Origin of the sequence: Paenibacillus dokdonensis (assembly GCF_004916975.1) — a bacterium.
GTDB lineage: Bacteria > Bacillota > Bacilli > Paenibacillales > Paenibacillaceae > Paenibacillus_AQ > Paenibacillus_AQ dokdonensis.
This window is the reverse complement of sequence record NZ_STGQ01000005.1, coordinates 1-56145: the sequence shown is the minus strand read 5'-3', so window position 1 is coordinate 56145 and position 56145 is coordinate 1. Positions and strand designations below refer to the sequence as shown.

68 protein-coding genes, 2 rRNA genes and 1 other annotated feature (1 of these 71 only partly in view) are annotated in these 56145 nt (G+C 47.0%); of the genes, 1 reads left to right on the top strand and 69 read right to left on the bottom strand.

Annotated elements, in window-relative coordinates:
* From rplM to E6W40_RS28980, 59 genes are all read right to left on the bottom strand, one after another.
* Positions 1-168: the 5' portion of a 50S ribosomal protein L13 gene (gene rplM, locus E6W40_RS29270; RefSeq protein WP_136609130.1), read on the bottom strand. The gene continues 270 nt to the left of window position 1, outside the view; the window shows 168 of its 438 coding nt (coding positions 1-168); its start codon is at positions 166-168; its stop codon lies off the left edge, out of view.
* A 183-nt stretch (positions 169-351) separates the two neighbouring features.
* Positions 352-1128 carry a tRNA pseudouridine(38-40) synthase TruA gene (gene truA, locus E6W40_RS29265; protein WP_136609129.1) on the bottom strand — a complete coding sequence of 259 codons (777 nt, stop codon included), beginning with the start codon at positions 1126-1128 and terminating at the stop codon, positions 352-354.
* A 251-nt stretch (positions 1129-1379) separates the two neighbouring features.
* Positions 1380-1745, bottom strand: a complete 366-nt coding sequence (gene rplQ, locus E6W40_RS29260; protein ID WP_136609128.1) for a 50S ribosomal protein L17 — start codon at positions 1743-1745, stop codon at positions 1380-1382.
* Positions 1746-1778: 33 nt separating this feature from the next.
* On the bottom strand, positions 1779-2723 hold the full coding sequence (locus tag E6W40_RS29255; protein ID WP_127606487.1) for a DNA-directed RNA polymerase subunit alpha: 945 nt from the start codon (positions 2721-2723) through the stop codon (positions 1779-1781).
* Positions 2724-2857: 134 nt separating this feature from the next.
* The gene (gene rpsK, locus E6W40_RS29250) at positions 2858-3253 is read right to left on the bottom strand and encodes a 30S ribosomal protein S11 (protein WP_127606489.1); all 396 of its coding nucleotides are present in this window, start codon (positions 3251-3253) and stop codon (positions 2858-2860) included.
* A 19-nt stretch (positions 3254-3272) separates the two neighbouring features.
* The gene (gene rpsM, locus E6W40_RS29245) at positions 3273-3641 is read right to left on the bottom strand and encodes a 30S ribosomal protein S13 (RefSeq protein WP_136609127.1); all 369 of its coding nucleotides are present in this window, start codon (positions 3639-3641) and stop codon (positions 3273-3275) included.
* Between the two features lie 21 nt (positions 3642-3662).
* Positions 3663-3776: a 50S ribosomal protein L36 gene (gene rpmJ / locus E6W40_RS29240; protein ID WP_003322638.1), complete on the bottom strand. Its 114-nt coding sequence runs from the start codon at positions 3774-3776 to the stop codon at positions 3663-3665.
* A 230-nt stretch (positions 3777-4006) separates the two neighbouring features.
* On the bottom strand, positions 4007-4222 hold the full coding sequence (infA, locus tag E6W40_RS29235; RefSeq protein WP_136609126.1) for a translation initiation factor IF-1: 216 nt from the start codon (positions 4220-4222) through the stop codon (positions 4007-4009).
* Between the two features lie 2 nt (positions 4223-4224).
* The gene (locus E6W40_RS29230) at positions 4225-4533 is read right to left on the bottom strand and encodes a KOW domain-containing RNA-binding protein (RefSeq protein ID WP_136609125.1); all 309 of its coding nucleotides are present in this window, start codon (positions 4531-4533) and stop codon (positions 4225-4227) included.
* 10 nt (positions 4534-4543) lie between these two features.
* Positions 4544-5296: a type I methionyl aminopeptidase gene (gene map, locus E6W40_RS29225; RefSeq protein ID WP_136609124.1), complete on the bottom strand. Its 753-nt coding sequence runs from the start codon at positions 5294-5296 to the stop codon at positions 4544-4546.
* A gap of 5 nt (positions 5297-5301) precedes the next feature.
* Entirely contained in the window at positions 5302-5946 is a 645-nt protein-coding gene (locus tag E6W40_RS29220) for an adenylate kinase (protein WP_136609123.1), read from the bottom strand.
* A 91-nt stretch (positions 5947-6037) separates the two neighbouring features.
* Entirely contained in the window at positions 6038-7336 is a 1299-nt protein-coding gene (gene secY, locus E6W40_RS29215; RefSeq protein WP_136609122.1) for a preprotein translocase subunit SecY, read from the bottom strand.
* Positions 7336-7776, bottom strand: a complete 441-nt coding sequence (gene rplO, locus E6W40_RS29210) for a 50S ribosomal protein L15 (RefSeq protein WP_136609121.1) — start codon at positions 7774-7776, stop codon at positions 7336-7338. Before rplO ends, secY begins: the two co-directional genes overlap by 1 nt.
* Positions 7777-7821: 45 nt before the next feature.
* Positions 7822-8007, bottom strand: coding sequence for a 50S ribosomal protein L30 (gene rpmD, locus E6W40_RS29205; protein WP_127606503.1), 186 nt, complete (start codon positions 8005-8007; stop codon positions 7822-7824).
* Between the two features lie 12 nt (positions 8008-8019).
* Positions 8020-8517 carry a 30S ribosomal protein S5 gene (gene rpsE, locus E6W40_RS29200; RefSeq protein WP_136609120.1) on the bottom strand — a complete coding sequence of 166 codons (498 nt, stop codon included), beginning with the start codon at positions 8515-8517 and terminating at the stop codon, positions 8020-8022.
* Positions 8518-8543: 26 nt separating this feature from the next.
* Positions 8544-8912 (bottom strand): 50S ribosomal protein L18, encoded by a 369-nt coding sequence (gene rplR / locus E6W40_RS29195; RefSeq protein WP_136609119.1) that lies wholly within the window; start codon positions 8910-8912, stop codon positions 8544-8546.
* An 83-nt stretch (positions 8913-8995) separates the two neighbouring features.
* Positions 8996-9538 carry a 50S ribosomal protein L6 gene (gene rplF / locus E6W40_RS29190; protein WP_136609118.1) on the bottom strand — a complete coding sequence of 181 codons (543 nt, stop codon included), beginning with the start codon at positions 9536-9538 and terminating at the stop codon, positions 8996-8998.
* Between the two features lie 30 nt (positions 9539-9568).
* Positions 9569-9967, bottom strand: coding sequence for a 30S ribosomal protein S8 (gene rpsH, locus E6W40_RS29185; protein WP_136609117.1), 399 nt, complete (start codon positions 9965-9967; stop codon positions 9569-9571).
* Positions 9968-9999: 32 nt separating this feature from the next.
* Entirely contained in the window at positions 10000-10185 is a 186-nt protein-coding gene (locus E6W40_RS29180) for a type Z 30S ribosomal protein S14 (protein ID WP_074961883.1), read from the bottom strand.
* Between the two features lie 46 nt (positions 10186-10231).
* On the bottom strand, positions 10232-10774 hold the full coding sequence (gene rplE / locus E6W40_RS29175; RefSeq protein WP_136609116.1) for a 50S ribosomal protein L5: 543 nt from the start codon (positions 10772-10774) through the stop codon (positions 10232-10234).
* Between the two features lie 31 nt (positions 10775-10805).
* Positions 10806-11159 (bottom strand): 50S ribosomal protein L24, encoded by a 354-nt coding sequence (gene rplX, locus E6W40_RS29170; protein WP_211147105.1) that lies wholly within the window; start codon positions 11157-11159, stop codon positions 10806-10808.
* Positions 11160-11241: 82 nt separating this feature from the next.
* The gene (gene rplN, locus E6W40_RS29165; RefSeq protein ID WP_136609115.1) at positions 11242-11610 is read right to left on the bottom strand and encodes a 50S ribosomal protein L14; all 369 of its coding nucleotides are present in this window, start codon (positions 11608-11610) and stop codon (positions 11242-11244) included.
* A gap of 38 nt (positions 11611-11648) precedes the next feature.
* Complete coding sequence (rpsQ, locus tag E6W40_RS29160; protein ID WP_136609114.1) at positions 11649-11915, bottom strand: 30S ribosomal protein S17; 267 nt, start codon at positions 11913-11915, stop codon at positions 11649-11651.
* Positions 11916-11958: 43 nt separating this feature from the next.
* Positions 11959-12156, bottom strand: coding sequence for a 50S ribosomal protein L29 (gene rpmC, locus E6W40_RS29155; RefSeq protein WP_036712586.1), 198 nt, complete (start codon positions 12154-12156; stop codon positions 11959-11961).
* Positions 12146-12580 (bottom strand): 50S ribosomal protein L16, encoded by a 435-nt coding sequence (gene rplP / locus E6W40_RS29150; RefSeq protein ID WP_094600172.1) that lies wholly within the window; start codon positions 12578-12580, stop codon positions 12146-12148. The genes rpmC and rplP overlap by 11 nt, the downstream gene beginning before the upstream one ends.
* 2 nt (positions 12581-12582) lie before the next feature.
* Positions 12583-13248, bottom strand: coding sequence for a 30S ribosomal protein S3 (rpsC, locus tag E6W40_RS29145; protein WP_136609113.1), 666 nt, complete (start codon positions 13246-13248; stop codon positions 12583-12585).
* 13 nt (positions 13249-13261) lie between these two features.
* A complete protein-coding gene (gene rplV / locus E6W40_RS29140; protein ID WP_136609112.1) occupies positions 13262-13594 on the bottom strand; it encodes a 50S ribosomal protein L22 in 333 nt (110 codons plus the stop codon).
* 34 nt (positions 13595-13628) lie between these two features.
* Positions 13629-13907 carry a 30S ribosomal protein S19 gene (rpsS, locus tag E6W40_RS29135; RefSeq protein WP_094600175.1) on the bottom strand — a complete coding sequence of 93 codons (279 nt, stop codon included), beginning with the start codon at positions 13905-13907 and terminating at the stop codon, positions 13629-13631.
* 69 nt (positions 13908-13976) lie between these two features.
* A complete protein-coding gene (gene rplB, locus E6W40_RS29130; RefSeq protein WP_136609111.1) occupies positions 13977-14807 on the bottom strand; it encodes a 50S ribosomal protein L2 in 831 nt (276 codons plus the stop codon).
* Between the two features lie 12 nt (positions 14808-14819).
* Positions 14820-15113, bottom strand: coding sequence for a 50S ribosomal protein L23 (rplW, locus tag E6W40_RS29125; protein WP_136609110.1), 294 nt, complete (start codon positions 15111-15113; stop codon positions 14820-14822).
* Complete coding sequence (gene rplD, locus E6W40_RS29120) at positions 15113-15736, bottom strand: 50S ribosomal protein L4 (protein WP_136609109.1); 624 nt, start codon at positions 15734-15736, stop codon at positions 15113-15115. The genes rplW and rplD overlap by 1 nt, the downstream gene beginning before the upstream one ends.
* 26 nt (positions 15737-15762) lie before the next feature.
* Positions 15763-16386: a 50S ribosomal protein L3 gene (rplC, locus tag E6W40_RS29115; protein WP_136609108.1), complete on the bottom strand. Its 624-nt coding sequence runs from the start codon at positions 16384-16386 to the stop codon at positions 15763-15765.
* 32 nt (positions 16387-16418) lie between these two features.
* Positions 16419-16727 carry a 30S ribosomal protein S10 gene (gene rpsJ, locus E6W40_RS29110; RefSeq protein WP_005544556.1) on the bottom strand — a complete coding sequence of 103 codons (309 nt, stop codon included), beginning with the start codon at positions 16725-16727 and terminating at the stop codon, positions 16419-16421.
* A 229-nt stretch (positions 16728-16956) separates the two neighbouring features.
* The gene (locus E6W40_RS29105; RefSeq protein WP_246073248.1) at positions 16957-18303 is read right to left on the bottom strand and encodes a globin-coupled sensor protein; all 1347 of its coding nucleotides are present in this window, start codon (positions 18301-18303) and stop codon (positions 16957-16959) included.
* 236 nt (positions 18304-18539) lie between these two features.
* The gene (gene tuf / locus E6W40_RS29100) at positions 18540-19730 is read right to left on the bottom strand and encodes an elongation factor Tu (RefSeq protein ID WP_136609106.1); all 1191 of its coding nucleotides are present in this window, start codon (positions 19728-19730) and stop codon (positions 18540-18542) included.
* A gap of 119 nt (positions 19731-19849) precedes the next feature.
* The gene (gene fusA / locus E6W40_RS29095; RefSeq protein ID WP_136609105.1) at positions 19850-21931 is read right to left on the bottom strand and encodes an elongation factor G; all 2082 of its coding nucleotides are present in this window, start codon (positions 21929-21931) and stop codon (positions 19850-19852) included.
* Positions 21932-21975: 44 nt separating this feature from the next.
* Positions 21976-22446, bottom strand: coding sequence for a 30S ribosomal protein S7 (gene rpsG, locus E6W40_RS29090; protein WP_136609104.1), 471 nt, complete (start codon positions 22444-22446; stop codon positions 21976-21978).
* 45 nt (positions 22447-22491) lie between these two features.
* Entirely contained in the window at positions 22492-22914 is a 423-nt protein-coding gene (rpsL, locus tag E6W40_RS29085) for a 30S ribosomal protein S12 (RefSeq protein ID WP_136609103.1), read from the bottom strand.
* Between the two features lie 169 nt (positions 22915-23083).
* Positions 23084-23335, bottom strand: a complete 252-nt coding sequence (locus E6W40_RS29080; protein ID WP_136609102.1) for a ribosomal L7Ae/L30e/S12e/Gadd45 family protein — start codon at positions 23333-23335, stop codon at positions 23084-23086.
* Positions 23336-23521: 186 nt separating this feature from the next.
* Positions 23522-27136 carry a DNA-directed RNA polymerase subunit beta' gene (gene rpoC / locus E6W40_RS29075; protein WP_136609101.1) on the bottom strand — a complete coding sequence of 1205 codons (3615 nt, stop codon included), beginning with the start codon at positions 27134-27136 and terminating at the stop codon, positions 23522-23524.
* Positions 27137-27214: 78 nt separating this feature from the next.
* Positions 27215-30760: a DNA-directed RNA polymerase subunit beta gene (rpoB, locus tag E6W40_RS29070; protein WP_136609100.1), complete on the bottom strand. Its 3546-nt coding sequence runs from the start codon at positions 30758-30760 to the stop codon at positions 27215-27217.
* Positions 30761-31119: 359 nt separating this feature from the next.
* Positions 31120-31722 (bottom strand): class I SAM-dependent methyltransferase, encoded by a 603-nt coding sequence (locus E6W40_RS29065; protein WP_136609099.1) that lies wholly within the window; start codon positions 31720-31722, stop codon positions 31120-31122.
* Between the two features lie 142 nt (positions 31723-31864).
* Entirely contained in the window at positions 31865-32230 is a 366-nt protein-coding gene (rplL, locus tag E6W40_RS29060) for a 50S ribosomal protein L7/L12 (RefSeq protein ID WP_136609098.1), read from the bottom strand.
* A 71-nt stretch (positions 32231-32301) separates the two neighbouring features.
* Entirely contained in the window at positions 32302-32805 is a 504-nt protein-coding gene (gene rplJ / locus E6W40_RS29055; protein WP_136609097.1) for a 50S ribosomal protein L10, read from the bottom strand.
* 110 nt (positions 32806-32915) lie between these two features.
* Positions 32916-33076, bottom strand: a sequence feature (ribosomal protein L10 leader region).
* Positions 33077-33145: 69 nt separating this feature from the next.
* Positions 33146-33838: a 50S ribosomal protein L1 gene (rplA, locus tag E6W40_RS29050; protein ID WP_136609096.1), complete on the bottom strand. Its 693-nt coding sequence runs from the start codon at positions 33836-33838 to the stop codon at positions 33146-33148.
* An 87-nt stretch (positions 33839-33925) separates the two neighbouring features.
* Entirely contained in the window at positions 33926-34351 is a 426-nt protein-coding gene (gene rplK, locus E6W40_RS29045) for a 50S ribosomal protein L11 (protein ID WP_127606552.1), read from the bottom strand.
* A gap of 68 nt (positions 34352-34419) precedes the next feature.
* Entirely contained in the window at positions 34420-34953 is a 534-nt protein-coding gene (gene nusG / locus E6W40_RS29040) for a transcription termination/antitermination protein NusG (RefSeq protein WP_136609143.1), read from the bottom strand.
* 31 nt (positions 34954-34984) lie between these two features.
* Positions 34985-35176 (bottom strand): preprotein translocase subunit SecE, encoded by a 192-nt coding sequence (gene secE, locus E6W40_RS29035; RefSeq protein ID WP_036712533.1) that lies wholly within the window; start codon positions 35174-35176, stop codon positions 34985-34987.
* 21 nt (positions 35177-35197) lie between these two features.
* The gene (gene rpmG / locus E6W40_RS29030; RefSeq protein WP_076176720.1) at positions 35198-35347 is read right to left on the bottom strand and encodes a 50S ribosomal protein L33; all 150 of its coding nucleotides are present in this window, start codon (positions 35345-35347) and stop codon (positions 35198-35200) included.
* A 397-nt stretch (positions 35348-35744) separates the two neighbouring features.
* On the bottom strand, positions 35745-36389 hold the full coding sequence (gene sigH / locus E6W40_RS29025) for an RNA polymerase sporulation sigma factor SigH (protein WP_136609095.1): 645 nt from the start codon (positions 36387-36389) through the stop codon (positions 35745-35747).
* A 163-nt stretch (positions 36390-36552) separates the two neighbouring features.
* Positions 36553-37074: an NYN domain-containing protein gene (locus tag E6W40_RS29020; RefSeq protein ID WP_136609094.1), complete on the bottom strand. Its 522-nt coding sequence runs from the start codon at positions 37072-37074 to the stop codon at positions 36553-36555.
* Positions 37075-37080: 6 nt separating this feature from the next.
* On the bottom strand, positions 37081-37824 hold the full coding sequence (gene rlmB, locus E6W40_RS29015; protein ID WP_211147104.1) for a 23S rRNA (guanosine(2251)-2'-O)-methyltransferase RlmB: 744 nt from the start codon (positions 37822-37824) through the stop codon (positions 37081-37083).
* 17 nt (positions 37825-37841) lie between these two features.
* Positions 37842-38297: a Mini-ribonuclease 3 gene (locus tag E6W40_RS29010; RefSeq protein WP_136609092.1), complete on the bottom strand. Its 456-nt coding sequence runs from the start codon at positions 38295-38297 to the stop codon at positions 37842-37844.
* Entirely contained in the window at positions 38294-39700 is a 1407-nt protein-coding gene (gene cysS / locus E6W40_RS29005; RefSeq protein WP_136609091.1) for a cysteine--tRNA ligase, read from the bottom strand. Before cysS ends, E6W40_RS29010 begins: the two co-directional genes overlap by 4 nt.
* A 57-nt stretch (positions 39701-39757) precedes the next feature.
* A complete protein-coding gene (cysE, locus tag E6W40_RS29000; RefSeq protein WP_136609090.1) occupies positions 39758-40441 on the bottom strand; it encodes a serine O-acetyltransferase in 684 nt (227 codons plus the stop codon).
* 634 nt (positions 40442-41075) lie between these two features.
* Positions 41076-42539, bottom strand: coding sequence for a glutamate--tRNA ligase (gene gltX / locus E6W40_RS28995; RefSeq protein ID WP_136609089.1), 1464 nt, complete (start codon positions 42537-42539; stop codon positions 41076-41078).
* 42 nt (positions 42540-42581) lie between these two features.
* Positions 42582-43070, bottom strand: coding sequence for a 2-C-methyl-D-erythritol 2,4-cyclodiphosphate synthase (ispF, locus tag E6W40_RS28990; protein ID WP_136609088.1), 489 nt, complete (start codon positions 43068-43070; stop codon positions 42582-42584).
* Positions 43067-43771, bottom strand: coding sequence for a 2-C-methyl-D-erythritol 4-phosphate cytidylyltransferase (ispD, locus tag E6W40_RS28985; protein WP_281281526.1), 705 nt, complete (start codon positions 43769-43771; stop codon positions 43067-43069). Before ispD ends, ispF begins: the two co-directional genes overlap by 4 nt.
* A 48-nt stretch (positions 43772-43819) precedes the next feature.
* Entirely contained in the window at positions 43820-44896 is a 1077-nt protein-coding gene (locus tag E6W40_RS28980) for a PIN/TRAM domain-containing protein (protein WP_136609087.1), read from the bottom strand.
* 206 nt (positions 44897-45102) lie between these two features.
* On the opposite strand from E6W40_RS28980, the gene E6W40_RS28975 reads away from it, so the two are divergent.
* Entirely contained in the window at positions 45103-45498 is a 396-nt protein-coding gene (locus tag E6W40_RS28975; RefSeq protein ID WP_136609086.1) for a nucleoside triphosphate pyrophosphohydrolase family protein, read from the top strand.
* Between the two features lie 106 nt (positions 45499-45604).
* On the opposite strand, the gene pssA is transcribed toward E6W40_RS28975, so the two are convergent.
* The 10 genes from pssA to rrf (E6W40_RS28925) all read right to left on the bottom strand — a co-directional run.
* A complete protein-coding gene (gene pssA / locus E6W40_RS28970) occupies positions 45605-46336 on the bottom strand; it encodes a CDP-diacylglycerol--serine O-phosphatidyltransferase (RefSeq protein ID WP_136609085.1) in 732 nt (243 codons plus the stop codon).
* Positions 46337-46390: 54 nt separating this feature from the next.
* Positions 46391-47467 carry a DNA integrity scanning diadenylate cyclase DisA gene (gene disA, locus E6W40_RS28965; RefSeq protein ID WP_136609084.1) on the bottom strand — a complete coding sequence of 359 codons (1077 nt, stop codon included), beginning with the start codon at positions 47465-47467 and terminating at the stop codon, positions 46391-46393.
* A 13-nt stretch (positions 47468-47480) separates the two neighbouring features.
* Complete coding sequence (gene radA, locus E6W40_RS28960) at positions 47481-48848, bottom strand: DNA repair protein RadA (protein ID WP_136609083.1); 1368 nt, start codon at positions 48846-48848, stop codon at positions 47481-47483.
* Positions 48849-49052: 204 nt separating this feature from the next.
* Positions 49053-51497 (bottom strand): ATP-dependent protease ATP-binding subunit ClpC, encoded by a 2445-nt coding sequence (gene clpC, locus E6W40_RS28955; RefSeq protein ID WP_136609082.1) that lies wholly within the window; start codon positions 51495-51497, stop codon positions 49053-49055.
* A gap of 79 nt (positions 51498-51576) precedes the next feature.
* Complete coding sequence (mcsB, locus tag E6W40_RS28950) at positions 51577-52638, bottom strand: protein-arginine kinase McsB (protein ID WP_136609081.1); 1062 nt, start codon at positions 52636-52638, stop codon at positions 51577-51579.
* A gap of 29 nt (positions 52639-52667) precedes the next feature.
* A complete protein-coding gene (mcsA, locus tag E6W40_RS28945) occupies positions 52668-53192 on the bottom strand; it encodes a protein-arginine kinase activator protein McsA (RefSeq protein WP_136609080.1) in 525 nt (174 codons plus the stop codon).
* Positions 53193-53219: 27 nt separating this feature from the next.
* The gene (locus E6W40_RS28940) at positions 53220-53681 is read right to left on the bottom strand and encodes a CtsR family transcriptional regulator (protein WP_136609079.1); all 462 of its coding nucleotides are present in this window, start codon (positions 53679-53681) and stop codon (positions 53220-53222) included.
* A 406-nt stretch (positions 53682-54087) separates the two neighbouring features.
* Entirely contained in the window at positions 54088-55260 is a 1173-nt protein-coding gene (locus E6W40_RS28935) for a GNAT family N-acetyltransferase (protein ID WP_136609078.1), read from the bottom strand.
* A 411-nt stretch (positions 55261-55671) separates the two neighbouring features.
* A 5S ribosomal RNA gene (rrf, locus tag E6W40_RS28930) occupies positions 55672-55788 on the bottom strand.
* A gap of 253 nt (positions 55789-56041) precedes the next feature.
* Positions 56042-56145 (bottom strand): 5S ribosomal RNA (rrf, locus tag E6W40_RS28925); the annotation flags it as partial.

Sequence of the window (56145 nt, the reverse complement as noted above, 5' to 3'; positions counted from 1 at the left end):
AACTACAAAGTCACCTGTGTCAACGTGAGTTGTGAATTGTGGCTTATGTTTGCCACGGATCAAAGCAGCTGCTTCGCTCGCCAAACGACCAAGAGTTTTGCCTTCGGCATCAATAATGTGCCAGTTGCGCTCAACTTCATTTGGCTTAGCCATATAGGTGGTACGCATGAATAGTTCCTCCTTGTATTCGTCCGAAAATCATTTATCTTCGTTCATTGTCGTTATCAAAAGTCATTTGTAAATGTAAGGTTTGTAATTTTCCTAATTGGGGGCTGTGGGATAGCCATTAAGAAAACACAACTTTTATTCTACAGTATAGGCAGATAAATCGCAAGCTGATTTTCAATGTTTTTAATTGAAATTCTCATATTCCACATTCCATAAAATAAGTCCTTTGGATTCCGCGGTCGGACCTGCTTTCATCCGGTCTTTTGCCTGCAATACCGACGCGATATCCTCAGGCTTCTTACGGCCTTTCCCCACTTCCAGCAATGTACCCGCAATAATACGAACCATATGCTGCAAAAAGCCGTTGCCGGTAATAAAGATATGAATCAAGCCCTGGTCCCGGGTTCCCGGGCGGCACATGGATTGATCCCTCTCTATATGGGCATCATATACCGTACGGATATGAGATGGCTTGGTAGAGTGTCTGGACGCAAAGGATGTATAGTCATGCGTGCCAATCAGATGCTTCAACCCCTCAGCCATGGCTTCTACATTCAACCTGCCAGGATGATGAAGCTCCGTATTTCTGCGGAATAAATCCGGGAATTGATTGGCATTAATGGTATAACGGTATGTTTTCCGCTTCGCAGACCTTCTGGAGTGAAACTCCAGCGGGACTTCTCTGGCTTCCGTAACCATGATATCTCTTGGAAGTCTGGAATTCAGTGCCATACACCAACGTTCCACAGGAATCTTGGAAGTGGTGTGAAAATGAAAAACCTGTCCATAGGCGTGAACACCGGCATCAGTGCGGCCCGAAGCATGTATTTTCACTTTCTCTCCCGTGAGCATATCAATAGACTTCTCCAGATAATCCTGAATGGCATTTCCATCCGGCTGGGTCTGGAAACCGCTGTAGTTCGTACCGTCATAGCTGACTTTCATACATATGTTGCGCATTCCCCATAACCTCCTGAATCCTCTGCCTGCCTTTTATCGAAAAAGGCAACTCATGCGCTGCTCACGCTGAAACATAAAACGGCTCCGCCGTACAACACGGCGGAGCCGTTCCTGATTGAGTCAAAGGAACACGAACCTGGGCCTGTTATCCGGAAAAGATGGTCTTTATCCGTCCACATGTCCCGGACGTGAAAAAAAGGGTTCGATCAGAATCATACGATTCCTTCCCCCCTTTCCCCATCCTCACCTGTTTACGCGCGGTCAACCAGTTCCAGATAAACCATAGGCGCGGAGTCACCGCGGCGAGGTCCGAGTTTCAGGATACGTGTGTATCCGCCTGGACGCTCAGAATAACGGGTAGCCAGTTCGCTGAACAGTTTTTGGATAGCGTCTTGCTCTCCATCAATCGTTTCACGACGAACGAATGCTGCCACTTGACGACGAGCGTGAAGGTCACCCTTCTTCGCTTTAGTGATCAGCTTTTCTGCGATGGAACGAACTTCCTTCGCTTTCGCTTCCGTAGTTTGGATGCGTTCATATAAGAACAGGTCGGTAACCAGGTCACGGAATAAAGCTTTACGTGCGCTGGAATCGCGGCCCAACTTTTGGTATGCCATGTTTTCCCCTCCTTCGCTAACGATTCTAAGAAGCTATTCTTCTGTCCGAAGTCCCAGACCAAGTTCCTCGAGCTTTTCCTGTACTTCTTCCAAAGACTTGCGGCCCAGGTTACGGACTTTCATCATGTCTTCTTCGGTTTTAGTAGTCAGCTCTTGTACCGTATTAATACCGGCACGCTTGAGGCAGTTGTAGGAACGAACGGAGAGATCAAGCTCTTCGATCGTCATTTCAAGCACTTTTTCTTTTTTGTCTTCTTCTTTTTCGACCATGATTTCAGCATCTTTCGCTTCGTCGGTCAGACCAACGAACAGCATCAAATGCTCGGTCAAAATTTTGGCGCCGAGGCTTACAGCCTCTTCTGGGCGGATGCTTCCATCAGTCCAGATTTCAAGCGTCAATTTGTCATAGTTGGTCACTTGACCAACCCGCGTATTCTCCACGCCATAGTTGACGCGGCTAATCGGGGTATAGATAGAATCGACCGGGATGACGCCTATCGGTTGATCATCACGTTTATTCTTATCTGCTTGGACATAGCCACGACCGCGGTTAGCAAAAATACGCATGTGAAGTCTTGAACCTGGACCCATCGTTGCAATATGAAGGTCCGGATTAAGAATTTCAACATCGCTGTCCGCCCGGATATCTCCTGCCGTCACAACTCCTTCACCCTCAGCATCAATCTCGAGGACTTTTTCCTCATCAGAATGAATTTTCAGGGATAGAGCCTTCAGGTTCAGAATAATTTCCGTCACGTCTTCCATTACACCCGGAACCGTTGAGAACTCGTGGAGAACGCCATCGATCTGCACGGATGTTACGGCTGCGCCTGGCAGCGAGGAAAGCAGGATCCGGCGAAGGGAATTCCCCAAAGTCGTTCCATATCCACGCTCAAGCGGTTCTACTACAAACTTGCCATAGGCTCCGTCTTCACTGACGTCTACGGTCTCAATTTTCGGCTTTTCGATTTCAATCACGCAATTACCCCTCCTTCAAACGTCGCTCCTATTTGAAACTGTCAACTTATCTTGTGTAAACATGTAGTATGCCTAAACAACCATTATTAGCAGATTGTGCCGGAAATATACCACATTCTTCAGGTTGACTTCAACTAGACACGACGACGTTTAGGCGGGCGGCAACCGTTATGTGGAACTGGAGTAACGTCTTTGATCAGGTTAACTTCCAGACCAGCTGCTTGCAAAGAGCGGATCGCTGCTTCACGGCCTGCACCTGGACCTTTAACCATAACCTCTACCGATTTCATTCCATGTTCCATAGCAGCTTTTGCTGCGGATTCTGCAGCCATTTGAGCTGCAAACGGAGTCGACTTACGGGAACCCTTGAATCCAAGGCCGCCGGAGCTTGCCCAGGAAATCGCGTTTCCATGAGGATCCGTAATTGTGACGATCGTATTATTGAACGTGGAACGGATATGAGCCACTCCGGATTCAATATTTTTGCGGTCACGACGTTTAGTACGTACGACTTTTTTCGGTTTAGCCATTCTCTTTTATCCCCCCTTCTTATTTCTTCTTGTTCGCTACAGTACGACGAGGGCCTTTCCGTGTACGAGCATTCGTTTTAGTACGTTGTCCACGAACCGGCAGACCGCGGCGATGACGCACTCCACGATAACAACCGATCTCAACGAGACGTTTAATATTCAAGGAAATTTCACGACGCAGGTCACCTTCAACCTTAACCGATTTGTCGATCGTTTCACGCAATTTGCTGACTTCATCTTCCGTCAAATCACGAACACGAGTGTCCGGATTGATGCCTGTAGTGCTCAGAATTTTCTGGGAAGTCGTTTTACCGATTCCGAAAATATAAGTCAAGGCGATCTCAACGCGTTTGTCACGTGGCAAATCCACACCAGCTATACGAGCCATTTTACGCTACACCCCCTTCAATTAACCTTGTTTTTGTTTGTGTTTCGGATTTTCACAGATAACCATTACAGTACCTTTGCGGCGAATGACTTTGCATTTTTCGCAAATAGGCTTCACAGAAGGTCTCACCTTCATGTTAATTACCTCCCTCAAGTTTTGCATAGCAAAACTCACTTCGTAAGGATTGACTAAAGTCTTGCAGCGCAAAACTTTTTTCATAAGGATTTGCTCCCATCATGAAGGAAGCAAATTCATATCTTATAGGATCAACCGGATTTTACAAGTGTAAAACCAGGAAAGAACATTTTCAAGTGCCATATAGGATCATAACATCCCTGGCGTCTTAATGAAAGAAACGGTAAAAATTACTTACGGTACGTTATACGGCCTTTGGATAAATCATAAGGCGATAACTGCACGACCACTTTGTCTCCTGTCAGAATACGGATAAAGTGCATCCGCAGCTTACCGGAAACATGAGCAAGAATTTGATGACCATTCTCAAGCTCAACCTTGAATGTAGCATTCGGCAACGGTTCGATGATCGTACCTTCCACTTCAATTACATCTTCTTTGGCCACAGTTAGTCTCCTTTCTCTTCAGCATGGGATTCGGTGGACTGCACAAACTTCGTGACTGCAAAACGCAGCTTTCCGTTCGTGACCCGACCGCTTTCATTTAAACTGTTAGCGACCTCGCTGCTAATGAAGGACTGGAGCTCCAGATGCTGAAGATTCTTCTTCTTTCTCTGGTCAAACTTTCGTTTGTTCCCATCCGCTATATATACGAACCTGCTGTCTTCAATGGATACGACCACGGCCACCTGTCCGGCATCTTTGCCTTTCAGGATTTTCACAATCTGGCCGATTTGCAGGCTGTTTTGATTACTCAAGAACAATCACCTACACATCCAGTTTTGTGAGAATCTCATGACCTTCGGAAGTAACGGCTATCGTATGCTCAAAGTGAGCACATAAGGATCCGTCGACCGTAACGACCGTCCAATTGTCTTCAAGCGTTTTGACATAACGTGAGCCGGCATTAACCATCGGTTCGATCGCCAGCACCATGCCAGCTTTGAGCCGAGGTCCCCGATCCGGAGCGCCAAAGTTCGGAATATTCGGTTCTTCATGCAGTTCTGCCCCAACTCCGTGTCCGACATACTCTCGAACAACCGAGAAGCCGGCGTCTTCAATGACGCGCTGGATGGCATGTGAGATCGTGAACAGGCGCACATCAGGTTTGACAAGCTCCAAGCCTGCATACAAAGATTGCTCGGTGACGTCCAGCAGACGCTGGGCCTCATCGGAAATCCTGCCTACAGGATAGGTCCAAGCGGAGTCTCCATGGTAACCACGGTACTGCGCACCGATGTCTAGCGTAATAATGTCGCCTTCGTTTAATTTGCGTTTGCCGGGAAATCCGTGTACCAACTGATCATTGACTGAAGCGCAAATGCTGGCAGGAAAACCATTGTAGCCCTTAAAAGACGGCAGTGCTTTCTGACTGCGAATGTAGTGGTCGGCAATTGAGTCAAGTTCCCCGGTCGTAATGCCCGGTTCAATGTGCTTTGCCATGAGACGGTGCGTTTCCGCCACAATTCGCCCTGCTTCTCGCATAAAGCCGAGTTCCGTTTCGGACTTACAAATGATCATTACGACTAACCTCGCAGCACCGATACGATCTCACTCGATACCGTATCGATTTCTTGATCACCATCGATCTGACGCAATAGACCTTTGTTCTCATAAAATGCTAGGAGTGGTGCTGTTTTGTTGATATATTCGTCTAGACGGGTACCGACGCTCTCTTCATTGTCATCTGAGCGTTGATACAATTCGCCTCCGCATTTATCACATACACCTTCCTGTTTCGGCGGGTTAAAGATCACATGATAAGTAGCACCGCAGTTTTTACATATCCGGCGTCCTGTAAGGCGCGCCATCAATTTATCACGGTCTACTCTCAGGTTGATGACATGATCCAGCTGGGTATGAAGTCTGCTAAGTATTTCATCCAGCGCTTCCGCTTGCGAAAGGGTTCTTGGAAAACCATCCAATAAAAAACCTTTTTCGCAATCGGACTGCTGCAGACGTTCCTCCACAATGCCGATCGTTACATCATCCGGTACCAAAAGTCCTTGATCCATGTATTCTTTGGCTTTGATCCCAATAGGAGTTCCCTGTTTAATCGCCAGACGAAATGCATCGCCGGTAGATATATGGGGAATGCCGAATTCATTGACAATGACTTCTGCCTGTGTTCCTTTTCCTGCCCCAGGAGGGCCCATGAATAGTATGTTCACGTTTCTCTCTCCCTCCGACACTGCCTCTTTACAAGAAACAACGCAATAAGTTGCCGGGAAGTTCAAAGTGGACTTCACCGGAACCTATCACTTATTTGTTGATAAAACCTTTGTAGTGACGTTTGATCAACTGACTTTCGATGGTCTTCATTGTATCGAGTGCAACCCCGATGACGATCAGCAGTGAAGTGCCTCCGATTTTAACTGAGCTAGGCAAGCCAGCCAGAGTACCGAAGCCAATCGGCACGAGAGAAATAACAGCCAGGAAGATGGCACCAGTCATGGTTAGACGGGACATCACACGGGTCAGATACTTCTCGGTTGCTTTACCAGGGCGAATACCCGGGATATAGCCGCCGTTTTTCTTCATGTTGTCTGCCATTTGGTTCGGGTTCATCTGCACGAAAGTGTAGAAGAACGTGAAACCGATAATCATCAGAACATACAGTACCATACCCAGAGGATAGTCATATCTCAGGTTTGTTTGAATCCACTTCGCCCATTCATGAGTAGACCAGAATCCTGCGATAATAGTAGGGAACTGCAGCAGAGATACTGCGAAGATGACCGGAATAACGCCAGCCGCATTGATTTTCATCGGAATATGCGTATTCTGTCCACCATACATCTTGTTGCCAACGACACGTTTTGCATATTGTACAGGTATTTTACGAATCGCCTGCTGGATGTAAATAACACCCACAATAATCGCCACGATGACAATGAGAACGATCAATGTTTTCAGGGTATTCATGAAGACCTGGCCTTCTTGAATAAAGTTCGACTGAGCACTAGACCGGATATATGTCGGGATATTTGCGATAATCCCGGAGAAGATCAGAATGGAAATACCATTACCGATTCCTTTTTCCGTAATCTGCTCACCGAGCCACATCAGGAATGCGGTACCCGCTGTCAGCACGATGGCAATCAGCAGATAATCCACAAAAGTAGCATTAGGAATCATTTCGGCTGAATACAACCGGTTAAACCCGATTGACATCGCAAATGCCTGGATGAGACCCAATACAATCGTACCATAACGAGTCAATTGCGCTGATTTCTTCTTCCCGTGCTCGCCTTGTTTTGCCCACTCAGCCAGCTTAGGAATGACATCCATCGAGAGCAACTGCACGATAATGGACGAGGTAATATACGGCACGATCCCGAGGGCAAAGATGGAGAATTGATGCAATGCACCACCCGAGAACGTGTTTAAGAGACCAAACAATTCTGAGCCTTGCTGATTCGTCTGTTCCAGGACCGTTTTATCAACGCCAGGAACAGGAACGAATGAACCAATACGGTAAATGATCAGTACCAACAAGGTGAACAGAATTCTTTTACGAAGGTCCTCAACCCGCCATATATTCTTCAGGGTCTTAAACATTAGATCACCTCGGTTTTACCGCCGGCAGCCTCGATCTTCTCTACCGCAGATTGAGAGAACTTATTTGCTTTTACAGACAATTTGACGGTTACTTCGCCATTGCCAAGAATTTTGATGCCGCTCATCGTATTTTTCACTACGCCGCTCTCCACCAAAAATTCCGGAGTTACTTCTGTACCCTCTGCAAAGCTGTTCAGTTCCTCGATGTTAACAATCGCATACTCTTTCCGCGTAGGATTTACAAAACCACGTTTAGGCAGACGACGATACAGTGGGTTTTGTCCACCCTCGAATCCAGGACGTACGCCGCCGCCGGAACGAGAATTTTGCCCTTTGTGACCGCGGCCAGATGTTTTACCCGTACCGCTACTTGTACCGCGACCTACACGCTTACGGTCTTTACGGGAGCCAGTAGCTGAAGTAAGTTCATGTAACTTCATCGTTCGTTGCACCTCCTTAATATTTGTAGGTTAATCTTTAGCAGATTAACCTTCAATTTCTGTTACAGATACCAGATGACTCACTTTGTTGATCATTCCGCGAATCGCAGGATTGTCGTTATGAACCACGCTGGAGTTAAGTTTACGCAAGCCGAGAGTCTTAACGGTAGTACGCTGAGTTTCAGGACGACCGATTACACTGCGGACGAGGGTAATTTGAAGTTTAGCCATGACATTCCCTCCTTAACCGAGCAGCTCTTCGACAGATTTGCCACGAAGTTTGGCAACCTCTTCAACGCGCTTCAGACGGGATAAACCTTCCAAAGTTGCGTTGACCATATTCATGGAGTTCGAAGAACCCAAAGATTTTGTCAAGATGTCACCCACACCAGCAAGTTCCAGTACGGCACGTACAGGACCGCCAGCGATTACTCCAGTACCTTCAGAAGCTGGTTTCAAAAGAACGCGACCAGCACCGAAGTGACCAGTAACCAGGTGAGGAATGGATGTTCCTACGATCGGAACGTGAATCAGATTTTTCTTAGCATCTTCGATGCCTTTGCGGATGGCGTCAGGTACTTCGCCTGCTTTACCGATACCGGCACCAACGTAGCCTTTGCCATCACCGACAACAACCAGAGCGCTGAAGCTGAAACGGCGTCCGCCTTTTACAACTTTAGCTACACGGTTAATATTTACAACTCTTTCAGTCAGTTCTAAAGTGTTCGGATCTACACGCAAGTCGTTAACCTCCTTTTTAGAAATTCTTAGAATTCCAAGCCAGCTTCGCGTGCTGCTTCAGCCAAGGCTTGAATCCGTCCATGATACAGGTAACCTCCACGGTCGAATACAACCGCTGTGTGACCTTTTTCTTTAGCGCGCTTAGCAACCAGTTCGCCTACTTGACGAGCGGATTCTACGCTGCCGCCGTTTTTAATAGAACTGTTAAGTTCTTTATCAACTGTAGATGCGGAAACGATGGTTACACCAGCTACGTCATCGATCAGTTGAGCATAGATATGTTTAGAAGAACGGAATACGTTCAGACGTGGACGAGCAGCGGTACCTTGGATTTTCTTGCGTACACGCAGATGACGTCTGACACGTGCCTTGTTCTTATCCTGTTTTGTAATCATGACTTCCATTTCACTCCTTTCAGTTTGCCATTACAGCTTCACTTTAAGACGCATGGGGTAAAAAACTGATAAGTTTAGAAAGCTTATTTCTTCTTACCAGCTTTACCTTCCTTACGGATAATGCGTTCGCCTTCGTACTTAATCCCTTTACCTTTGTAAGGCTCAGGTTCGCGAACGGAACGGATTTTAGCAGCGTATGCACCTACGCGCTCTTTATCAATACCGCGAACGATGATTTTTGTATTTGCAGGCACTTCGAATTCGATACCGGCTTCTGGAGTGATTTCAACTGGATGAGAGTATCCAACGTTAAGAACGATTTTATCTCCGGATTTGCTTGCACGATATCCGACCCCAACCAATTCCAGAGATTTGGAGAATCCTTCAGTAACGCCGCTCACCATGTTGTTGACAACGCTGCGGGTCGTGCCGTGAAGGGAACGATGCAGTTTGTTATCAGACGGGCGTTCAACGACGATTTCGTTGTTTTCAACCGTTACTTTCATATCCTTGTGAAGTTCACGAGTCAAAGATCCTTTAGGTCCTTTAACAGTGATTTCGGTATTGTTCAGTGTGATATCCACACCGCTAGGTACTGCGATTGGTTTGCGACCAATACGGGACATTTGTTGCACCTCCTTGTTTTGTGACGTGTATTACCAAACGTAGCAGACAACTTCTCCGCCAGCTTTGGATTGACGAGCTTCTTTGTCGGTCATAATCCCCTTAGAAGTGGAGATAATCGCAATTCCGAGACCGCCGAGTACACGAGGGATTTCGTTGCTCTTCGTGTAAACGCGCAGACCTGGTTTACTGATTCTTTTCAAACCGGAGATAACGCGTTCGTTGTTTGCACCATATTTCAGGAAAACACGGATAATCCCTTGTTTGTTGTCATCGATATATTCTGCATCACGGATGAAACCTTCACGCTTCAAGATATCAGCGATTTGTTTTTTCATCGTCGAAGCAGGCATTTCTACTGTTTCGTGACGCACAGTGTTGGCGTTACGGATACGAGTAAGCATATCTGCAATTGGATCAGACATAGTCATGTGTGTAAACCTCCTTCCCGATTATAAACTTCTTACCAGCTTGCTTTTTTGACGCCAGGAATCTGGCCCTTATAAGCTAATTCACGGAAACAAATTCTGCAAATTTTGAACTTTTGCAGTACCGAATGTGGACGACCGCAACGTTCGCAGCGCGTGTAAGCACGAACTTTATACTTAGGCGTACGTTGTTGTTTTACTTTCATCGAAGTTTTTGCCACTTAGCCTGACACCTCCTAAAAATTTTCGGAGAAATGGATTCACGAATTACTTCGCAAAAGGCATTCCCAATTGAGCGAGCAGCTCGCGGGACTCTTCGTCAGTTTTAGCCGTCGTTACGATTACGATATCCATACCACGGACTTTATCCACTTTATCATACTCGATCTCAGGGAAAATCAGTTGTTCCTTGAGGCCAAGTGTGTAGTTACCGCGTCCGTCAAATGCTTTGGTGGACACGCCATGGAAGTCACGTACGCGTGGAAGAGTAATGTTGAACAATTTGTCCAAGAAGTAATACATACGCTCACCGCGCAGAGTTACTTTAACACCGATCGGCATATTCTCACGCAATTTGAATCCTGCGATGGATTTTTTAGCACGAGTAATGACTGGTTTTTGACCAGCAATCAGCTGCATATCAGCCACTGCGGAATCAAGCACTTTCGAGTTGGAAACAGCCTCACCAACACCCATGTTGATGACAACCTTCTCGATTTTAGGTACTTGCATTACCGTAGAATAATTGAACTTCTGCATCAAGGCAGGAGTAATTTCATTCAGAAAGCGTTCTTTCATTCTTGTTGCCATGAATCATAAACCTCCTTTCTCCACTGTTCGATTAGTCGATAACTTCTCCGGACTTCTTAGCAACACGAACCTTTTTACCGTTATCGAGCACTTTGTAACCAACACGAGTTACTTTACCGCTCTTCGGATCAAGATGCATCACATTGGATACATGGATCGGCGCTTCTTGTTCAATAATTCCGCCTTGCGGATTCATTTGGTTCGGCTTCTGGTGTTTTTTCACCATGTTGACGCCTTCCACAAGCACACGGTTTTCACGAGGGTACGCTGCAATGACACGGCCTTTTTTGCCTTTGTCTTTACCGCTGATAACCATAACCGTGTCTTCTTTCTTGACGTGCAGCTTGTTATTGTGCGATTCCAGAACCTTTTTCACTTTTGGCATTTGTTACACCTCCTGCGGCTTGCCTTTTGACAAGCATAACTTGGAACGATCTATTCAATCGGTTATCCGATCATTGTAAGTCTTAGATAACTTCCGGTGCCAAGGAAACGATTTTCATGAAGTCTTTATCACGAAGTTCGCGAGCCACTGGTCCGAAAATACGAGTTCCGCGTGGGCCCTTGTCGTCTTTAACAACAACCGCTGCGTTTTCGTCAAATGCGATATAAGATCCGTCCTTACGGCGTACAGAACGCTTCGTACGAACCACAACAGCCTTGACTACGTCACCCTTTTTGACAACGCCGCCTGGTGTTGCTTGTTTCACGGAACAAACGATCAAATCACCGATTGCAGCAGTACGACGACCCGTACCACCCAATACGCGGATACACATCAGTTCCTTCGCACCAGAATTGTCAGCTACATGCAGACGTGTAAATGGTTGAATCATTGAAATTTCCTCCTTTCGGAAAAACTGTCGTTATATCTTTAGATGATAACCGCTTTTTCAACGACTTCTACCAATCTCCAGCGTTTGTCTTTGGAGAGTGGACGAGTTTCCATGATTTTAACGGTATCTCCGATTTTTGCAGTATTGTTCTCATCATGCGCCTTAAATTTCTTAGTGTATTTAATACGCTTGTGATAGAGATCATGTTTTTTGTAAGTTTCAACAGCTACAACAATGGTTTTTTCCATTTTGTCACTGACAACTTTACCTACTTGCACTTTACGAGCATTGCGTTCTTCGCTCATCGTTAGCCTCCTTCCTGAATACAGGCAAAAATGACTGATTCAATTAACTAATCCCAAGTTCTCTTTCACGGATGACGGTTTTAGCACGAGCTATTTCCCTGCGCACATCACGGATCCGAGTCGGGTTGTCAAGCTGTCCGGTAGCCAATTGAAAACGGAGGTTAAAGAGCTCCTCTTTAAAACCCGCAATCTTTTGCTCAATTTCTGCAGTGGTCAAGTTACGCAGATCATTAGCTTTCATTTGCTTCACCACCCAATTCTTCACGTTTCACAAACTTCGTTTTGATCGGCAGCTTGTGAGCGGCAAGACGCATCGCTTCGCGAGCGATCTCCTCAGGCACGCCTCCAAGTTCAAACATAATCTTACCTGGTTTGACAACTGCGACCCATTTCTCTACGTTACCTTTACCGCTACCCATACGAACCTCAAGAGGTTTTTGAGTGATCGGCTTATCAGGGAAAATTTTAATCCATACTTTACCGCCACGTTTGATGTAACGCGTCATAGCAATACGCGCTGCTTCGATCTGGCGGTTCGTAATCCAAGTTGGCTCAAGAGCTTGCAGACCGAATTCACCGAAGTTGAGCTCAGTGCCGCCTTTAGCCATACCTTTCATGTGACCGCGTTGTTGCTTGCGGTGTTTTACACGTTTTGGTACCAACATGATTAGTTGCCTCCTTCCTGAGCAGCTTGTTTCTTAGCCGGAGGAAGTACCTCACCACGATAGATCCATACTTTTACGCCAATACGGCCATAAGTAGTATGCGCTTCTGCTGTACCATAGTCAATATCAGCACGGAGCGTATGAAGAGGAACTGTTCCTTCACTATATCCTTCCGAACGAGCAATCTCGGCACCGCCAAGACGTCCGCCGACTTGAGTTTTAATTCCTTTTGCACCAGAACGCATTGTTCTTTGAATCGCTTGTTTCAGAGCGCGACGGAAAGATACACGACGTTCCAGTTGTTGTGCGATGCTTTCTGCAACCAAGATTGCATCCAGATCCGCATGTTTGATTTCAGAGATATTGATGTGAACTTTTTTGCCGCCTGCAATTTTAGTAACTTGGCTCCGCAGTACTTCGACTTCAGAACCACCTTTACCGATAACCATACCTGGTTTCGCAGTGTGGATAGTCACATTCACACGATTTGCCGCTCTCTCGATTTCAATACGAGATACAGCAGAATCTTTTAGTTTATTCTTAAGGTATTCGCGAATTTTAACGTCTTCCAGCAAAAGATTTCCGAAATCTTTGCCTGCATACCATTTAGATTCCCAATCACGGATAATACCGATCCGGAGTCCGACAGGATTTACCTTTTGGCCCACACGTTATCCCTCCTTATTTTTCAGATACCACCAAAGTAATGTGGCTGGTGCGTTTATTGATTCTGCTTGCACGGCCCATGGCACGTGGACGGAATCTCTTCATGGTTGGTCCTTGGTTAACGAAAACCTGACTAACAACCAAACTATTAATATCCATAGAGTAGTTATGCTCAGCATTGGCGATCGCTGAGTTCAGCAGCTTCTCTACAACCAGGGAAGCCGATTTCGGAGTGTGGCGGAGAATGGCGATAGCCTCACCAACTTGCTTACCACGGATCAAGTCAATCACGAGTTTGACTTTACGAGGAGCAATCCGGATCGATCTGGCATGTGCTTTTGCTTCCATTTGTTTTACCTCCTCTCAAACAAAGAGCTTCAAATTATCTTCTTGTTTTCTTGTCATCGTCCGTATGACCTTTGTAAGTACGTGTTGGAGCAAATTCACCCAATTTGTGACCTACCATGTCTTCCGTTACATATACAGGAACGTGTTTGCGTCCATCGTATACACCGAACGTGTGACCGATAAATTGTGGGAAAATAGTAGAACGGCGGGACCAAGTTTTGATAACAGCTTTCTTGCTCGACTCGTTCATCACTTCTACTTTTTTCAGCAGGTACCCATCAATGAAAGGTCCTTTTTTCAAACTGCGACTCATCTATAAAATCCTCCCTTCGTCCAATCTCTCGTTACTTTCGGCACTTCACAAAGTTATGCACAATGTGCATTATTTTGTGCGGCGGCGAACGATATACTTGTCAGAAGCTTTTCCTTTTTTACGCGTTTTGTAACCAAGGGTTGGTTTGCCCCAAGGAGACATAGGCGATTTACGACCGATCGGAGCGCGGCCTTCACCACCACCGTGAGGGTGATCGTTAGGGTTCATGACTACACCGCGGACTTCAGGACGTTGTCCGAGCCAGCGACTGCGGCCTGCTTTACCGATTTTGATGAGCTCATGATCTTCGTTGCCAACAGAACCGATGGTTGCGCGGCAAACCTTCAAGAGCTTGCGAACTTCACCAGAAGACAAACGTACGGATACGTATTTCTCTTCTTTACCAAGAAGCTGAGCTTCGGTACCGGCTGCACGAACCAATTGTCCGCCTTTGCCAGGTTGCAGTTCGATGTTGTGGATAACAGTACCTACTGGAATGTTCTCCATTGGAAGAGCATTACCGATTTTAATGTCGGCGCTCGGTCCGGATTCGACCTTGTCTCCAACTTTCAGACCTTTAGGAGCGATGATGTAGCGTTTCTCTCCGTCTGCATAGTGGATCAGAGCGATGTTAGAAGTACGGTTCGGATCATACTCAACTGTAGCAACGGTACCTGGTATGCCGTCTTTCGTACGTTTGAAGTCGATGATACGGTATTTACGTTTATGTCCGCCGCCGTGGTGACGAACTGTAATTTTACCTTGGTTGTTGCGGCCAGCTTTTTTGCTAAGCGGTGCAAGCAACGATTTCTCCGGCTGATTTGTCGTAATCTCTTCGAAAGTAGATACAGACATGTTACGTCTTGCCGGGGAAGTAGGTTTATACTTTTTAATAGGCACGTGATTTCCTCCTTACTCTACAGATTCAAAAAACTCGAGCGCTTTGCTGTCTTTGCTCAGCGTTACGATGGCTTTTTTCCACTCGGTTGTATAACCGTTGTAGCGGCCATAACGTTTCGGCTTAGCTGGGACGCGCATAGTGTTAACGCTGGTTACTTTCACTTTGAAAATAGACTCAACGGCTTGTTTGATTTCGGTTTTATTAGCACGAATGTCAACTTCGAAGGCATACTTAAGGTCAGCCATGTAGTCAGCAGTACGTTCTGTAATCACCGGACGTTTGATAATATCACGAGGATCTTTCATTACGCGAGCACCTCCTCTACCTTCTGAACTGCTTCTTTCGTAATGATCAGCTTGTCGTACATAAGCACGTCAAGAACATTAATGCCGTCTGCCGCTACGAATTTCACTCCAGGAATATTACGAGCGGAAAGAGCTACATTATCATCATAGCTAGGAGCCACGATCAGAGCTTTACGTTCCACTTTCAGGTTGTTCAGGATCGATGCAAATTCCTTCGTTTTAGGCGTGGTCAGAGCAAGTGCATCCAGAACAATAATGTTATTGTCAATCACTTTGGAAGACAATGCGGATTTAATCGCCAAACGACGAACTTTCTTAGGAAGCTTGAACGAGTAACTGCGTGGTGTTGGACCAAATACAGTACCGCCGCCTTTCCATTGTGGTGAACGGATCGAACCTTGACGTGCACGGCCTGTGCCTTTTTGTTTCCAAGGCTTACGTCCGCCGCCGCGTACTTCAGAACGGCCTTTCACTTTGTGTGTACCACGACGCAAAGATGCTCTTTGCAGCAATACAGCTTGGTTCAAAACGTGTACGTTAGGTGTAATACCGAATACCGCATCGCTCAGTTCCAATTCTTCTACTTGGCTTCCGCTGACATTAAACACGGATACTTTTGGCATTGCTTGTTCCTCCTTTCCTTAGGTGATTATTTTTTCACCGTTTCATTGATTTTCACGAAGCTGTTTTTAGGGCCTGGAATGGCGCCTTTGATCAGCAGAACGTTACGCTCTGTATCAACTTTAACAACTTCAAGCTTTTGTACAGTTACAGTTACATGGCCCATGTGTCCTGGAAGGTGTTTACCTTTAGGAACGCGGTTTGCTTGAATGGAGCCCATGGAACCTGGTCCACGATGGTAACGCGATCCGTGTGCCATTGGTCCGCGGCTTTGTCCCCAACGTTTGATGTTACCTTGGAAACCTTTACCTTTAGAAGTACCCGTTACGTCAACATATTCGCCTTCTGCAAAAATGTCTGCTTTCAGTTCTTGGCCAACCTCGTATGCTCCGAGGTCAACACCGCGAACCTCGCGAACGTAGCGCTTAGGCGCAGTATTTGCCTTTTTGGCATGACCTGCTTCAGGTTTGTTGGATCTGCTTTCTTTTTTATCGGAGAAACCGATTTGGATCGCTTCGTATCCATCGTTCTCGACATCTTTCTTTTGCAGAACAACACAAGGACCTGCTTCGATAACCGTTACAGGAATTACGTTACCTTCAGCGGTAAACACTTGAGTCATTCCGAGTTTTTTTCCTAAGATACCTTTCATGTTGACACCTCATTTCCTTCTTAATTCGGGAATTACAATTTAATTTCGATATCTACACCGGACGGCAGGTCCAAGCGCATAAGAGCATCCACAGTTTGTGGAGTTGGGTTTACAATGTCGATCAAGCGCTTATGTGTGCGCATTTCGAACTGTTCCCGAGAATCCTTATACTTGTGTACCGCACGGAGAATAGTAATGATTTGCTTTTCAGTTGGAAGCGGAATCGGTCCAGATACACCTGCACCCGAACGTTTCGCTGTTTCAACAATTTTCTCAGCGGATTGATCAAGAATTCTGTGATCGTAAGCCTTCAAACGAATACGAATTTTTTGCTTTGCCATTTTAGTCCCTCCTTCTATCGCCCAATTTGGTATCGGACATACTCCGTGAAAATTTTCTAACACACTGCTCCATGGCAAAGGGGCCGGGTGTGTCAGTAACCTCTCACATCATCGCAACGTCTCAGAACAACATTCACTATTATATATAAAGAATGGGCACATTGCAAGCTTTAAATAAAAAGAGCGTCATTCTTTTGAAATGAACGCGAGGGATTGGCTTTGAAGCTGATTAAAGCTGGACCGAAGCGGCTTTGAAGCGTTCTGCTGAATCTGCTGCTTGAGAAGTAGAATATCCTATTCCTTCAATAGTAGTAATCAACAATCTGATCTGCTCCTCGACCGACACAATTTCCTGGGTACTATGTTTCATCGATCCCACAATATTGGCGAATACCATACTTGTGTCGGAAGACTGCTTCCTTCCCATATCGGTTAGCTGGCGCACCTCTTTGATCTTGTTTACAACCTTGGATGTAATATCGCCAGAATTTTTCACCAAATCTGCAATGCGGACGACGGTCTGCTTCGTATCCTCAGACAATCGGCTGACTTCCTGAGCAACCACGCCAAAACCCCTGCCATGTTCACCGGCTCTCGCGGCCTCGATCGTCGCGTTTAAGGAAAGCATCTTAGTTTGGCTTGCAAACTCTTTTACCGAATCCACTATATACTCAATTTGCTTCGAGGCATCAGTTAGTTCTTTAACGTAATCCTCCATTTCGTGAGTATGCTCAAAAATACTGCTAATCCGTTCGTTGAGTCCATCCATCTGCAGACTTCCCTCCTGGGCCAACTTCTCGGAGTTGACAGCAAGAGACGAGGTTTTGTGGAAGGTATCGTTAACTTCACCACTGCTCGCAATCAGCTGCTCAATCGCAGCATTGGTCGAAATGCTTAGATGAACAAGATCCTCACTGAACATGGCAATTTTGTTCTTTAGTTCATCCTTCACCATTTCGTATTCAAGCTGTTTTTCCAGCATGTTTTCTTTTTCATATGCCTCCAGCACAAGCTGCTGCTCCAAATTGAGCAGTTTCGTAATCGTCCGGATAACCTTTAATCTCTGTTCGTCATCTATGAGTATTTCCTTATATATTATCTCCATAAACCCATTTTGCAAATTTTGAAATGCGGATAAATACCATTTAGGCTCCAAACCCACTCTTTTATGGACTTTAGCGATCATCAACCTTTTATTTATGTATTCCTCATCGACATTCCCATCGAAAACCTCCAACAGATGATCCCGGAGCGTTCTCTTTAATCGTTCAATTGTACTGTGCTTCAATATAATTTGTTCAAGCTTTTCAACATCCAATACAGACTCATAAAAGTAATCGGTTATCCGGTCCATATACATTTCGATAGCAGGCTTAATTTGACGAAGTAAGCTTAAATCCATTTCATTCAAGTCGATCATTCGCATCTGTTCATTGAGTTCTTCGTGTCCGGGTAGAAAATGCGAGCTTCGCTCTATAAAATCTTCGGCAAAAGCTTGTTTCAAATTATTATTTTGAAGATTCTGGCTATCCTTACTGTGCAGCTTTTGACTTATAAAACCGAACGGGCAATTCATACTCACGATCACTCCTCATTCATCAGCGAAGCATAATGTTATACAAAGACTGTACAATATCATACGAAATTTATACAAAATTGTAAAGGGTTTATATCCTATGAAATTCTTTAGATAAAAAAACAGGAGGCACTTCTCATGAAGAGAAGTGCCTCCTGCATCTTTCGTTCACATCATAACGTTACTCGTTCCAGCACATTGTTGCATTTATTAAATCTCAAAGGCGTTAGCCTTTATTATTTAGTGATTGTAGCTACCGCACCGGCACCTACTGTACGTCCACCTTCACGAATAGAGAACTTAGTTCCTTCTTCGATCGCGATTGGAGCAATCAGTGATACAGTAACCGTGATGTTGTCGCCAGGCATAACCATTTCAGCGCCTTCTGGCAGGCTGATGATACCAGTAACGTCAGTTGTACGGAAGTAGAACTGTGGACGGTATCCAGTGAAGAAAGGCTTATGACGGCCACCTTCTTCTTTAGTCAGAACGTAAATTTGTGCAGAGAATTCAGTGTGTGGCTTAACTGAACCTGGCTTAGCCAGTACTTGACCACGTTCGATTTGAGTACGGTCTACACCACGAAGCAGGGCTCCGATGTTGTCACCAGCTTGAGCGGAATCAAGCAATTTGCGGAACATTTCTACGCCAGTAACGACGGATTTTTTGGACTCTTCAGCGATACCGATGATCTCGATTTCTTCGCCCACTTTAACAGTACCACGTTCTACACGACCTGTAGCAACGGTACCGCGACCAGTGATAGAGAATACGTCCTCGACAGGCATAAGGAAAGGCTTGTCAGTGTCACGTACTGGCTCTGGGATGTACTCATCGATGATTTTGAACATTTCAATGATTTTTTGTGCCCACTCGCCATCTGGGTTTTGCAGAGCTTCACGAGCAGAACCTTGGATGATTGGAGTGTCGTCGCCTGGGAAGTCATACTCGCTAAGCAAGTCGCGCACTTCCATTTCAACCAGTTCAAGAAGTTCAGCGTCATCAACCATGTCGCATTTGTTCAAGAATACAACGATGTAAGGAACGCCTACTTGGCGGGACAACAGGATGTGTTCGCGAGTTTGCGGCATAGGGCCGTCAGCTGCGGATACAACCAGGATTGCTCCGTCCATTTGAGCAGCACCAGTGATCATGTTTTTAACATAGTCGGCGTGACCTGGGCAGTCAACGTGTGCATAGTGACGAGCTGGTGTTTCGTACTCAACGTGAGCTGTGGAAATAGTGATACCGCGCTCGCGCTCTTCTGGAGCTTTATCGATTTGGTCAAACGCTGTTGCTACACCACCGTAAGTTTTGGACAATACAGTTGTGATAGCAGCAGTCAGAGTAGTTTTACCATGGTCAACGTGACCAATAGTACCGATGTTAACGTGCGGTTTGTTACGTTCAAATTTAGCCTTTGCCATTTTGAACAATTCCTCCTTAAATGGAATAATTAAATTTTTTTATGTTTGTGCTGACCGGAGTTTATGCAGGTTGTCTTGGATGTTGAATGTTCCGGTCAGTCTTTAAAACGTTATTGAAATTACTCAGCAGATCCTTTGGACTTCGATACGATCTCTTCAGCAATATTCTTAGGAACTTCATCATAGTGAGACAGTTCCATGGAGAACACGCCGCGTCCTTGCGTACCGGAACGAAGAGTTGTCGAGTATCCGAACATTTCGGACAGAGGCACCTTCGCACGGATAATTTGAGCACCGGAACGGGAATCCATTCCTTCAATGCGTCCACGACGGGAGTTCAGCATGCCCATTACGTCGCCCATGTATTCTTCAGGCGCTGTAACTTCAACTTTCATGATAGGCTCGAGCAAGACAGGCTTACACTTGTCTTTTGCTGCTTTAAGCGCCATGGAACCGGCAATCTTAAATGCCATTTCATTGGAGTCAACATCATGGTACGATCCGTCAACGATTGTAGCTTTAACGTCTACAAGCGGGAAGCCAGCAAGGACACCACTCTTCATGGTTTCTTCGATACCAGTCAGTGCTGGCTGAATGTATTCTCTTGGTACAGAACCACCGACAACCTTACTTTCGAACTGGCTGCCTGTTCCTGCTTCGAGAGGTTCGAACTCAACCCATACGTGACCGTATTGACCACGACCACCGGATTGGCGAACGAATTTACCTTCAACACGAGCTGCTTGACGGAAGGTTTCACGGTAGGCAACCTGTGGTTTACCCACATTGGTTTCTACTTTGAACTCACGACGCATACGGTCGATGATGATATCAAGGTGAAGTTCACCCATACCTGCCAAGATTGTTTGGCCTGTTTCTTCATCTGTGTGTGCGCGAAGCGTAGGATCTTCTTCAGTCAATTTGCCCAAAGCAACGCCCATTTTATCTTGGTCGGCTTTCGTTTTAGGTTCTACTGCGATTTCGATAACTGGATCCGGGAAGTTCATGGATTCCAGGATTACCGGATGCTTCTCATCGCAAAGTGTATCACCTGTACCGGTGTCTTTCAAACCTACAGCAGAAGCGATATCTCCGCAGTAAACTTCAGAGATTTCTTGACGGCTGTTTGCATGCATTTGAAGGATACGGCCGATACGCTCACGTTTACCTTTCGTTGCATTCAGTACATAAGAGCCGGATTGCAATACACCGGAATATACACGGAAGAACGTAAGTTTACCAACGTAAGGGTCAGTCATAATTTTAAATGCAAGCGCAGAGAAAGGTTCATTATCATCAGAATGACGAACCGTTTCAGTACCATCTTCCAGATGACCCACGATAGCTGGTACATCTGTCGGAGCTGGCAGGTAATCAACTACAGCGTCCAACATTAGCTGAACACCTTTGTTACGGTAGGAAGAGCCACAGATAACTGGGAAGATTTTAACTTCTACAACACCTTTACGGAGTGCAGCCTTCAGTTCTGGAATTGTAATTTCTTCACCTTCCAGATACTTCATTGTCAATTCTTCGTCGAGTTCTGCAACTTTCTCGATCAGTTCTGCACGAAGTTCTTCGACTTTGTCTTTGAACTCTGCAGGAACTTCGGTTTCTTCGATATCTTGACCCAAATCGTCTTTATACATAAAGGCTCTTTGTTCAACAATGTCGATGATACCTTTAAAATCATTTTCTGCACCGATTGGCAGCTGAATAGCTACCGCGTTCGCCTGAAGACGATCACGCATATCAGATACAACGTTCAGATAGTCAGCACCAATAATATCCATTTTGTTAACATATGCGATCCGTGGTACGCCATAGCGGTCAGCCTGTCTCCAGACAGTTTCAGACTGAGGCTCTACGCCCTCTTTCGCACTGAAAACACCTACTGCCCCATCCAATACACGAAGGGAACGTTCAACTTCAACAGTGAAGTCAACGTGCCCTGGGGTGTCAATGATATTTACGCGGTGACCTTTCCAAGAAGCGGTCGTCGCAGCGGAAGTAATCGTGATCCCGCGCTCCTGTTCTTGCTCCATCCAGTCCATTGTAGCAGCACCTTCGTGAACTTCACCGATTTTGTGCGTACGTCCTGTGTAGAACAAGATCCGCTCCGTGGTAGTTGTCTTACCAGCGTCAATATGAGCCATGATCCCGATGTTACGTGTATTTTTCAAGGAGAACTCTCTAGACATGAAACAGTCTCCCTTCAAAATTCAAGTTTATATGGAACTGAATCCTACCAACGGTAGTGTGCAAACGCTTTGTTTGCTTCAGCCATTTTGTGTGTATCTTCACGTTTCTTAACGGAAGCGCCTGTGTTGTTGGAAGCATCGATAATCTCTGCTGCCAAACGCTCTTCCATGGTTTTCTCACCGCGGTTACGGGAGTAGTTTACGAGCCAACGTAATCCCAAAGCAGTACGTCTCTCTGGTTTTACTTCGATTGGCACTTGGTAGTTTGCACCGCCGACACGACGAGCTTTAACTTCCAGGACTGGCATGATATTTTTGATAGCTGCTTCAAAAACTTCCATAGGCTCTTTGCCTGTACGTTCTTGGATAAGCTTGAACGAGTTATACAGAATATTTTGAGCAACACCTCTTTTACCATCCAACATAATGCGGTTTACAAGACGTGTAACCAATTTGCTATTGTACATCGGATCTGGCAATACGTCTCTCTTAGTAACTGGACCTTTGCGTGGCATGGATATCCCCCTTTCTTAAGTCATTGAATCCCTTTATAGAATCCACTATTGTTTTTTAGCTTTTGGACGTTTAGCACCGTATTTAGAACGAGCTTGCATCCGATTGTTAACACCCGCTGTATCCAAAGCTCCGCGAACGATATGGTAACGAACCCCTGCAAGGTCTTTTACTTTTCCTCCACGAATCAACACAACGCTGTGCTCTTGAAGGTTATGTCCAATACCCGGAATATAAGCTGTCACCTCGATGCGGTTCGTCAAACGAACACGAGCATATTTACGAAGTGCGGAGTTCGGTTTACGTGGAGTCATCGTTCCTACACGTGTACAAACACCACGTTTTTGAGGAGCGCTCAAATCAGTCTCTTGACGCTTCAAAGCGTTATAGCCTTTTTGCAATGCAGGGGACTTAGATTTGTAGATTTTAGCTTGACGCCCTTTACGAACTAGTTGATTAATTGTTGGCATGTTGCCACCCCCTTCCAATATAATTATTCTCGTTACAAACCTTTTATTAAGTCCACAGACCCAGGCGGTTCATAAAAGAACAAATGAAAAGTCTTTGCCAAGAGAAAGCCAGCCTTCTCCAACAAAAACGTTTCTTTACAGATTGAACGTTTACGTCCATTCCATATTGCTATGGTTTAATGATGGCAGCCATTGCTGCACCCACTTCTATACCACATGCTTTACCCAAATGCTGCATGGTTTCTACATAGGTGATTTTCACGCCCTGCTTGCTGCAGAGGCTTTCGATCTTGGAAATGAGCCGGTGTTCCGCATCTTCAGCCACATAAACTTCAGCGGCCTGACCTAACTCCACGAGTTTCATGGTTTGTTTGGCCCCGATCTTCACATGAGCATCCTGTAATCCTTTATCATTAGACATCTTTTACGATTCCTCCAAAAGCACAGGGATGTTACCACTCACGCACCTTTGATATATTAGCACCTGCGCTGCATAATGTCAAGAACATCTACTATTAATTTTCACAAGGAAAATCATTGAAGAAGCTATTGTGAGGCAGCGCGGGTAGCCCGGCTGCTCTCTCAAGTCGCTCTATTTATTCTTGAATTACTCTGCAGAAACAGTTTCCAATTCTTTTGAGCTGTCATTTTCCGCATTAGGATCATCGAGTTTGACACTGCGGTAACGGTTCATGCCCGTACCTGCAGGGATCAATTTACCGATAATAACATTTTCTTTCAGGCCGAGCAATTGGTCGACTTTACCTTTAATGGCAGCGTCGGTCAACACGCGGGTTGTTTCCTGGAAGGATGCGGCAGACAAGAATGAATCAGTTTCCAGCGAAGCCTTGGTAATACCGAGCAGAACAGGTTTGGCTACAGCCGGTTCCTTGCCGCTCAGAAGCGCTTCTTTGTTGGCTGCTTCGTACTCATGCATGTCGCTGAAAGATCCTGGCAGAAGCGTGGTATCACCAGCATCTACGATGCGGATCTTACGCAGCATTTGCTTGATCATGACTTCGACGTGCTTATCATTAATTTCTACGCCTTGGTTACGGTATACACGTTGTACTTCCTGCAGAATGTAGTTTTGTACACCGCGGATGCCTTTAATGCGCAGCATTTCTTTAGGGTCAATTGAACCTTCAGTCAGCTCGTCACCAGCTTCGATTTCCTGGCCTTCGCTTACGCGCAGACGGGAACCGTAAGTGACAGAGTAAGTTTTCGTTTCCGCTTCGCCTTGAACCTCGATTTCACGGCGGTCCTTGCCTTCACGGATCTCTTTAACCACGCCGTCAATTTCACTGATGGTCGCTTGACCTTTTGGATTCCGTGCTTCAAACAATTCCTGAATACGCGGAAGACCCTGGGTGATATCGTCACCGGCTACACCACCGGTATGGAACGTACGCATGGTAAGCTGGGTTCCTGGTTCACCGATGGACTGAGCAGCAATAATACCGACTGCTTCGCCGATTTCAACGAATTTACCCGTAGCCAGGTTTCGTCCATAGCACTTCTTACATACACCGTGACGTGCACGACAGCTGAGTACTGAACGAATTTGCAATTTGGTTACCCCAGAATCTACGATCAGGTTCGCCTTATCAGAATCGATCAGCTCGTTGCGATTAACCAGGACTTCCTTGGTTTTCGGATGACGAACGGTTTCGAAGCAGTAACGGCCCTCGATACGATCATATAGATCCTCGATAACTTCTTTACCGTCTTGAATTCTGCTGACAGTAAAGCCTTTATCCGTACCACAGTCTTCCTCACGAACGATCACGTCTTGAGCAACGTCTACCAGACGGCGAGTCAAGTAGCCGGAGTCAGCGGTACGAAGTGCAGTATCCGCCAAACCTTTCCGCGCTCCGTGTGTGGAAAGGAAGTACTCGAGTACTGTCAGTCCTTCACGGAAGTTCGATTTAATTGGGAGCTCGATGATACGACCCGATGGGTTGGCCATCAAACCACGCATACCGCCCAGCTGGGTGATCTGCGATTTGTTACCCCGTGCTTTGGAGTCGACCATGAGCATAATGGAGTTAAAACGGTCCATTGATTTCATGAGGACTTCCGTAATATCGTCCTTGGCTTTGGACCAAATATCGATAACACGGTCATAACGTTCTTCATTGGTAATCAGACCACGGCGGTATTGGTTCGTTACAACCGCTACCCTGTCGTCGGATTCCTTCAGAATAGCCTGTTTCTCTTCAGGTACGATTACGTCGGAAACCGCAACGGTTACGCCGGCACGGGTAGAGTATGTGAATCCGAGCTGTTTGATTTTATCCAAAATAACGGAGGTTTCCGTTGTATGGTAAATTTCAAAGCAGCGAGCAATGATCTGACCAAGATACTCTTTACCAACAGCACTGCTGATTGGAAGCTGATTCAGGCTCTCACGGATGTCAGTACCTTTTTCATAAACGAAATATCTCTCAGGCGTACCGTTGAACAGATTGTCGCGGGTAGCTTCGTTAATGTAAGGGAAGCTGCTTGGGAAAATCTCATTGAAAATAATACGTCCAACCGTAGTGAGGAGCATTGCGTCTTGTTGCTTATCCGTAAAACTGGTTTTACCCAAAGCTCTTACAGGAATGGCAACACGGGCATGCAGACCTGCCGAGCCGCGTTGATAAGCGGAAACCGCCTCGTTCACGGTACGGAGAATCATGCCGCTTCCCTTTTCTTCCTTGTTATCCATCGTCAGATAGAAAGAACCAAGGACCATATCCTGGGAAGGGGTAACAACTGGCTTACCGTCTTTAGGGTTCAGGATATTACCGGATGCCAGCATCAGGATGCGTGCTTCCGCCTGAGCTTCAGCAGACAGTGGCACGTGAACCGCCATTTGGTCACCGTCAAAGTCGGCGTTGTAAGCCGTACATACGAGCGGGTGAAGACGAATTGCGTGTCCTTCAACCAAAATAGGTTCGAACGCTTGAATACCCAAACGGTGAAGCGTTGGTGCACGGTTCAGCAGTACTGGATGTTCCTTGATGACTTCTTCAAGCACATCCCATACTTCCGGACTAACACGTTCAACCTTCCGTTTAGCACTCTTAATATTATGAGCAAGGCCTTTATTGACCAATTCTTTCATAACGAACGGTTTAAACAGTTCCAGCGCCATTTTCTTAGGCAGGCCGCATTGGTACATTTTCAGGTACGGTCCTACTACGATAACGGAACGACCAGAGTAGTCAACACGTTTACCGAGCAAGTTCTGACGGAAACGTCCTTGTTTACCTTTCAGCATGTGGCTGAGGGATTTCAGCGGACGGTTACCAGGACCTGTTACGGGACGTCCACGACGACCATTATCGATCAGGGCATCAACAGCCTCCTGCAGCATACGTTTTTCGTTCTGCACGATGATGTCAGGAGCACCCAGATCAAGCAGGCGTTTCAGACGGTTATTACGGTTGATAACACGACGATACAGGTCATTCAGGTCAGACGTCGCGAAACGTCCGCCGTCCAGCTGTACCATTGGACGAAGCTCCGGAGGAATAACCGGGAGAACATCCATGATCATCCATTCAGGCTTATTGCCGGAATTACGGAATGCTTCGATAACTTCAAGACGCTTGATCGCACGATTACGGCGTTGTCCTTGAGCAGTACGAAGCTCTTCTTTCAGGAATTCGAGTTCTTTGTCCACATCGAGGTCCTGAAGAAGCTTTTTAATGGCTTCAGCACCCATGCCTGCTTGGAATCCGTAGCCATACTTTTCACGATAGCTGCGGTATTCTTTTTCAGACAAAAGCTGTTTCTTCTCCAGAGGCGTATCTCCTGGATCCGTTACAACATAAGATGCAAAATAGATGATCTCTTCCAGAGATCTTGGAGACATATCCAAAGCGAGACCCATACGGCTCGGAATGCCTTTAAAGTACCAGATATGGGATACAGGAGCTGCCAGCTCAATATGACCCATCCGTTCGCGGCGGACCTTCGCACGGGTAACTTCTACGCCGCAACGGTCACAGACTACGCCTTTATAACGGACACGCTTATATTTACCGCAATGGCATTCCCAGTCTTTTTGCGGTCCAAAAATCCGCTCGCAGAACAGGCCTTCCTTCTCCGGTTTCAGCGTACGGTAATTGATGGTTTCCGGTTTTTTAACTTCTCCGCGGGACCATGAACGAATTTTTTCCGGGGAAGCAAGCCCGATTTTCATGAATTCGAAATTGTTTACGTCCAACAAGGAGCAACCCTCCTAGTCCTATTGTTTTGATCCGTGAATGAGGCAGACGGGTTAGCCCCGTCCGCCATAATCACGATCTTATTCCACTCCGACTTCCGTGCCTTCCAGATTGAGGCTCAGCTTATCGCCTGCAGTCTCATCTTCATCATCAAGTTCTTTCATCTCGATCTCCTGCTCGTCACCACTGAGTATCTTCACGTCCATACCCAGAGACTGAAGCTCTTTGATCAAGACCTTGAATGATTCAGGAACGCCCGGTTCCGGAACATTCTCACCCTTGACAATGGATTCGTAAGTTTTAACCCGGCCGACCACATCATCGGATTTGACGGTGAGGATTTCCTGCAGTGTATAAGCAGCGCCGTAGGCTTCCAGCGCCCACACTTCCATCTCACCGAAGCGCTGGCCACCGAACTGAGCTTTACCACCCAGAGGCTGCTGCGTAACGAGAGAGTAAGGACCTGTGGAACGGGCATGGATTTTATCATCAACCATGTGCGCCAGCTTGATCATGTGCATGACGCCAACGGTAACTTCACGTTCAAATCTTTCGCCAGTCCGTCCGTCATACAGCACGGTTTTACCGTTACGCTGCATGCCTGCTTCTTCCATGGTATCAAACACATCATACTCATTAGCTCCGTCAAATACCGGCGTAGCCACGTGAATACCGAGCTGCATAGCCGCAAAGCCCAGATGGACTTCGAGCACCTGTCCGATGTTCATCCGCGATGGTACACCAAGCGGGTTCAGTACAACCTGTACAGGCGTACCATCAGGCAGGAACGGCATATCTTCTTCTGGCAGGATACGTGCCACGACACCTTTGTTACCGTGACGTCCGGCCATTTTGTCACCCTCAGAAATTTTACGCTTCTGAGCGATGTACACACGAACCAGTTGATTCACACCAGGAGGCAGCTCATCGCCGTTCTCACGGGTAAACACTTTGACATCAACGATAATACCGTCACTACCATGTGGTACGCGTAGGGACGTGTCACGAACTTCACGAGCCTTTTCACCGAAGATTGCATGCAGGAGACGTTCCTCAGCAGTCAGCTCTGTAACACCTTTAGGCGTTACTTTACCAACCAAAATGTCACCAGCGCTGATTTCGGCACCAATACGGATAATACCGCGCTCGTCAAGATTCTTAAGAGCATCTTCACCCACGTTAGGAATATCGCGAGTAATTTCTTCAGGTCCAAGCTTAGTATCACGCGCTTCGGATTCATATTCTTCAATGTGGATCGAGGTATAGACATCCTCTTTAACCATCTTCTCGCTCAGCAGGATCGCATCCTCGTAGTTGTAACCTTCCCAGGTCATGAACGCAACGACAACGTTACGCCCCAGAGCAAGCTCACCCATCTCTGTGGAAGGTCCGTCTGCCAGAATGTCACCTTGCTTCACGATGTCGCCTTTTTTGGCGAGCGGACGCTGATTAATGCAAGTTCCTTGGTTCGAACGCATAAATTTGTGTAATTTATGCTTAACGATATCACCTTTGACTTCTTTGCCGTCCACGTTCTCAATCCGGCGTACCCAGATCTCATCCGCGCTCGAACGTTCCACGATGCCATCATGCTTGGCAACGATACATACGCCCGAATCCTTCGCTGATTTGTGTTCCATTCCTGTTCCGACGAGCGGAGCTTTAGGAATAAGCAGCGGTACAGCCTGACGCTGCATGTTCGATCCCATCAGCGCACGGTTGGAGTCATCGTTCTCTAGGAACGGAATGAGCGCCGTCGCGACGGATACAACCTGTTTAGGTGATACGTCCATGTAGTCAACACGTTCATTAGGCATCGGCAAAATATTGTCAGACTGTTTGTTATAACGGACGATAACCATATCTTCCGCAAACGTTCCGTCTTCATTGAGCTGCGCATTCGCCTGAGCGACCACATAATTGTCTTCCTCGTCCGCCGTCAGATAGTCGATATGATCGGTTACCACACCATTCTTCGGATCCACCCAGCGGTACGGAGCTTCGATAAAGCCGTACTCATTAATACGGGCAAATGTAGACAAGGAGTTGATCAAACCGATGTTTGGACCTTCCGGCGTCTCGATAGGACACATACGGCCGTAGTGACTATGGTGGACGTCACGTACTTCAAAGCCCGCGCGTTCGCGCGTCAAACCGCCGGGTCCGAGTGCAGACAGACGACGTTTGTGCGTAAGCTCTGCAAGAGGGTTCGTTTGGTCCATAAACTGCGACAGCTGGGAGCTACCAAAGAACTCTTTGATCGATGCAATCACAGGACGTATGTTAATCAGTGCCTGAGGCGTGATTACATTAGCATCTTGGATTGACATTCTTTCACGAACCACACGCTCCATACGGGAAAGCCCAATACGGAACTGGTTCTGCAGCAGTTCGCCTACAGAACGCAGACGACGGTTGCCCAGGTGGTCAATGTCATCTGTATTACCAATGCCGTGAAGCAGATTAATAAAGTAGCTGATTGAGGAAATAATATCAGCAGGCGTGATATGCTTAACCGATTTGTCGATGTTCGCATTCGCTAACACTTTAACCACTTTTCCATCTTCAATCGGTGAGAAAACTTCGATGCTTTGCAACGGAATATCATCCGCATCAAGCACACCATTTGCGACATGATAAGTCTTGTGACCAACCATATTGTCTAAATGAGGCAAAATTTCATCAAGTAAACGACGGTCAACCATTTGACCAGCTTCTGCAATGATTTCACCTGTGTCGGCGTCAATCAGCGTTTCAGCCAGGCGTTGGTTGAACAGGCGATTCTTGATATGAAGCTTTTTATTAATTTTATAACGGCCTACGTTGGCCAGATCATATCGTTTTGGATCAAAGAAGCGCGCTACGAGGAGACTTTTTGCGTTATCCAGCGTAGGCGGTTCGCCTGGACGGAGGCGTTCGTAAATTTCAATGAGCGCTTTTTCCGTAGAATCGGTATTGTCTTTGTCCAGCGTATTGCGTATATATTCGTCGTTGCCGAGCAGGTCCAAAATTTCGGCGTCACTACCGAAACCAAGCGCCCGTAGCAAAACAGTAACCGGAATTTTACGGGTACGGTCAATCCGAACATACATAATGTCCTTCGCATCCGTCTCCAGTTCAAGCCATGCGCCGCGGTTAGGAATAACTGTCGCGGTGTATGTCTTTTTGCCGTTTTTATCGACTTTCGTACTGAAGTAGACGCTAGGAGAGCGTACCAACTGGCTGACAATAACCCGTTCTGCGCCATTGATAATAAATGTACCGGTCTCCGTCATCAATGGGAAATCTCCCATAAATACTTCCTGTTCTTTGACTTCTCCGGTTTCTTTGTTGATGAGCCGCACCTTAACCCGTAGAGGTGCCGCATACGTCACGTCACGTTCCTTAGCGTCATCGACGGTGTATTTAGGTTCACCAAGACTGTAGTCAATGAACTCCAGCACCAAATTGCCCGTAAAATCCTGAATTGGCGAGATATCCTGGAACATTTCGCGCAATCCTTCCTCCAAAAACCAATCATATGATTTCTGTTGGATTTCGATCAGGTTCGGAACCTCTAGTACTTCATTAATTCGCGCATAACTTCGCCGAGTGCGTCGACCATACTGAACAAGATGTCCTGCCAACTTTAACTCACCCCTCATGTCTACTCACTTCAAAAATTGATTGCGAACCTCTGTTTGGAACCTTATAATGGATTCATGCAGAGGATTCATCCACAAATAAAGAAAAGCCCTTACCCGAATGCTTTCGAACAAAGAGCAACTTATCCATGGTCTTCCTACTAAACACGGAAGTGACCTCATATCCTGTAGATTTGCCCAAAATGTACATATTATACGTGAACATGCCCTATTTTATGCATTTCTCCGCATAAAAGCTATTGACATTTCAGTCAACTAAAGACAAGAAGCCTATCCTAATACTGACATTTTATAATAATATCACATCTGCAAATTCAAGTCAATAGTTCGATTGTGCATTATTAAGATATTTTTGTAGCTTTGAAAATCCGATAGCCTTTATCCTTCGTTACTTCCTCAACCTGGCCGAACAAGCCTTCAAGCTTCGCTTTGGCAGAAGGAGCACCCTGTTTTTTCTGGATGACGATCCACAACGCTCCTCCATCCCGCAAATGCGCATGCGCTTGTTCGAAAATGGCATGCACCGTTTCTTTTCCGGCGCGAATGGGTGGATTGGTCAGTATGATATCAAAACTCTTCCCCTGCACGGCCGCCAGCAAATCGCTTTCCAGAATGGTTACATTTTGAATGCCGTTCAGCTTTGCGTTTTCTTTCGCTAATTCCACCGCACGGGAGTTCACATCGAGCATGGTCACGTGACCGTTACCAGCAAGTCTGGCTGCAGTAAAACCAATCGGACCATAGCCGCAGCCGACATCCAGAACCTCTGCATTCTCCGGAATATCCATCACCTCAATAAGCACCTTACTGCCATAATCAACGCCTTTTTTGGAAAACACTCCGGCATCGCTCATAAACTTAAGGGTCTGGTCCCGAAGGTGTTCTTCCAGCTGACGTCTGTCATGACTGGCTTCCGGCTGATTCGAATAGTAATGCTGTGACATGCTGTTCCTCCGTATCTTGGTCTTGTATTCATAGATTTCCCCGACCGGTCTAAGTTCAGACATAGGGAAATGCGATTTTTACAAAAACGAACCCCTTGAGAATTCAAGGGGTTCGTTATGTTTAAAGCAGCTTGAGAAGAAATCACTTCACTTCTACTACAGCGCCTGCTTCTTCCAATTTAGCTTTAACGGAATCAGCTTCTTCTTTACCCACTTTTTCTTTCAGTGGTTTTGGTGCGTTGTCAACGAGGTCTTTAGCTTCTTTCAAGCCAAGGCCAGTGATTTCGCGAACTGCTTTGATAACGTTGATTTTAGAAGCACCAGCGCTAGTCAGGATTACGTCGAATTCAGTTTGCTCTTCAGCTTCAGCCGCGCCAGCGCCGCCGCCTACCATAGCCATAGGAGCTGCAGCAGTTACGCCGAATTCTTCTTCGATTGCTTTAACAAGATCGTTCAGTTCCAAAACAGTCATACCTTTGATTGCTTCCAAGATTTGCTCTTTACTCATGGTTGAACCTCCATTTTATAATAAAAGTTTTTTGGTTGTTTGTACTTCATACTGCATGAAGAGACAGGTGCTTACGCGCCTTGCTCTTCTTTCTCTGCAACGGCTTTAACTGCAAGCGCGAAGTTGCGCATAGGAGCTTGAAGCACGCTGAGGAGCATGGAAAGGAGACCTTCGCGGGATGGCAGTTCTGCCAGCGCTTTAACTTGGTCAACGCCAACTACACGGCCTTCGACCACGCCACCTTTCAATTTCAATGCATCGTTCTTCTTAGCAAAATCGTTAAGGATTTTGGCTGGAGCTACGGCGTCATCCGCACTGAATGCAATCGCTGTAGGACCGGTCAATACTTCGTCCAGTTCTGTCAGCTCAGCAGCAGCGGTAGCGCGGCGCAGCAACGTGTTTTTCAACACTTGGAATTCAACGCCAGCTTCACGAAGCTGCTTACGCAGTTCGGTCACTTGGGAAACGTTCAATCCACGGTAGTCCGCTACAACGGTAGTTACGCTATCGCGCAATTTAGCCGTTACAACATCTACTGCTTCTTGTTTCGCTTGAATCACTTTTGCGTTTGCCAATGTCTACACCTCCTGAAAGTTTCACTGCCTCGGCATCCGGATCCGGAATTACCGGGACATTCTGTATCGTTAGGATGAAAAGTCTGACTACTTCCCGTCCCATACTCGTTCTAGGCAAGTAAAAAGCCTCCGTAGAATCACGAAGGCCTGATGAATGATGGTTGTCCGAAACGTATTCGGGAGCAAACATCTATATTCTATCACAACACCTCGGTAGGAGATTAAGCCTTTGCAGGGCACCTACTGTCTACGGTAAGCATATTCAACTTTAAAGGTCAGTTCTTTTACAACAACTTTTACAGATTATCAGATAACGTGACAGAAGTCAACGTCATATTTATTATCTGTAAGTAGCTGTGCTCACACGTGCGCTTGGTCCCATCGTCGAGGATACTGCGATCCCTTTCAGATAAACACCTTTAGCAGCAGCTGGTTTAGCGCGGTTGAGTGCGTCGATGAGAGCTTTAAGGTTCTCATTCAGTTTTACCGCATCAAAGGATGCTTTACCAATTGGAGCATGAATTTGACCTGCTTTGTCCAGACGGTATTCGATTTTACCAGCTTTAATTTCTTGAACAGCTTTGGAAACATCGAATGTAACTGTACCTGCTTTAGGGTTAGGCATGAGGCCTTTACCACCGAGCAGACGACCCAGTTTACCGACTTCGCTCATCATATCAGGTGTAGCTACGCAGACGTCGAATTCGAACCAGCCTTGTTGGATCTTGTTGATCATGTCTTGATCGCCAACATAATCCGCGCCAGCCGCTTCCGCTTCCTTCGCTTTTTCACCTTTTGCAAATACCAGTACACGTTGTGTTTTGCCTGTGCCGTGAGGCAGGACAACAACACCACGAACAGCCTGATCTTGTTTACGTGGGTCTACACCCAAACGCACTGCAACTTCAACGGTTTCGTCGAATTTAGCTGTCGCAGCTTTTTTCACAAGTTCAACGGCTTCTGCTGGTTCGTAAAATGTTTCGCTGTCAATCAACTTGGCAGCTTCAACATATTTCTTACCATGTTTCGCCATGTTTGTTCCTCCTTTGTGGTTTTAACGGAAATTCCTCCCACATATGCCGGTCACGCTTGACCGGTTGTCGCAGAAAAACCGAAATAATTAGTCTTCGATAGTGATACCCATACTGCGGGCAGTACCTTCAACCATACGCATAGCAGCTTCAACAGATGCAGCGTTAAGGTCAGGCATTTTAGTTTCAGCGATTTCACGAACCGCGCTACGTTTAACAGTTGCCACCTTTTTCTTGTTAGGTTCGCCGGAACCCTTCTCGATTTTTGCAGCTACGCGAAGCAGAACTGCAGCCGGTGGAGTTTTAGTGATAAACGTAAAGGAGCGATCTTCAAATACCGAGATTTCAACCGGAATAATCAGACCAGCTTGATCAGCAGTACGAGCGTTGAATTCTTTACAGAATGCCATGATGTTGACACCTGCTTGACCCAATGCTGGACCTACTGGTGGTGCTGGATTCGCTTTACCTGCAGGAATTTGCAGTTTCACCATTTTGATTACCTTTTTTGCCATGTAAGACACCTCCTTCAAAAGTGGTTAACGGGACTCTATGGCCCCTCCCACAAGAAACCTGAAGAATTTTATATCTTCTCTACTTGAGTATAATCCAGCTCAAGCGGGGTTTCCCGTCCAAACATGTTGACGTGAACTTTGAGTTTGCTCTTGTCGGCTAGAATTTCTTCTACAGAGCCCACAAAATTCGCAAACGGACCAACCTTGATACGCACAGATTCCTTAATGTCGAATTCAATCTTAGGTTTAGGCTCTTCCATTCCCATATGCTTCAGAATCTGTTCAACTTCATCTGGAAGCAATGCTGTCGGTTTAGAACCCGAACCCGTCGATCCGACGAATCCTGTAACTCCAGGCGTGTTGCGGACAACATACCATGAGTCGTCAGTCTGGATCATTTCAACCAAGACATAACCGGGGTAAACTTTTCTCATGACGGTCTTTTTCTTACCATCCTTGTTTACCACTTCTTCTTCCATCGGAACAAGAACGCGGAAAATCTTGTCTTCCATGCCCATAGACTCAACACGTTTTTCTAAATTGGCCTTGACCTTGTTCTCATACCCTGAATAGGTATGCACAACGTACCATCTTTTTTCCATAGTTTCCATATCAAGCCACCCGGGACCCTTCTTAAATAATCGCTTCGATCACAGCGGAAATGCCGATATCCAGAACCCAAAAATAAATCGTGACGAATACAATGGTGCCGAGGACGATAAGAGTATAATTCGTCAGCTCTTTACGATTAGGCCAGCGAACTTTTTTGAGCTCCGCCCAGCTTTCAGAGAAAAAGGAAAACAGAGACTTGAAACTACTTTTCACGCCGACTACACCTCCAAAAAACTATCTGGTTTCGCGATGAGGAGTTTGCTCGTTACAGAACTTGCAAAATTTCTTCATCTCCATGCGGTCGGGGTGATTTCGCTTGTTTTTGGTAGTCGTATAGTTTCTTTGTTTGCAGTTCGTACAAGCCAAAGTTATAATTACCCGCATGCTGTGCACCTCCCGAAGACGTCCTTCTTTCCAGAAGACTCTATATTTCCTAGCAGAACAGCCCAAGCCCTTCATTGCTGAAAAGAAAATAACCGTTCCTGCGAAATGAACAATAAACAAAAACCTACGGTCTTTGCTCATACATTCATTAAAACACGCGAATTTAGGCCTACCTAAAACACTTTATCATAAGGGTCAACCCGTGTCAACGAAAGAATGACCCTGTCTTCGGCGTGCCGGGATCGCATTTCCCCTAGTCGGTTCAAGCCTTTTTTTCTCTGTTCAAGCTGCCTGCATTCATTTACCAGTATGATTCATTCCTGAGATGCTTAAACCTTGGCATGTTCCATTGTGAAAAAAAAAGACTCTAAAGCGAGTCTTTTTCGGATCTAAGCGTCTAATTATCACGAACTTCCAAATAACGTTCCAGTTTGCGTTTGACGCGCTGCAGTGCGTTATCAATCGATTTCACATGCCGTTTGAGATCAACCGCGATCTCCTGATAGGAGCGGCCGTCCAAGTACAGCATCAGCACTTTGCGTTCCAGGTCACTCAAAATCTCGGACATCTTGTCCTCAAGACCTACAAACTCTTCTTGGTTGATTATTAATTCCTCGGGATCAGAAACCTGAGTACCACAAATCACATCAAGCAGTGTCCGGTCGGAATCTTCATCGTAAATCGGCTTGTCCAAAGATACATAGGAATTCAGCGGAATATGCTTCTGTCTTGTCGCTGTCTTGATCGCCGTGATAATCTGTCTTGTAATACAGAGCTCGGCGAAAGCTTTGAACGAAGACTGCTTGTCCATCCGGAAATCTCGGATCGATTTGTATAAGCCGATCATGCCTTCCTGAATGATATCCTCTCGGTCCGCACCGATCAAAAAGTAAGACCTGGCTTTGGCGCGCACGAAATTCCGGTACTTGTTAATCAAGAACTCCAGCGCTTCGCTATCGCCTTCACGAAAATATTCGACAACGTCCTCATCTGACTTGTACTCGTAATCCGACAACGATAATTCTTTGAGGTCTACACTCACCAAGAATCCCCCCGGCTGCAACGCAAGGTACCCCGTTACTCTGTGAAATATACGAACAGTATATATGATGGCAGTTGAAACCGTCAACCACGTATTACCTAAAAAAGAACATGAATAACAAAATTGTCAAGAGATTCAAATTTGTAATCCCTACCACTATTTGTCATTCCCTGCGCCATTTCTCGAATATTTCTCGAAGCTCCGGTTTGAGCTTGCTGTCCAGCGTATTGCGTGTCGATGAGGCATGATCGCTCCTGATGCGGTTTTGTATCGCCTTCTCGCAGTTCTCCACCTCGATCAAAAGCTCACGGGCGGAGAGCCGCAGCGCACCGCGTGCAAATATCACATGCTGCTCGATGAAATCGCTGGTAGCTACATATATTTTACGGCTGCGAAGGCTGAGTTCTCCCACAAGCCGCTCTATACATTCATCGGCAGTTTCTTTCTCTTTTGTGAAATAAACCTGTATTTTACTTTGGGCAAAGGCTTTGCCAAGCCCGGGAACCCGATACGCATCGAAGACGGCAATGACTTTGCGGCCTGTGAATGCCTGGTAATCCGCAAGCTTGCCAAGCAGATTATCGCGCGCCTCCTGCATGCTGATTTGCGACAGCTTCGCAAGAGACGGCCAGGCTCCGATCATATTGTAGCCGTCCACCAGAAGCACATCCCGCAAATCCGCCATTTCACGTTAACCTTGATTACGGCGGCGCAATACTTCGTACATTACTACACCGGCTGCCACAGAGGCATTCAGCGAGTTGATCTGTCCGTTCATCGGCAGCTTGATCAAAACATCGCATTTTTCCCGGATAAGCCGCCCCATACCTTTGCCTTCATTGCCAATGACGATGGCTACCGGACCGTCAAAGACGTTGGTTTCATAGATCCCCGCAGGAGCCGAAACATCCGTACCTACGACCCAAACTCCTTTTTCCTTCAGAGAATCAATCGTCTGTCCTAAATTGGTAACCCTTGCTACCGGGACATATTCTGCTGCTCCTGCTGAGGTTTTGGAGACAGTGGCTGTCACCTGCGCCGAGCGGCGTTTTGGGACAATGACTCCGTGCACACCGGTACAATCTGCTGTACGCAGGATTGATCCCAGATTGTGAGGATCCTCAATTTCATCAAGCAGCAGGATAAAAGGCGGCTCGCCCTTATCTTCCGCCACCCGCAGAATATCCTCTACTTCCGCGTAAGCGTAAGGCGCAACCTGCGCGACTACACCCTGATGCTGCATGTCAGGTGCCATTTGGTCAAGCTTGCGCTTATCGACCTGCTGGATCACAATTCCCAGCTTTTTAGCCTCGATAATGATTGGCTGTGTCAAATGCTTTTGTGCATTTTCAGCAATCCAAATTTTGTTGATGGTACGGCCGGATTTTAGCGCTTCGATAACCGAGTGCTTTCCGCCGATGATTTCTTCATCCATGATATCCTCCAGAAGCTTTATTTTACATGCTGATTTTGTTCTATATATTCAATACCCATTCCAATAAGCTCCCGCATCCGATCGAGCTGCTGCATGTAGTACAGATATCCGATCAGACTTTCAAATGCCGTAGCGTGGCGGTATTCCAGCACGTCGGCATTTTTGGGAATGCTGCCGGATTTGGCATTGCGTCCTTGTCTTACGACGTCCTTTTCCACATCCGTTAAAACAGGATCGAGGGCTGTCACGATCCGGCTTTGTGCTTTGGCTGACACCATTCCGGTCGCCTGACGGTGAAGCTGATTCGGCTTCAGATTCGGTTTGGAGATCAAGTACTGCCTGACAGCTACTTCATAAATGGCGTCCCCGATGTATGCGAGCACAATCGGCGGAATCAGCCGGGGCTGTCTGGAGGGAGGGTAGCTGAACCATCCCGCTTCCGGCGTCAGCCCCTGATTGTCTTGGCCGCTCATTTCCGCCGCCAGCGCATGCCCTGCGCCGTATCCTCCAGTACAATTCCCTGTGCAGCCAGGAGATCGCGGATTTCATCAGCGCGGCTCCAGTTCTTATCTTTACGTGCCTCCATCCGCTCTGCTATGAGGTTTTCAACCTCTTCGTCCAGAAGCTCAGCCTCTTCGCCCGCATACAAACGAAGCACGGCATTCAACTCTTCAAAAGCAGCCAGCATAGCCTTTAATTCTTCGGGGTTCGCCACGGACTCCTGCAGCAGCAGATTGGCTTCATTGACCCATTCGAACATTGCGGTAATGGCATCCGGTGTATTGAAATCGTCATCCATCTTTTCGTAGTACTGCTTCAGAATGCTATCCAGCTTCTGCTTCATTTCATCCCGAACCTGTCCGTGACCATCAGGAGTAACGGTTTTCAAACGATGCTTCAGGTTGCCGACAGCATTGGCAATACGTTCCACGCTGTTCATCGCCTGATCCATCGTTTCCGCGTTAAAGTTAAGCGGGTTACGGTAGTGTGTTGAAAGCATGAAATAACGGATGGCCTCTTTTTTGAATTCCTTGCGCAGATCTTTAACCAGAATACCATTGCCGAGTGATTTCGACATTTTTTCGTTATTTATTTTGATATAGCCGTTATGCATCCAGTAATTGGCCAGTGGTTTTCCTGTCAGTGCTTCGGACTGAGCTACCTCACACTCATGATGCGGGAATTGCAAATCCTGCCCGCCTCCGTGAATATCAATCGTATCCCCCAGATAGCGGCGAGCCATTGCCGAGCACTCAATATGCCAGCCTGGACGTCCGTCTCCCCATGGGCTGGACCAGTAGATTTCACCCGGTTTGGCTGCCTTCCAAAGCACGAAGTCCTCGGGATTTTCCTTGCGCTCGTCGACATTGATCCGAATGCCGAACTGCAGTTCATCCAGCTTCTGATGCGAGAGCTTTCCGTAATCAGGAAATTTATTCGTCCGGTAGAACACATCGCCGCCTTTTTCATAGGCGAAGCCATTCTGCTCCAGCTCTTGAATAAAGGCAATGATATTGTCCATATTCTCGGTTACGCGCGGATTGATTGTCGCCTTGTGAATACCGAGGCCTTCCAAATCCTCGAAGTATGCCTTGATAAACTTGTCAGCTACCTCTGGCACAGTGCTGCTCAACTGCTCTGCCTTGCGGATAAGCTTGTCGTCCACGTCCGTGAAGTTAACCACATAGTTAACCTCATTGCCGATTTGTTCAAGATACGTACGGACCACATCAAAAAAGATCATTGGCCGCGCGTTGCCGATATGGATGTAATCATATACGGTAGGCCCGCATACATACATCTTTACCTTTCCAGGTTCCTGCGGCATAAATTCTTCCTTGGATCGATGCAATGTATTATAAATTTGAAGCGCCATATTCACATTTCCTTTCTTTCTTTAAATGAAAATCCTAATGTTCCAATACCCAAGCCTTTAATCCTTCTGCTCCCTGCCTGCGGCGGCTTTGATCTGAACCAGCTCGTTGTTTTCGTATTTGATGCTTTCGAGCTCCCCCCGGAGGCGGTCAATTTCCCTCTGCATACCTCGGATCGAATCCACAATCGGGTCGGGCAGCTGGTGGCTGAGGCGATCCACACGGCGACCATCCTGCTTGACAATGGTCCCCGGTATGCCTACGACCGTACTGTTGGCAGGAACCTCCTTCAGCACAACCGAGTTAGCACCAATGTTGCTTTGGTCTCCCACCTTAAAAGATCCCAGAACCTTGGCACCGGAAGCGATGACGACATTATTCCCAATCGTCGGATGGCGTTTCCCCTTTTCCTTGCCTGTACCTCCCAGCGTGACGCCTTGGTAAATCACAACGTCATCACCAATCTCGCAGGTTTCCCCTATAACTACGCCCATGCCATGATCGATAAAGAGCCTCCTGCCGATCTTGGCGCCGGGATGAATCTCGATTCCCGTCATGAAACGACTGAACTGTGAAATAATACGCGCCAGCGTGAACCACCGATGTCTATACAGCTTGTGGGCAATCCGGTGAGCCCAGATGGCGTGCAGTCCTGAATATGTGAATACCACTTCGAACAGTCTTCTGGCGGCCGGATCATTTTCAAATACCGTCTGGACATCCGATCTGATCTGCTTAAACATATCCGTTCCCCTCTTCGTCTCTTCTGATCCCTCGCGTCGCGAAAGATGTCTGCTACTACCGGTGGTTTATCTCAAAAGAAAACTTTATCGGCGTATTTCCACAGAAGACTGACCGCTTGAAACCGAAGGTTTTCATGTGATATAAGGCAGCCACGTCTTCAAAGTTATGCTTTTTAAAGACCAAAAAACGCCTCGGCAGCTTTCGCTGCAGAGGCGTTATACGCGGTTCCACTCTGCTTGAATCCATTTTTATGCATACATCACTAGTCTGCGCATAAAGCTGGATTCCTCTCATCTGTCCTGTTAACGGGGGACCTTCCGGCATAGTCTAACGGTTCAATCTGAACCGCTCATCCATGCAGCTCACAGGCGCATTTCCGCAGTCGGCATATGGATAACTTCCAGCCGCATGGAAAGCAGATTCTCCATGAGGTTATCCTCTCTGGCAAATGCCTGGGGTTAAAGCGTACTTCTCCTGTTCGTCGCTGTTGGGCAACATCATCTATTCAGGCCTGCTGCTTAGGGCAGGTTTTTATAGATCTTATTTTGGTAGTAATTATAGCCGAAAATGCATTAGACTGACAAGAAATGTTTTCGCCCATATTTGGGTTCTTCTATGCAGTCGTTGCTTCCGCTAGGCTCCTTTAATTTGCGATCTCAAACGTTCGATTACGCGATCCTTGCCAAGCAGATAGATTGTTTCATTCAAATCGCGGCCATGCATCTGACCCGTTAACGCAACACGGATTGGCATAAACAGCTGTTTACCTTTGAATCCGGTTTCCTTCTGCACTTCTTTGATCAGAACTGCGATTTGAGCAGCTGTATACTCCACCGAAGCCTCAATTTTATCCAACAGAGCCTTCAATACGGTTGGTACCTGCTCTTCAGCCAGAACCGGCTGGGCATCATGGTCCACTTCCATATGCGTGCGGAAGAACACATCGGACAAACCGACAATGTCGGAGGCTGCGGTCATTTGCTCCTGGTAAAGAGCGACCAGCTTCTTCGCCCAAATTTCCTGCTCTTCGCTCAGCTCCGCCGGCAGACGGCTCGCTTTTTGAAGATGAGGGATAGCCAGCTTGGCAATCCGCTCCGGATCTGCCTGCTTGATGTAGGCGTTATTCAAATGAGCCAGTTTGTTCTGGTCAAACACCGCAGGACTCTTCGACAACCGGTCCGGGTTGAAAATTTTAATCAGCTCTTCAAGGCTGTAAATCTCCTCTTCCCCTTCCGGCGACCAGCCGAGCAGTGCGATGAAGTTAACCAAAGCTTCAGGAAGATAGCCAAGCTGATCATACTGTTCAATGAACTGGATAATGGACTCATCCCGCTTGCTCAGCTTCTTATGGTTTTCGTTCACGATCAAAGTCATATGGCCGAAACGAGGCGCTTCCCAGCCCAGGGCTTCATAAATCATAAGCTGGCGGGGAGTATTCGATATATGATCCTCTCCGCGGAGAACATGGGAGATTTTCATCAAATAATCGTCGATAACAACTGCATAGTTATATGTCGGAATGCCATCTCTTTTCACAATAACAAAGTCGCCTGTATCCTGAGTATTAAAGGAAATCATACCTTTAACGATATCGTCAAACGTATACGTCTTGTCCTCAGGGACGCGGAAACGGATGCTTGCTGTACGTCCTTCTGCTTCAAAGGCCTTACGTTGATCTTCAGTCAAATCACGGTGTTTACCGGAGTAACGAGGTGTTTCGCCGCGGCCCATTTGCTCCTCGCGTTCCTTCTCCAGCTCCTCTTCCGTGCAGTAGCAGTGGTATGCGAGACCTCTGTCCAGCAAATCCTGCGTATATTTATTATAAATATCAAGGCGCTCGGTTTGACGGTAAGGTCCGTATTCGCCGCCGATATCAATACTTTCATCCCAATCCAGACCGAGCCATTTCAAATACTTCAGTTGGCTCTCTTCACCACCTGCAATGTTGCGCTTTACGTCCGTATCCTCAATCCGGATAATGAAATCTCCGCCTTGATTACGGGCATACAAGTAGTTAAACAACGCCGTTCTGGCGTTTCCGATATGTAAATGTCCTGTAGGACTAGGTGCGTACCGTACGCGGACTTTATTAGTCATGGTAATCCCCTCCGCTTTTGTGTTTGCTCAATCAAAAATCCTTCAAGATGATAGCACATCTTTAACGAGACAGACAACAGACTGCGCCGCAATGCCTTCTCCCCGTCCGGTAAATCCAAGCTGCTCTGTCGTTGTTGCCTTCACATTCACCTGATCCAGATCTGCATCAAGTGCCTTGGCGATGACTTCGGCCATCTGTGGAATATATGGAGCCATTTTCGGTTTCTGAGCGATGATCGTGGAATCGATGTTTCCAAGGCGGTAACCCCGCTCCTTCGCCATATCCCAGATATGCAGCAGCAGCTTCAGGCTATCCGCATCTTTAAATTCTGGATCGGTATCGGGAAAATGCTTGCCGATATCCCCGAGTCCAAGCGCACCCAGAATCGCATCTGTCACTGCATGCAAAAGCACATCGGCATCAGAATGCCCAAGCAGTCCCTTTTCATAAGGAATGGTGACTCCCCCAATAATACACGGCCTGCCCTCTACAAGCTCATGCACGTCAAACCCTTGTCCTACACGTATCATGGATTTCTCTCTCCCCTGCGTTTTAACATGAATTCGGCATATTCTAAATCTTCCGGCGTCGTGATTTTAATGTTCGTATAGCTGCTTTCCACGACAGCTACCGGAATGCCCATTCTTTCCACGAGCATGGAATCATCCGTCCCAATGAAGCCATCAGCCTCAGCCTGCTCATGCGCCTTCTTCAATGCTGAAAGACGAAAAGCCTGTGGGGTATGAATCGCCCACAGACTCCGGCGGTCGGGTGTTGCTTCGATCGTTCCCGACTCACTCACCTGCTTAATCGTATCCTTCACCTTCACCGCGAGCACCGCAGCTCCGGAAAGTTGTGCTTTCCGGCAGCATGCCTCGACATGTTCAGGTTCGATGAACGGGCGTACACCGTCATGTACCATTACCCATTCCGTACCGATTTCCAACAAGCCTTTATATACGGACTGCTGTCTTTCACTTCCGCCCGATATCACTTTAACCACTTTGCTGAGTCCGTACTCCTTGATCCATCCGGTGCATCGATCTATATCTTCTGCCCCGGTCACCAGAACGATTTCCTGAACCAGCGGCATCCGTTCGAAGACGTCCAATGTATGCATAATAATGGGCTTGTCCTTCAGCAGCAGATACTGCTTGCTTTCGCGGGTTCCCATTCTTGTGCCTCTGCCCGCGGAAACCACGACCACGCCCACACGGTTTTCTGTGTCCAAGCTGCGCCCTGCCTCCCAGTAAAAATGTATACCCCCATCATACCCCTTTTACTGGGCTTTTTCCAACAGTTTCGGTTTGGCAAAAATCATCCGTCCCGCGGAAGTCTGCAGCACACTCGTCACCAGGACCTCCATCATACTTCCGATATAGTCACGCCCGCCTTCGACCACAATCATGGTTCCATCATCCAGATAGGCTACTCCCTGCCCATGTTCCTTGCCGTCCTTGATCACCTGCACCATAATTTCTTCCCCTGGGAGGACGACCGGCTTGACCGCATTGGCCAGATCATTAATGTTAAGTACCGATACTCCCTGCAGCTCACAAACCTTATTCAGGTTGAAATCATTCGTTACGACTTTGCCCTGAAGAACCTTCGCGAGCTTAACCAGCTTGCTGTCTACCTCCGAAATCTCTTCGAAATCCCCCTCGTAGATCAGCACTCTGACATCCAGTTCTTTCTGAATTTTGTTTAAAATATCAAGTCCTCTGCGGCCGCGGTTGCGTTTGAGCAAATCCGATGAATCTGCAATATGCTGCAGCTCTTCAAGCACAAATTCCGGAATGACGATCGTACCTTCGATAAAACCTGTCTTGCAGATGTCGGCGATACGGCCATCAATAATCACGCTGGTGTCCAAAATTTTATGCTCTTCAATTTTCCGATCCTCGTAAGCATCCCCTTTGCCCCATCTTCCAGATGTCCACAGCGTCGCCAGCTCATCCTTTTTATCCAGTCCAACCCGGAATCCCATGTAGCCGCATAATAGAGTCAGCCCCACAGCTGCGATTTCTCCGGCTTTACCTGCCCAAGCCAAGCTTGGATAGACCAGCAGAGACAACAGAAGGCCTCCTACCAGACCGGCAGCTCCAGCTGCCAAGTCATTCATTGGCATACCCGCAAACAATTGGATGATGGACTGTACACGGGCAGTTAACGCCTGAGCACATATGGAACCTATCAACAAAAATAAAATTGCGCCAAGTCCTGCAAACATCAGGCCGCCCCATGCGGATTGATCGATACCTAATTTAGGGAACGTCCATCCGGCTGATTGATGTATGGTATAGCCCAACCATGCACCGCACAGCCCGGCAAATGCCATAATAATTTTTCTCAGCATATGTTCCCACACCTCCTTGATTGTATTAGTTATACATATTTCCTTAGCAGTATGAACCAATTCCAGTCTTCCTAATCCTGCCAGTTCCAAATTTTTCTATGCCTTTCTTAAATTTAAGTTCTGGAAGATGTGTCATTTTTGGTTGAAAATGGGCAAATGCCTGGCATATAATTAATTCAATTCTTATGCTAGAGGTGAAAAGGAAAATGAGCGCACCAAGTTTACAGGCTTTTCAGGATCAGGTTTCCGAACTGTTGCTCCGTCATCGCAGTCTATTGGATGTGCTGTCCAAAAACGGACAAAGCAGTGCCTCCGTCAATCGGGCTGTTGCCAAGGCAATAACAGATTGCGGCTGTATCGAACTGCATGCTACCAAGCAGTCCTTTGAATCTGAAGTGGATCTCGAGGAAGCCAAAGAAGTGGCACGGACTCACGTTCGTGGAGAGCTGTGTGAAAACTGTAGGGAAATTATCAGTACCGAGCTGGGGCGTAACATTTTTTATATGTCGGCTCTATGCAACCTGCTCGATATCAACATGGATGAAGTTGTCCAAAAGGAATCGCAAAAATGCTCCACTCTTGGCTTGTTTAATTTGTCATAGACGAAGCCAGTCGAATCAACGCTGGATATACAGAAACAAAAAAAGCATTTATTTCACTGCCGTGGCAGGAAATAAATGCTTTTTATTGTTACCTTAAACTGTTCTCTTATGAGTGATCGTTGTATACTTTATGATCGGCGGATTGGTCATGATGACGTCTGCGGGTCAGCTTCTCTACATTTTGCTTCAATCCGTACGCTGCATAAAGCACCAGCGGCACAAAAATTAGTTTAGATATTTGATCCGGGAAAATGACAGCGACAGCAACCGAAGCAACGATAACTACGGGTGCGTACATCACGGCCTTTTTAGGAAGACCTACCTTTTTGAAGTTAGGATATTTAACCGTGCTGACCATTAGATACGACAGGATCAGCATGGCGATGATCATATAAGGGGCCGATATTTCTTTATGAAACAGCGACAGTGTGGCAAGAACGCCTCCTGCAGCCGGTATAGGTAAACCAATAAAATATCCCGGAATTCCGGCGGATTGAACATTAAAACGCGCCAGACGCAGTGCTCCGCAAATCGGGAAAATCGCGGTCACGGTCCAGATCAGTGCGTGAGGCATGCCATGAAAAGAAGTTACATACATGATGAGTGCGGGTGCCACACCAAAAGAGATCACATCCGAGAGAGAGTCCAGTTCCTTGCCGAATTCGCTCTGTGCATTGAGCGCCCGGGCCATCCGGCCGTCCAAACCATCGCAAAGCATCGCAATAATAATCATGATGGCTGCCAAACTAAATTTGTTGTCAAAAGCCAGCATAATTCCTACCATTCCGAGAAACAAGTTACCCAACGTAAACATGTTCGGAATTGATTTCGTAAACATTTCTTCACCTCGGTTTTTTTAGTACCCCCGTATCATCCATTGATTGTATGGTATTTAAATTTGTCTGTCAATGAATACTTGTTCCTGTAAACGTTTCAGACCTTCTTTTATGTTGCGTGCTCTGACTTCGCCAATTCCATCCACTTCATCCAATTCCTCTATGGTTGCCATCATGACATGAGGCAGCTCATCGAAGCGCTCAACCAGGTTGTGAATAATGACATTCGGCAAACGCGGGATTTTGTTCAGAATCCGATAACCCCTTGGTGCAACAGATTCTTCCGAGGTTGCAGCCGAGAGCGGATATCCCAGAAGACGCATAACGTAGTGAATGTCGAGCAGCTCATCATCGGTTGCCCGTTTCAGTCCTGCGATCATCTCACGAATCTTCTCGTCATTGTCTTCGCGTGCATAGTCTTTGTACAGCAACCAGGCTTCTTCCTCCATATTGCTGACCAGCTCTTCCATCTGCATGCTGATGAGCCGCCCCTCATTGCCGAGCTCATTGATATAGCGCTTGATTTCCATCTTGATGCGCAGCACCATTTCAACCCGCTGAATCACATTTACCACTTCCGGCACGGTGACCAGTTCTTCAAACTCGGATGCAGACAGGTTAGTCAATGATTGGTTAAGCACTGCCCGGTACTTTTCAAGGGTTTGAATCGCTTGGTTCGCTTTGGTCAAAATAACACCAATTTCTTTTAGCGCATATCTGAGCGTCCCCTGATATAAAGTAATAATGTTACGTCGCTGGGAAATGGATACCACCAGCTTGCCGGTCTGCTTGGCTACCCGCTCCGCGGTACGGTGACGGATACCGGTTTCGATCGAGGAGATGGAGGAATCAGGAATCAGCTGGGTATTGGCGTACAGGATCCTCTTCAGATCCTCACTCAGTATGATGGCCCCGTCCATCTTCGCCAACTCGTATAAATAGTTGGGTGAAAAATCACAGTTAATTGAGAAGCCGCCGTCAACTACCTCCATCACTTCCGGACTGTAGCCGACGACAAGCAGCCCTCCGGTTTTGGCCCGCAGCACATTTTCCAAACCGTCACGAAACGGCGTGCCCGGGGCGACCAGCCTAAGCAGGTCATTCATTTTATCCAATTGGCTAGGTTCCTTCATCTCTTTATGCCCCCTAATCTAACGCGACCGCTAGTGCATCTGCCACGGTATTGATACCAATAATTTCAATTCCTTTGGGATGCTTCCAGCCTTTTAAGCTTCTCTCCGGCATGATAATCCGCTTAAAGCCGAGCTTCTCGGCCTCTTTCACCCGCTGCTCTGCGCGTGAAACTGCTCTGACCTCTCCGGTCAGGCCTACCTCCCCGAACATCACATCAAATGGCTTTGTCGGAATATCCCGAAAACTGGAGGCTATGCTGACAGCAATCGCCAAATCAACCGCCGGCTCATCCAGCTTCACGCCACCCGCCACATTCAGGTAAGCATCCTGATTTTGCAAGAACATCCCCATCCGCTTCTCCAGCACCGCAATAATAAGTCCCATCCGGTGATGGTCCACACCTGTGCACATTCGCCGCGGAGACGGGAAGTGTGTGGATGAAATCAATGCCTGAAGTTCAACCAGGACAGGCCGGGTACCTTCCATACTGGCGACAACCGTCGAACCTGCAACCCCCAGCGGACGCTCGGATAAAAATAACTCCGAAGGGTTCTCCACTTCGACAAGGCCCGATTCATTCATTTCGAAAATGCCGATCTCGTTGGTTGACCCAAAGCGGTTCTTCACTGCCCGTAAAAGTCGGTAGGTATGATGCCGTTCCCCTTCAAAATACAATACACAGTCAACCATATGTTCAAGCAGTCTCGGGCCCGCAATGGCTCCTTCCTTCGTAACATGCCCTACGAGGACAGTTGCAATGCCAAGCCCTTTGGCTACGCGCATAAAACGGGCCGTACATTCTCTAACCTGAGCCACACTTCCGGGAGCACTGGTCACTTCCGGAATATAGACGGTTTGGATGGAGTCAATAACAAGAAACTGCGGTTGAATGCTGTTAATCGCTTCTTCAACGAGATCCATATTGGTCTCACACAATACATACAGCTCCGGAGACAGAGCCCCTAGTCGGTCCGCGCGAAGCTTCGTCTGGCGCACCGATTCTTCACCGGATACATAGAGAACGCGCAAACCCGAATGTGCTAAAGCATGGGAGGTTTGCAGCAGCAGTGTAGACTTACCGATACCTGGATCACCGCCAACCAAAATCAGCGACCCCGGAACGATACCTCCGCCTAGTACGCGATTCAGCTCACCGATCCCGGTCTGCACACGCGCTTCGTTGCTATTTTCTATATTTATGATCGAAAGCGCCTTTTCTTTACTATGAAACAGCGGAGAATTCATTCCCTGTGTTTTAATAACGCTTTCTGTTTCTTCGATCATCGTATTCCAAGCCTGACAACCCGGACATTTACCATACCATTTAGCAGCCTCATAGCCGCATTCGGTACAGTTGAATTTTGTTTTTATTTTAGCCATGATCTCTCCTTTTGGCGATATGGAAATTTGTCTAATTTTGTCGATCACTCAGAAAATTGGCATTATTTTAATTTTACCATTTAATAAGATTTATCGTAAAGTATTTGCGAAAAGTTTACATAAACATAAAAGGGATTGACCCGCAGCTTATGTCAAAGCAGCGAGGCAATCCCTTATTAAAATCGGTTTGCTTTAACGTTAAGATCAGGAGTTGGCTGAGACGTTGTCGTTTTTCTTCACTGTCAATTCGCCACTTTCCTCATCGATTACCAGCGAATCACCTTTGACGACATTGCCGGTTAGAAGCTCTTCGGACAAACGGTCCTCGATATGCTTCTGAATCGCACGGCGGAGCGGACGGGCACCAAATGCAGGATCATATCCTTCCTTGGCCAGGAATGCCTTGCCCTTCTCCGTTAGTGTAAAGTCTACATCATATTCACGCAGACGTTTACGCAGCTCGTCGGACATCAGCGTTACGATCTCCGCGATATGCTTCTCTTCCAGCGAGTGGAAGACGATGATTTCGTCGATCCGGTTCAGGAACTCTGGACGGAAGCTTTTCTTCAGCTCGCCCATGACCTTATCCTTCATGTTGTTATAATCGGCGCCTGCATCTGCCATTGCGGTAAAGCCCATGGTGGAATTCTTTTTGATCGCATCTGCTCCCACGTTCGAAGTCAGGATAATCAGCGTGTTGCGGAAATCGACGACACGTCCCTTGGAATCGGTCAGACGTCCATCTTCAAGGACTTGCAGCAGGATATTGAATACTTCCGGATGCGCTTTTTCGATCTCATCCAGAAGGACAACAGAGTATGGCTTACGGCGTACTTTCTCCGTCAGCTGTCCGCCTTCCTCATAACCCACATATCCTGGAGGCGCTCCGACAAGTCTGGATGTGGAATGCTTCTCCATATACTCGGACATATCAATGCGGATAACCGCGTTCTCGTCACCGAACATGGCTTCTGCCAATGCTCGAGCCAGCTCGGTTTTACCTACACCCGTAGGTCCCAGGAAGATAAACGAACCAATCGGACGCTTCGGATCCTTCAGACCGGCACGTGATCGACGTACAGCACGGCTGACGGCTTTGACAGCCTCTTCCTGGCCAATTACGCGCTCATGCAGAATGGACTCCATGTTGAGCAGACGCTCGGTTTCCTCTTCCTTGAGCTTGCGTACCGGGATACCGGTCCAGCTGGCTACCACTTGCGCAATATCCTCTGGAGTAACTTCGGAATCGGTACGGCCCTGTTTTTCTTTCCACTGATTCTTCGTAATTTCGAGCTCTTCACGAATCTTCTGCTCGGTATCGCGCAGCGCAGCCGCTTTTTCGAATTCCTGGCTTTGAACGGCCGAATCCTTTTCCTTGCGGATGTCTTCGAGACGGCTTTCCAGCTCTTTCAGGTTTGGCGGTATGGTATAAGTATGAAGCCTTACTTTGGAGCCAGCCTCGTCTATCAGATCGATCGCTTTATCCGGCAGGAACCGGTCAGGAATATAGCGGTCGGACAGCTTAACAGCTTCGACGATCGCTTCATCTGTAATTTTCACGCGGTGATGCGCTTCGTAACGGTCACGCAGACCAAACAGAATCTGAATCGCTTCTTCCGGAGAAGGCTGATCCACCGTGATTGGCTGGAAACGGCGTTCCAAAGCGGCATCCTTCTCAATGTATTTGCGGTACTCATCCAGCGTTGTGGCACCGATGCATTGCAGTTCTCCACGGGCCAAAGAAGGCTTCAGGATATTAGAGGCATCAATTGCACCTTCAGCGCCGCCTGCACCGATCAATGTATGAAGCTCATCGATAAACAGCACGATATTTCCGGCTTGGCGAATCTCATCCATAATCTTTTTAAGACGGTCCTCGAATTCACCGCGGTACTTGGTACCCGCGACAACCGAACCCATATCCAGGGTCATGACGCGTTTATCACGAAGCGTTTCCGGAATTTCATTGTTAATGATTTTTTGGGCAAGGCCTTCTGCGATCGCCGTTTTACCTACGCCAGGCTCACCAATCAGAACCGGGTTATTTTTCGTCCGGCGGCTCAGCACCTGGATGACACGTTCAATTTCATTGCTTCGTCCGATCACCGGATCGAGGTTGCCTTCCTTAGCGGCTGCCGTCAGGTCACGGGCCAGACTATCCAGCGTTGGAGTGCTGACATTCGCCTGGGAGCCATGATGGCTTGATACGGCCTCACTGCTGCCCAGCAGCTGCAGTACTTGCTGACGCGCCTTGTTCAGGCTGATGCCAAGATTATTAAGCACACGTGCGGCTACACCTTCACCTTCACGGATCAGGCCGAGCAGAATATGCTCTGTGCCCACATAGGTATGACCCAGCTTACGGGCTTCATCCATAGACAATTCAATGACTTTTTTGGCGCGCGGAGTATAGGCGATATTGGTAGGCTGCTCTTGTCCTCTGCCGATGAGTGTCTCCACTTCATCCTGGATCTTTTCAAGTCCGAGTCCAAGACCGATCAATGCTTTAGCAGCAATGCCGTCACCCTCGCGAATCAGTCCAAGCAAAATATGCTCCGTACCGATGTTGTTATGTCCCAAACGAACAGCTTCCTCTTGAGCGAGTGCCAGCACTTTCTGAGCGCGTTCCGTAAATCTTCCGAACATCATTCTCCTGCACCTCCATGAGTTTGAAATCTTATTTAAAAATAAAACGGAATATCATTATTCATTAATGTAATGCTTTTGCTTAGGCTTTCGCCAGGGTCTCGCGAATCAACCTTGCCCGGTAAATATCTCGTTCCTCGCTGTTCATGTCATGACCGAATTTTTTTTGCAAAAAACCGGGCTGCGTCATCACATTCAGCTCATTCATTACCGGAATGGAAGGTCCCTCCACAATACCGAGATCAACGCCCAGTCGTACATCAGACAGCCTTTGGCCAGCTTCCTTGGAATCCATGACCTCTGCATACGACAAAATGCCGTAAGACCGTTTGATCCGGTCCGTAATGCGCAGACGTGAATCATTCATAAGCCGGGTACGGGCATTCTTCTCGTGCTCGATAATTTGCAGAACTACGCTGTGCAGATTATCTATGATCTCATTTTCGCTCTGCCCGAGTGTAATCTGGTTGGAGATCTGAAACAGGTTTCCTACTGCTTCGCTGCCTTCACCATAAATTCCTCTAACGGTCAGGCCAACCTGGGAGACAGCGGATAAAATCCGGTTAATCTGCTGTGTCATCACCAGAGCCGGCAGATGCATCATCACAGACGCCCGGAGCCCTGTTCCTACATTGGTTGGACAGCTGGTTAGATACCCGCGTTTGTCGTCAAACGCATAATCCACCTCGGCCTCAAAAAGATCGTCGATGGACGTCGCCTTTTCCCACGCTTCACGGACCTGAAAACCCGGATACAGACATTGAATGCGAAGATGGTCCTCTTCGTTAATCATTATACTGATAGATTCATCTTCACTGATCATCACGGCCCCGTTTTGAGACTCATTCGCCAAGCTGGGACTGATCAAATGCTTCTCTACCAGAACCTTTTTATCAATCGGCTCGATTTCATCCAGCTCGATGGTGTAAAACGTTCCTAAAGACTTGTTATCCTGGTCCTCCGGCACTTTGGCCAGAAGATTCAGCACTTCCTCCGATTGCTGGCGTGTCGCCAAAAGAGGAAACGGCAAGTGCTGCAGGTTCCGCGCTATGCGCACCCGGCTGCTGATAACGATATCGGAATCGCTTCCCGTACCAAGCATCCACTCACTTAGCGCTTTCTCGGTAAACCGGAGATTGGGCATCACGCATTCCTCCTCGCTTTAAGCGAACTTTACTGTCCTGCCATTTCTTTTTCAAGTGTTCTGATCTGGTCCCTAAGCTGGGCAGCTTCTTCAAATTCCTCCTGCTGAATACGCTGCTGCAGTTCGAGCTTAAGATCATCGATTTTGCGTTTTAATTGAATCCGTCCGCCGCTTCTCTTCGGCACTTTGCCGACATGCACAGTATTTCCATGCACTCTTTTGAAGAGAGGATCCAGGCGGTCGCCAAAATATTTATAACAGGAGCTGCAGCCGAACCGGCCAATTTTGCTAAATTGCGAATACGTCATTCCGCATTCTTCACATCGCAGGGATTGTGGCGCTTTGACGCTGCTTGCCGTCCCTTTTCCCGCGGTTTCAAAATCAAGCAGTCCTGATAATAGGCTGTGTATAGAGAATCCTCCCGAGGTACCAGGAATCATTTCCCCTTTTTCCCTCGCACAGGTTTCACAAATATGGAACTCATTTTTCTCACCGTTTACAATTTTAGTGAAATGCAGCGTTGCGGGTCTCTTTCCGCATTCTTGACACAGCATATCGAGTACCTCCTATTCTCTGTAGACTTATTTGCCTAGCAAAGAAATCAGCATCGCTTTCATTATCCTTGCACGTATCTCATCCCTAAAGGGAAGTTTGACCAATAAGATATCTCTGGAAATGGCAGCCCGCATCATGCACGCTTCCCGTTTACTCAAAAATCGGGCCTCCTCCAACTGGTAAATCAGCCCCTCCGCGACGGTTTGGTCAATCGTACTGCCAATCGTCGTATGTAGATGAGTATGGAGCGCCGAATGTTGCGGAAGCTCAATACGTTGAATCCGGATATAACCGCCGCCTCCGCGCTTGCTTTCCACGAGATAGCCCTTCTCCAGCGTAAATCTTGTGCTTATCACATAATTGATCTGGGAGGGTACACAGGAAAAATGGTCTGCCAGATCATTACGCTGTATTTCGATCAATCCTTCGGGACTTTCATGCAAAATACCCTTCAGATATTGTTCAATAATATCAGAGATATTACGCATCATTCATCCTCCACTTGTATTGCTGTCGAAAGCCATTAAATTCTCCATTCCAACACCAGCTTCAAGGATCATTCACATAATTAAAAAATTACCCAAAGATCCAAAGCGCGAACCGGATACAAGAGAATACAAACATGGGCCGCCGGTATCCCCGCAGCTTCTGCTTTATTATTGTAACATCAGGCAATTCAGATCATACATAAACATCATTTATTCACAGACTATTCCATGTTTGATCTACAACTGACTTTGACTTTCTTTGACTATATTATAACATATTCTCACGTTTTGCCAAGGGGGCAGCTGTATTTATATCATTTTTGACCTTTTTGTCCGATTTCATCCCTTTTATTAGAAATAACTCCCCCGCCGTCTGTGCAGGAGAGTCATGTATATTAAAAATATTTCAAAAATAGTCAAGCAAAAATGTTTGACCAACGGGAATAGCTTGCTCCAATCTGGTTATGGCTTCAGCCTCTCCGTTCAATCTTCCCATTTCCCACAATTCCATTGGCCGCTTATAGCCTAGCATCATAGCAGTGAGCGTCTGGATATCGCACTGAACTTGTGTATTCACATCTGAATCTGTCTTTGTTGCAGAAGCTTTCCCTTCTGCTGAAAGTGTCCACTGCCAATTTCCTTCATTCCATGGGGCATATGGATCTTTAATTTGTACCCTCCAAGATTGTTCCTCTCCGCTGCCTTGGAAAGCATACTCTTCCACAAATCCTGCTGCATTTACGATCCGGGCCATACCAAAAGGTGTAAGCTCCTGAGTGATCCGTGGATCAGCAAGCATATAGGTTAGGCCGTCATTGGCAGGCATTTGGGCTAAAACGGTCTGAGTTACCATCGAGTCATGATTGCATATGAATGTCCATAATGCCCGTCTGGATTCTTCATTCAGCCAAACAAACTCTTCAACCAAAAGCTCTTTTTTTTCGGCTTTATATAGTAGGTATCCTTGCGGCTCTCCCGAAGGCGAGTAATACACGGCTGTGTGTCCCTCATCATCCAGAATGGAATGCTTCCACCGTTCCTCGCTGCGGACCATCATACCGTTAAAACCGCTTGCATAAGCCTCGTATACCTGATTTAAGACGGCTATGTCCGTAATATCTCGGCGCACAGTTCCATCCGTCATTTCCTTCGCTGGCAGCTTGTCGGTTGGAATAACATACTTTTTATTATCACTGAACATTTCCCAGCCATACTTGCGGTAGAAAGGGAAAGAAAAAGGATGCAGCAAGGAGAGCAGTTTACCCGATTCATACATCACCTTCAGTGAGTGCGTGAGCAGCTGTTTGACTAATCCTTGCCGGCGGTATTCCGGCCATGTTGCCACGCCGCCAATTCCTGCCATCGGTATTTTCTTGCCATGCACAAAGATATCAACAGGCAGCAGTACCAACTTCGCACCCAGCTCCCCTTCTTCACCAAAAATCCCCCATGTATTTTCAGGACTGAATCTCTTTCTGGCATTGTCCTTGTCCTCCGCCGACATCCGGTATTGGAAAGCGTATTCACCCAATCGAATCATAGCATCAAAATCTTCAGTCTTCAGTGTTCTGATCTCCATCCCATTCACCTCACCTATGTATTGGAAAGAGCCGCTCAATTTTCGATAAAGCAGTTTATTGCTTCACATCAAACGGATTACAAAACGAGTATGGCAAACGGTTACGGCAAAGTCAATGAATTACCCACAAGCTGAACGTATTCTAAACATAAAAAAGATGATGAAATGCACATTTTACAAAGCAACCTGTGAATCATGGGGATGAAATTGTGAATTTGTGGACGGTTTTTTGGAATATGACGAAGAAAAGAGACGAAGGGGACAATCTTTCTGTGTACAAGTGAAGGAAAACAGAAGAGGCGTCTATATTTCTGTGGATGAGAAGCCATTCCCGAAAATTAATCCACAGCTTGCTTGAGGTCAAAGACGAATAAAGAAACCACTGTCGATTGTTATCAACAGTGGTTCTTCGCTTGGCGGCATCCTACTCTCCCAGGACCCTTCGGTCCAAGTACCATCGGCGCTGGAGGGCTTAACGGTCGTGTTCGGGATGGGTACGTGTGGAACCCCTCCGCCATCGCCACCAAACGGGATTTTTGCGCTGTCTTCGCTTCGGCGATTACTCACCAGCAAAAGATCCATCCTCAGAAAGGACATCTTTCGAGGCTTTCTGCTCTCGAATGTAAAAGCGAACTTTTATATAATACAACAGGTTTGTTGTTGTGTAAAGGAAGAAATTTGTAGACTATTTCACTCTGCTTTCTAAGCATGGTTTAGATATCCACAGTGGGAATAACGCACAAAAAAAACCACCGTCGATTGTTATCAACAGTGGTTCTTTGCTTGGCGGCATCCTACTCTCCCAGGACCCTTCGGTCCAAGTACCATCGGCGCTGGAGGGCTTAACGGTCGTGTTCGGGATGGGTACGCGTGGAACTCCTCCGC

Coding starts and splice junctions, on each gene's coding strand:
- cysE (WP_136609090.1), bottom strand. CDS start 40,441: ATGTTTAAGCAGATCAGATCGGATGTCCAGACGGTATTTGAAAATGAT.
- ispF (WP_136609088.1), bottom strand. CDS start 43,070: ATGATACGTGTAGGACAAGGGTTTGACGTGCATGAGCTTGTAGAGGGC.
- rpsL (WP_136609103.1), bottom strand. CDS start 22,914: ATGCCAACAATTAATCAACTAGTTCGTAAAGGGCGTCAAGCTAAAATC.
- rplQ (WP_136609128.1), bottom strand. CDS start 1,745: ATGGCATACCAAAAGTTGGGCCGCGATTCCAGCGCACGTAAAGCTTTA.
- disA (WP_136609084.1), bottom strand. CDS start 47,467: ATGAAGGAACCTAGCCAATTGGATAAAATGAATGACCTGCTTAGGCTG.
- clpC (WP_136609082.1), bottom strand. CDS start 51,497: ATGATGTTCGGAAGATTTACGGAACGCGCTCAGAAAGTGCTGGCACTC.
- rplA (WP_136609096.1), bottom strand. CDS start 33,838: ATGGCGAAACATGGTAAGAAATATGTTGAAGCTGCCAAGTTGATTGAC.
- rplC (WP_136609108.1), bottom strand. CDS start 16,386: ATGAAAGGTATCTTAGGAAAAAAACTCGGAATGACTCAAGTGTTTACC.
- map (WP_136609124.1), bottom strand. CDS start 5,296: ATGATCATTTGTAAGTCCGAAACGGAACTCGGCTTTATGCGAGAAGCA.
- rplN (WP_136609115.1), bottom strand. CDS start 11,610: ATGATTCAACCATTTACACGTCTGCATGTAGCTGACAATTCTGGTGCG.
- rpmC (WP_036712586.1), bottom strand. CDS start 12,156: ATGAAAGCTAATGATCTGCGTAACTTGACCACTGCAGAAATTGAGCAA.
- truA (WP_136609129.1), bottom strand. CDS start 1,128: ATGCGCAACATATGTATGAAAGTCAGCTATGACGGTACGAACTACAGC.
- E6W40_RS29065 (WP_136609099.1), bottom strand. CDS start 31,722: ATGTCACAGCATTACTATTCGAATCAGCCGGAAGCCAGTCATGACAGA.
- mcsA (WP_136609080.1), bottom strand. CDS start 53,192: ATGCTGTGTCAAGAATGCGGAAAGAGACCCGCAACGCTGCATTTCACT.
- rpmG (WP_076176720.1), bottom strand. CDS start 35,347: ATGCGGGTAATTATAACTTTGGCTTGTACGAACTGCAAACAAAGAAAC.
- rplE (WP_136609116.1), bottom strand. CDS start 10,774: ATGGCAACAAGAATGAAAGAACGCTTTCTGAATGAAATTACTCCTGCC.
- rpsS (WP_094600175.1), bottom strand. CDS start 13,907: ATGAGTCGCAGTTTGAAAAAAGGACCTTTCATTGATGGGTACCTGCTG.
- rplX (WP_211147105.1), bottom strand. CDS start 11,159: ATGCCAAAAGTGAAAAAGGTTCTGGAATCGCACAATAACAAGCTGCAC.
- E6W40_RS28940 (WP_136609079.1), bottom strand. CDS start 53,681: ATGCGTAATATCTCTGATATTATTGAACAATATCTGAAGGGTATTTTG.
- rpmD (WP_127606503.1), bottom strand. CDS start 8,007: ATGGCTAAACTTCAAATTACCCTCGTCCGCAGTGTAATCGGTCGTCCT.
- rplF (WP_136609118.1), bottom strand. CDS start 9,538: ATGTCCCGTATTGGTCGCAAACCAATCGCAGTACCTAGCGGTGTGGAT.
- rpsH (WP_136609117.1), bottom strand. CDS start 9,967: ATGACTATGTCTGATCCAATTGCAGATATGCTTACTCGTATCCGTAAC.
- rplP (WP_094600172.1), bottom strand. CDS start 12,580: ATGTTGGTACCAAAACGTGTAAAACACCGCAAGCAACAACGCGGTCAC.
- rplR (WP_136609119.1), bottom strand. CDS start 8,912: ATGATTACAAAACAGGATAAGAACAAGGCACGTGTCAGACGTCATCTG.
- nusG (WP_136609143.1), bottom strand. CDS start 34,953: ATGGAAAAAAGATGGTACGTTGTGCATACCTATTCAGGGTATGAGAAC.
- cysS (WP_136609091.1), bottom strand. CDS start 39,700: ATGGCGCTTCAAATTTATAATACATTGCATCGATCCAAGGAAGAATTT.
- rpsK (WP_127606489.1), bottom strand. CDS start 3,253: ATGGCTAAACCGAAAAAAGTCGTACGTACTAAACGTCGTGACCGCAAA.
- rpsJ (WP_005544556.1), bottom strand. CDS start 16,727: ATGGCAAAGCAAAAAATTCGTATTCGTTTGAAGGCTTACGATCACAGA.
- E6W40_RS28935 (WP_136609078.1), bottom strand. CDS start 55,260: ATGGAGATCAGAACACTGAAGACTGAAGATTTTGATGCTATGATTCGA.
- rplW (WP_136609110.1), bottom strand. CDS start 15,113: ATGAAAGATCCTCGTGATATTATCAAACGTCCGGTGATTACAGAACGT.
- rplL (WP_136609098.1), bottom strand. CDS start 32,230: ATGAGTAAAGAGCAAATCTTGGAAGCAATCAAAGGTATGACTGTTTTG.
- E6W40_RS29010 (WP_136609092.1), bottom strand. CDS start 38,297: ATGAGCGGCCAAGACAATCAGGGGCTGACGCCGGAAGCGGGATGGTTC.
- rplK (WP_127606552.1), bottom strand. CDS start 34,351: ATGGCAAAAAAGGTAATCAAAATGGTGAAACTGCAAATTCCTGCAGGT.
- rplD (WP_136609109.1), bottom strand. CDS start 15,736: ATGCCAAAAGTATCCGTGTTTAATGTCAGCGGAAGCCAAGTAGAAGAA.
- E6W40_RS29080 (WP_136609102.1), bottom strand. CDS start 23,335: ATGTCTAATGATAAAGGATTACAGGATGCTCATGTGAAGATCGGGGCC.
- rplO (WP_136609121.1), bottom strand. CDS start 7,776: ATGAAGTTACATGAACTTACTTCAGCTACTGGCTCCCGTAAAGACCGT.
- rplV (WP_136609112.1), bottom strand. CDS start 13,594: ATGGAAGCAAAAGCACATGCCAGATCGATCCGGATTGCTCCTCGTAAA.
- E6W40_RS29105 (WP_246073248.1), bottom strand. CDS start 18,303: ATGAATTGCCCGTTCGGTTTTATAAGTCAAAAGCTGCACAGTAAGGAT.
- E6W40_RS28975 (WP_136609086.1), top strand. CDS start 45,103: ATGAGCGCACCAAGTTTACAGGCTTTTCAGGATCAGGTTTCCGAACTG.
- pssA (WP_136609085.1), bottom strand. CDS start 46,336: ATGTTTACGAAATCAATTCCGAACATGTTTACGTTGGGTAACTTGTTT.
- rpsM (WP_136609127.1), bottom strand. CDS start 3,641: ATGGCTCGTATAGCTGGTGTGGATTTGCCACGTGACAAACGCGTTGAG.
- rpsG (WP_136609104.1), bottom strand. CDS start 22,446: ATGCCACGCAAAGGTCCAGTTACTAAGAGAGACGTATTGCCAGATCCG.
- rlmB (WP_211147104.1), bottom strand. CDS start 37,824: ATGGATGAAGAAATCATCGGCGGAAAGCACTCGGTTATCGAAGCGCTA.
- gltX (WP_136609089.1), bottom strand. CDS start 42,539: ATGACTAATAAAGTCCGCGTACGGTACGCACCTAGTCCTACAGGACAT.
- tuf (WP_136609106.1), bottom strand. CDS start 19,730: ATGGCAAAGGCTAAATTTGAACGTAACAAACCGCACGTTAACATCGGT.
- radA (WP_136609083.1), bottom strand. CDS start 48,848: ATGGCTAAAATAAAAACAAAATTCAACTGTACCGAATGCGGCTATGAG.
- fusA (WP_136609105.1), bottom strand. CDS start 21,931: ATGTCTAGAGAGTTCTCCTTGAAAAATACACGTAACATCGGGATCATG.
- mcsB (WP_136609081.1), bottom strand. CDS start 52,638: ATGCCCAATCTCCGGTTTACCGAGAAAGCGCTAAGTGAGTGGATGCTT.
- secY (WP_136609122.1), bottom strand. CDS start 7,336: ATGTTTAAGACCCTGAAGAATATATGGCGGGTTGAGGACCTTCGTAAA.
- E6W40_RS28980 (WP_136609087.1), bottom strand. CDS start 44,896: ATGCTGAGAAAAATTATTATGGCATTTGCCGGGCTGTGCGGTGCATGG.
- rpmJ (WP_003322638.1), bottom strand. CDS start 3,776: ATGAAGGTGAGACCTTCTGTGAAGCCTATTTGCGAAAAATGCAAAGTC.
- E6W40_RS29020 (WP_136609094.1), bottom strand. CDS start 37,074: ATGGCGGATTTGCGGGATGTGCTTCTGGTGGACGGCTACAATATGATC.
- rpsQ (WP_136609114.1), bottom strand. CDS start 11,915: ATGAGCGAAGAACGCAATGCTCGTAAAGTGCAAGTAGGTAAAGTTGTC.